The sequence below is a fragment of the Streptomyces sp. CB02400 genome, assembly GCF_001905725.1.
Classification (GTDB): domain Bacteria; phylum Actinomycetota; class Actinomycetes; order Streptomycetales; family Streptomycetaceae; genus Streptomyces; species Streptomyces atrovirens.
In genome coordinates this window covers 57,672-114,698 of record NZ_LIWB01000014.1, presented here as the reverse complement: position 1 = coordinate 114,698, position 57,027 = coordinate 57,672, and the positions used below count along the sequence as shown (strand labels likewise).

Below are 57,027 nucleotides of genomic sequence, written 5' to 3'. Positions count from 1 at the left end.
GCCTATCTGGACGCCCTGGACCGGCAGGCGACCGCCGTACGGGAGGCGCTGGGGGAGCGCGCACCCGTGCGGTTCGCCACGGCCGCCTTCGGCGGCGGCACCCCCACCTTCCTCACCGCCGCCGAACTCCAGCGGCTGTGCGACATCGCGGAACACCGCATGGGCGCCGACCTGCGCGCGGTCCCGCTGTCCGTGGAGGCCTCGCCCGCCACGGCCACCGCCGACCGCCTCGACGTGCTGGCCACGCGCGGCACCACCCGCCTCAGCCTGGGCGTGCAGAGCTTCGACGACACCGAGGCCCGCGCCGCCGTACGCCCGCAGCGCCGCGCCGACGTCGAGGCGGCCCTCGGCCGTATCCGCGACGCCCGCATCCCCGTCCTCAACATCGACCTGATCTACGGCATCGACGGCCAGACGGAACACACCTGGCTGCGCTCCCTGGACGCGGCCCTCGCCTGGCGCCCCGAGGAGCTCTACCTCTACCCCCTCTACATACGCCCCCTGACCGGCCTCGGCCGCCGCGCCGGCGAGGCGGACCCGGCCTGGGACGGACAACGGCTGCGTCTGTACCGCCTGGGCCGCGACCACCTCCTCGCCCACGGCTACACGCAGCAGTCCATGCGCATGTTCCGCCGCGCGGACGCCCCGCCGCAGGGCGCGGACGACTACGCCTGCCAGACCGACGGCATGATCGGCCTCGGCTGCGGCGCCCGCTCGTACACAGCCGGCCTGCACTACTCCTTCGACTACGCCGTCGGCATGCACGAGATCCGCGGCATCGTCGACGACTACGTCTCCCGCCCGGCCACCGACTTCGCCCACGCCGAGTACGGCCGCCGCATCGACACCGACGAGGCCCGCCGCCGGCACCTGCTGCAGTCCCTGCTCCAGGCGGAAGGCCTCGACCCCGCCGACTACCGCGCCCGGTTCGACGGCCGCACCCCGGCGGACGACTTCCCGGCCGAGCTGTCCCGCTTCGCCGACCGCGACTGGCTGGTGGAGGACACCGGTCCCGGCGCCACGCGCCTGCGCCTGACCCCCGAGGGCCTGGCCCACTCCGACGCCATCGGCCCGGAGCTGTTCTCCCCGGCCGTGCGGGCCGCCATGGCCGCCTACGAGCGGAAGTGAGACCGCAGCCGATGGACCTGACCCTCCTCTACCGGGGCCCGCTGGCCTCCTGCGACTACGACTGCCCGTACTGCCCCTTCGCCAAGCGCCGCGACAGCCGCGAGCAACTGCGCGCGGACCGTGCCCGCCTGGAGAGGTTCGCCGACTGGGCCGACGCGCAGACCACCGACCGGCTCTCCCTGCTCTTCACCCCCTGGGGCGAGGGCCTGGTCCGCTCCTGGTACCGCAGCACCCTGACCCGACTGTCCCACCGGCCGCACATCCGCCGCGTCGCCATCCAGACCAACCTGAGCTGCCGCACCGACTGGCTGGCCGGCGCCGACCTGGACACCCTCGCCCTGTGGTGCACGTACCACCCGGGCCAGACCCCCTACGACCGCTTCCTGGCCAAATGCCGCGAACTGGACCGCCTCGGCGTCCGGTTCAGCGTCGGCGTCGTCGGACTGCCCGAGCACCTCGACGCGGCCCGGCGGCTGCGCGCCGACCTGCCCGAGAAGGTGTACCTGTGGGTCAACGCAGCCGAGGGCCACACCTACGACGACACCGAGGCCGGCGTGTGGACCGCGCTGGACCCGCTCTTCCCCTACAGCCGCCGTCCCCACGCCAGCGCGGGCCTGCCCTGCCGCACGGGGGAGTCCGTGATCTCCGTCGACGGCGAGGGCACGGTCCGCCGCTGCCACTTCGTCCGCGCCGAACTCGGCAACCTCTACGACGGCAGCTACCGGCAGGCGCTGCGCCCCCGCCCCTGCCCCCTCACCACCTGTGACTGCCACATCGGCTACGTCCACCTCGAAACGCTGCCGCTGTACGACGTGTTCGCGGGCGGTGTGCTGGAACGGATACCGGCCCCGGCCGGGTAACCGCCCGCGCCACGTGACGTGTTTGCCGCGGAAGCCAGCGGCAAGTCGGTGTCCATGAGTGAACAGAACAAGAACGCGCATCAGAAGACCACGTCCGCCCGGTCCGCCGCGACCAAGGCCCGGGAGACCGCGGACAAGGCGACCGCCCCCGCCGCCGGCAAGGCCGGTGACGCGGCGTCGACGGCCGCGTCGGGCGCCGAGCGCGCGGCCCGGGCGGCGAGCGGCGCCGCGCAGACCGCGGCCAAGGGGGTCGAGGCGGGCCGCCGCGCGGTCGTCGCCACCTCGGGCCAGGTCGCCGCCGGCGCCAAGACCGCCTGGACGGTGGTAGCCAACCGCAGGCTCGTCGCCGCCGGTGCCGCGGCCGGCCTGACCGCGCTGACCGCCGCCTCCTACGCGGTGGGCCGGCGCGCCGAACGCCACACCCACGGCCCTCTCACCCGGATGACCGGCGGCCGGATCTGACACCGGGGCGGCGGGGCGGGACGGCGCGGAGCCGGGCCCCACTCGCGCGGTGCGGCCCCGAAGAGGAAAGATGTCTCCGCAAGCGAAGAATCAACCCCTGCGGAGGAGTGGGCACATGCAGCACGAGCGAGCGGGCGGCCCGGCCGGCCCCGAGGATCTCGTCGACGTCGCTCGGCTGGTCACGGCGTACTACGCACTGCACCCCGACCCCGAGGACCCCGGGCAGCGCGTCGCCTTCGGGACGTCGGGACACCGCGGCTCGTCCCTGACGGCCGCGTTCAACGAGGACCACATCGCCGCGACCAGCCAGGCCATCTGCGAGTACCGCGCCGGCCAGGGCACCGACGGGCCGCTCTTCCTCGGCGCCGACACCCACGCGCTGTCCGAGCCCGCGCGGGTCACCGCCCTGGAGGTGTTCGCGGCCAACGGGGTCACGGTGCTCATCGACGGCGCCGACGGCTACACCCCGACCCCGGCGGTCTCGCACGCGATCCTCACCCACAACCGGGGCCGCGCCACGGGCCTCGCGGACGGCGTCGTCGTCACCCCGTCCCACAACCCGCCCGCCGACGGCGGGTTCAAGTACAACCCGCCCAGCGGCGGCCCCGCGGGTTCGGACGCCACCGGCTGGATCCAGGACCGGGCCAACGACATCATCCGCGGCGGCCTCGAGGACGTCCGCCGCATCCCGTACGCCCGCGCCCTCGCCGCACCCGGAACCGGCCGCTACGACTTCCTCGGCACCTATGTCGCGGACCTGCCGAACGTGCTGGACCTGGACGCGATCCGCGCGGCCGGCGTACGGATCGGCGCCGACCCGCTGGGCGGGGCGTCCGTCGCGTACTGGGGCCGGATCGCCGAACAGCACCGGCTCGACCTCACCGTGGTCAACCCGCTCACCGACCCGACCTGGCGGTTCATGACGCTGGACTGGGACGGGAAGATCCGGATGGACTGCTCCTCGCCGCACGCGATGGCGTCCCTCATCCGGCAGCGCGACCGCTTCGACATCGCCACCGGCAACGACGCGGACGCCGACCGGCACGGCATCGTCACCCCGGACGCCGGGCTGATGAACCCCAACCACTACCTCGCCACGGCGATCGGCTACCTCTACGCGCACCGCGAGCAGTGGCCGTCCGCGGCCGGCGTCGGCAAGACCCTGGTGTCCTCCGCGATGATCGACCGGGTCGCCGCCGACCTGAAGCGCGAACTCGTGGAGGTGCCCGTCGGTTTCAAGTGGTTCGTGGACGGACTGGCCGGCGGCACCCTCGGCTTCGGCGGTGAGGAGTCGGCCGGGGCCTCCTTCCTGCGCCGGGACGGCTCGGTGTGGACCACCGACAAGGACGGCATCATTTTGGCGCTGCTCGCCTCCGAGATCACGGCCGTCACCGGGAAGACGCCCTCCGCGCACTACGCCGCCCTCACCTCCCGCTTCGGCGAGCCCGCCTACGAGCGGATCGACGCCCCGGCGACCCGCGAGGAGAAGGCCCGCCTGGCGAAGCTGTCTCCCGCCCAGGTCACCGCGGACACCCTGGCCGGGGAGGCGGTCACCGCGGTGCTCACCGAGGCGCCGGGCAACGGCGCGTCCATCGGGGGCATCAAGGTGGCCACGGACAGCGCCTGGTTCGCCGCCCGCCCCTCCGGCACCGAGGACGTGTACAAGATCTACGCCGAGTCGTTCCAGGGTCCCGAGCACCTCCGCCGGGTGCAGGAGGAGGCCAAGGCCGTGGTCCTCGCGGCACTGAGCGACTGAGCCGCACCCCGCACGGGCACGCCCCGGTCACCCGCCACGGTGGCCGGGGTGCGTCAGCCGGTCCGGACGCCGGGGGCGGACGGGGCCGGGGAGGTGAGTTCCGGCGACAGGGACGTCGCCGTGGGCAGCTCCGCCGGCATCTCCTCCGACTGCTGCAGAACGGTGTCGCCGGGCGCCTCGGCCGGTGTGCCCGCACCGGTGGACAGCTGCGACCACGCGCCCAGCGCCAGGGCGATCGCGGCGGCCGTGCCCACCACGCGGCCGATACGGCGCAGCCTGGCGCGCCCGTCCATCTCCCGCCAGGACGGGCCCTCCCACGGATCGTTCGGCTGCCACAGATCACCGACCGCCTCGACGCCGGCGTCCCCCCGCGCCGCACCGCCGTCGGCGTGCGGCCGCGTCCGCTGCAGCGCGGAGGGCTCCCTGGGGGCGGTGGCCCGGATGGCGTGCTCGTTGTCGGTGAGGAACCGCTGCCAGACCTCCTCGGGAAGCGACGGCGTACCGTCCCGCTCCTCCGGCGTTCCGCCGTCGTCCGGCCTCTGCGCGGTCACGTCCGTTCATTCCTTTCGAGGATCCCGCCAGGATCATTGCACAGCGCAAAAACGAATGAACAGCGGCCCGCGGAACCGAACATACGGCTGAGACGGTGCGGCCCGGGTGCGGACTCGATCGGATAAAGGTCCGCCCGGGGGAGCACGGAGCGGCCGACCCTTGCATAGGCTAAAGGTGGGGGAGGGGCGTCTGCGGAGGAATCGGGCGGCTCTCGAGTGCCCTCGACACCGCTGGAGCAGGACATGACCGACGAGAAACCGCCATCGAGCCGGCGGGCGCTGTCCGCGCTGTCCTGGATGCCGTTCGTGGTGATGGCGGTGATCGCGGTCGTCGACGTCGTGGCCGGTCCGGGAGTCGGGCTGCTCCCCCTGGTGTCGCTGGGGCCGGCCTTCGCGGGCCTGGTCGGCGGCTGGCGCCGCACGGCGGTGATCGGCGTACTGGCGCTGCTGCTCTGCATCGGGCTGGGCCTGTACAACGAGCTGTTCCCGGCGCGCCGCGGCTACACCGCCATGGCGTCGGTCGCCGGAGTCACCGGCGTCGGTATCGCCGCCGCGGTGATGCGCTCGCGCCGGGAGGCGGAACTGGCCAGCGTGCGGTCGATCGCCGAGGTCGCCCAGCGGGTGCTGCTGCGGCCGGTGCCGCTGACCGCGGGGCCCGTGCAGGTGGCCGTCTCCTACACGTCCGCCGTCGCCGAGGCGCGGATCGGCGGTGACCTCTACGAGGTGGTGGCCTCGCCGCACGGCGTCCGGGTCATCCTCGGCGACGTGCAGGGCAAGGGCCTGGCCGCCGTGGAGACGGCCGCCGTGGTCCTCGGCGCCTTCCGGGAGGCCGCCTACGACGAGCCGGACCTCGTCAAGCTGGGCGAGCGGGTGGAGCGCAGCGTGGCCCGGGAGCTGGAGGGCGAGCGGTTCGTCACCGCGATCCTCGCGGAGATCGGCGCAGGACAGGAGGTCGTCCTCCTCAACTACGGCCATCCGGCCCCGATGCTGCTGCGCCGCGACGGCGGCACCGACTTCCCGGAGCCGCCGTCGTTCGCGCTGCCGCTGGGCCTGTCCGCGCACGGCGCCGAGGGACCGGAGCCCTACCGGGTGGCGTTCGCCCCGGGCGAGCAACTGCTGCTCTATACCGACGGCGTCACCGAGGCCCGCGACCGGGACGGGCGCTTCTACCCGCTGGGCGAGCGCACGCACCTGCTGAAGGAACCCGACGCGCACCACGCCCTGGAGGCCCTGCGCGAGGACCTGGTCCAGCACACGGGAGGACCGCCCGGCGACGACGCCGCGATGCTCCTCCTGCGCTACCACCGCCACCAGGACGTGGAGTCCGCGCCCACCGGGTGAACGGTCGGCGATCACCGCGAGGTACAAAGGACACATGCATCGGGAGGAGCCCCCCGGCGGGGCCAGGGACGACGTCGAGGCGGTCACCCGTGCGGTGCTGACCGCCTCACGGCTGCTGGTGGCGGTGTCCGCGCGCTCCCTCGCCGCGGTCGAGGACCGGGTGACGCTGCCGCAGTTCCGGATGCTGATGGTGCTCTCCACCCGCGGCGCCACCAAGCTGGTCACGCTCGCCGACCTGCTCCACGTCGCCCCGTCCACCGCGATGCGCATGGTCGACCGGCTGATCGCGGCCGGCCTCGCCGACCGGCAGACCAACCCCGCCAACCGCCGGGAGACCCTGCTGCGGCTCACCGACGAGGGCCGGCACACGGTCGAGGACGTCACCGCGAGGCGCCGCGCCGAGATCGCCGCGATCGTCGAGCGGCTGGCCCCACGACAGCGGGCGGCACTGGTCGGCGCCCTCACCGCGTTCAACGAGGCCGGCGGCGAGCCCCCCGCCACCGAACCGCAGCCGTACCCGCTCGGGTGGGCGGTGGACGACGGACCGTGACCGGCACCGCCCAAATCTGCATGCTAGGTTCGCATTTGAAAGGCGGCCGCGGACGGCCGCCGCGTCCACGCACCCGGGACGGTGACACCCCATGACCTCAGAAAGCAGCGACGATTCCGGCGAGGACATTCCGCTCCCGCGGGTCCTGTGCGACACGGCCGCCCTCGACGGCGCGGCCGCCGGCGCCCTGTGGCGGCTCGCCGAGCCGGGCCGCCAACTCGACGCCAACGTCGTACGCATCCCGCCCGGACAGGGGGTCGGCACCCACCGCGAGCCCGACCTCGACGTCCTCCTGCTGGTCCTCGCCGGCCACGGCACCCTCACCGCCCCCGACGGCCCCCGCCCCCTCCCCGCGGGCACCCTGACCTGGCTCCCGCACGGCTCCACCCGGAGCCTCACCGCCGGTCCCGAGGGCCTGACGTACCTGACCGTCCACCGCCGCCGCCCCGGCATGCGGATCCAGCGCCGGGACCCGGCACTTCAACAACCGTGATCACCGCGGCCACAAACTGATAACAGCGGACAACTCCTGAACGACTTATGCGGTCTAGGCCGCTATGAAGATCTCTTTTCTGATCCACAACGCCTATGGGATCGGAGGCACGATCACCACCACGTTCAACCTGGCGGCCGCGCTGGCCGAACGGCACGAGGTGGAGATCGTCTCGGTGTTGAGGCACCGGGAACACCCCAATCTCACTCCGCACCCCGGAGTACGGCTGCGGGCGCTGGTGGATCTGCGGAGGGAGAAGGACCACCCGCTGCACGGCAGACCCGCCAAGGTGTTCCCCACCGCCGAGTACCGCCACCACCAGTACAGCGAACTGACGGACCAGCGGATCGCCGAGTGCCTGGCGGACATCGACGCCGACGTCGTCATCGGCACCCGGCCGGGACTCAACGTGCACCTCGCCCTCCAGGCCCCGGAGCACGTCGTACGCGTCGGCCAGGAGCACCTCACCCTCGACAACCATCCGCCCGCGCTGCGCGCCGCGCTGCGCCGCGCCTACCGCCGGCTCGACGTGCTCACCACCGTCACGGAGGCCGACGCCGGCTCCTACCGGCGCAAGATGCGGCTGCCCGGCGTGCGGGTGGAGGCCCTCCCCAACAGCGTCCCCGACCCCACGCTCCCCACCGCCGACGGCACCGCCAAGGTCGTGGTGGCGGCCGGCCGGCTGGTCCCCGTCAAGCGGTTCGACCTGATCATCGAGGCGTTCGCCCGGGTGGCCGCCGAACACCCCGACTGGCAGCTGCGCATCTACGGCAAGGGCGAGGAACAGGACCGGCTGCGCGCCCTGATCGAGAGCCTCGGCCTGTGGAACAACGTCTTTCTCATGGGCGCGGCGATCCCCATGGAGGCCGAGTGGGTCAAGGGCTCGATCGGCGTGGCCGCGTCGAACTTCGAGCCGTTCGGCATGACCCTCGTCGAGGCGATGCGCTGCGGCCTGCCCTTCGTCAGCACCGACTGCCCCTACGGACCCGGCGAGATCATCAAGGACGGCGAGGACGGCCGGCTGGTGCCGGTCGGGGACAGCGCGGCCTTCGCCACGGCCCTCCTGGACCTGGTACGCGACGACGAGCGCCGCCGCCGCATGGGCGAGGCGGCCGTGGCCAACGCGCACCGGTTCGCCCCCGGCCCGGTCGTCGCCCACGCCGAGCGCCTCTTCCAGGACGCGATCGAGGCCCGGAGCGGCGGACGGCACGGCACCCCGGAGCACGGCGGAATCCAGCACACCCTCGTCAGCCGGGGCCACGCCGCCCGCGACCTCGCCCGCGCCGCCGCGTCGAACGCGCTGCGCACCGTACGGAAGGGACGCCGATGAACACGGCCCCGCGCACCCACTGTTCCGTCGACGCCGACGGCCGGATCACCTTCCGTCTGCGGCCACCGACCGCCACACACCCCCGGCTGCTGCTGGTGCTGCGCCCCAAGAAGGGCCGGCCCGAGGAGACGACCCGCACCCTCGACCTCGAACCCCACGGCGACGAAGGAGAGTTCCGCGCCGTGCTGGAGGCGCTGCCCCGGCTCGCGGAGGGCCGCTGGGACACGTATCTGCTGCCCGGTCCGGACGCCGGACGGGAGCGGCTGCGCCCCGGCCCGCGGGACCTGCGGGCGCTCGTCGACGGCGGCTCGCGCGAGTGGCCGTCACCGGTGGCCGTCCGGGTGCCGTACACCACCAAGGACGGCTTCCTCGCGATACGGACCTGGCTGCGCACCGCCCACACGGAGGCGGGCCCCGTGGAGATCGCCGACGGGACGATGACGGTCCGCGCCCGGCTGCACGGAGCCGAACTCTCCGAAGGGGCTCAGGCGGTGCTGCGGTTGCGGGGCACCAAGGACACCCTGCACGGCGTCCCGGTACGGCCGGCAGGGGACGGCGGCTTCGCCTTCACCGTCGCCTGCGAGGACCTCGTGGCCTCCGACAGCCGGATCTGGGACGTCTTCCTCCGCCCCGCCGCCGACGCGCCGCTCACCAGGGTCGGCCGCCTCCTCGACGACGTGGCGGACCGCAAGGCGGTGTTCGTGTACCCGCGGGTCACCGCGGGCGGGTCCGCGGTGCGCCCCTACTACACCGTCGACAACGACCTCGCCGTCGAGGTGACCGCCCTCGGCTGAACGGTCGTACTCCCTCACCGTCCAGCCGCTCCCCGCCCCGGACGCGACGGTCGGCGTCCCCGCGGGGAAGGCGGGAGAATCCGGTGGCCGGCCGGGTCGCTCGACCACCGGCCAGCCCGGGGCCGGACATCCGGCGGGCCGCTGTCGCCATGCCGGGGCGGCAGCCGTGACGCTCCGGGCAGGGGGACGGCCCGCGCACGGAGCGCGAGCACCGGATCACCGGCCGCGCGGCCCGGGACTCCGCCGCCGGCTCCGTCCGACCGGGTCCCGCGACCCCGACCGATCGTTATGATGCCCGTATCGTTCAAACGAACATCCTGATGCGGGGAGGGGCCTCATGCGGGAGCCGGTCGAGCTCAGGAGACAGCGGATCCTGGCCGCCGTCGAGTCCCGGGGTTCGGCGCGGGTGAGCGACCTCGCCGCCGAACTCCAGGTGTCGGTGGTGACGGTGCGGCGGGACGTGGAGGAGCTGGCCCAGGAGGGCCGGCTGCGGCGCGGTCACGGCGTCGTGCGCTCCGCCCTCGCCGCCCAGGACCTGCCGGCGGCACCGGCGCCGGACGGTGACGCGGTGGCCGTCGTCGTCCCGGAGCGCCACACCTACCTGTACGAGTCCCTGCACGGCGCCCGCTCGGTGCTGGAGGCGGCCGGCAAGCGGATCGCGCTGCACATCGCGCCGCAGGTGGCCGGCGCCGAACGGCCGCTGGTGGAGCGGGCCCTCGCGGACGGCGCCACGGGCCTGCTGCTCGCCCCGCGCTGGCGCACCCGGGCCGACGAGGAGGGCGACTACGGCTGGCTCGCCGCGCTGGACGTGCCCGCGGTGCTGATGGAGCGGCGCCCCCGGCCGGGCAGCGCGCTGCACGCGATGGACTCGGTCTGCTCCGACCACGCCTACGGCGTCCACCTCGCCGTGCAGCACCTGGTCGGGCTCGGCCACCGGCGGATCGTGTTCGCCACCCGCGACGACAGCCCCACCGCGCGCACCCTGCGGTCCGCGTGCGCCCGGATCGCCGACGCGCATCCGCTGGTGGAGGAGTGGGCGTGGACGCTGTGCGCCCCGGAGGCCGGCCAGGACGGGCCGTACACGGCACAGGAGACGGCGGACCTGTCCGCGCTGCTGCGCAAGGTGGGGGCCACGGCGGCGGTGCTGCACGGGGACGTGGACGCGCTGATGCTCGTACAGCAGCTCGCGGACAACGGCGTACGGGTGCCGGGGGACTGCTCGGTCGTGGCGTACGACGACGTGGTGGCCGGGCTCGGGACCACGCCGCTGACGGCCGTCGCCCCGCCCAAGGCCGAGGTCGGACGGGCCGCGGCCGAGCTGCTGCTCCGGCGGCTCGACACCCCGCGCGGCGGCGGGGGACCGGTGCGACGGACGGAACTGCTGCCGACGCTGAGCGTGCGCGGATCCACCCGGGCGCGGGCCGGCGTCACCGAATGAACGCGATGACCGAGATGAACGCGATGAGCGTTTGAACGTTTCATTTTCTTCTGATCGATCTATTGACCGTTTGCCGGTCGAGCGTTGAGGATTCCCGTGTCCCGAACAGGCGTGTCCCCCGACACGCAGGAGCCGCGGGAGGCGCCATGCCCGGACGACCCAGCCGTCGGTCCGTGCTCGCCGCGATGGCCGCCGTACCCCTGACAGGAGCCGTGAGCGCCTGCAGCGGGGGGAACGGTGCCTCGTCGGCGCGCACGGGCTCCACCACGCGCATCACCTTCTGGTCCGCCCTGCGCGGCAGCCAGGAAGTGGTCGACGCGTTCAACCGCACCCACCGGACCGTCCAGGTGGAGTTCCAACAGATCCCCTCCGGCGGGCAGGGCGGCTACGCCAAACTCAGCAACGCCGCCCGGGCCGGCAACGCGCCCGACGTCGCCACCATCGAGTATCCGCAGGTCCCCGGGTACGCCATCGACGGCGTCGCCCGCGACATCACCGACCTGGTGAGTGACGGCCTGCGCCGCAAGCTGCTGCCGCAGGCGCTCGGGCTGACCACCTTCGAGGGCCGGGTGTTCAGCGTGCCGCTGGACGTCGAGCCGATGGTGATGCACTACCGCGCCGACCTGTTCGACCGCTACGGGCTACGCGTCGCGCGCACCTGGGACGAGTTCGCCGAACAGGCCGCGACCGTGCGCCGCGAAGCACCCGACCGGCGGCTGGTGCTGTTCCCCACCGACGGCATGACCCAGTTCGCCGCGTACGCCTGGCAGGCCGGCGCCCACTGGTTCGACACCTCGCGCGGCGCCTGGAACGTCTCCCTCGCCGACGCGCCCTCCCGGAAGGTCGCCGACTACTGGCAGCGGCTCATCGACCGCGACGACGTCTTCGTGAACGCCGTCGAGAGCCGGCAGTCCGACGCCCAGATCGGAGGCGGCCTGGTCCTCACCCGGCTCAGCGGAGCCTGGGACGCCGGCGCGCAGATGAACGCGCGGCCCGGACAGAAGGGCCGGTGGCGGATCGCGCCGCTGCCGCAGTGGGACACCGGCAGCCCCTCCGTCGGCACGCACGGCGGCTCGACGTTCGCGGTCACCAAGGACAGCCGGTACCCCGAGGCCGCCATGGAGTTCATCGAGTGGCAGGTCTCCCACCCCGACGCCCTGCGCGCCCGCCTCTCCAGCGGCAGCAGCAGCCAGTACCCGGCCGCCCCCGGCCTCGTCCCCGTGGGCCGGGACGCCTTCGACCGGTCGTACTACGGCGGGCAGGACGTCTACACCCTGTTCGAGCAGGAGGCCGAGAAGATCGGCGGGAACTGGCTCTGGGGACCGCGGATGAGCGCGACCCAGAAGGTCATGCAGGACTCCTTCGCCCGCGTCGGAGGCGGCCAGGGCACCCTCGTCGAGTCCCTGCGCACCGCCCAGGAGGGCACCATGCCCGACCTCAAGGCCCTGGGCCTGTCCACCACCCAGCACAGCACCTGAGCCGACGAAAGGCAGGTGACACCCCATGACCACGACCACCCGGCACCGGGTGCCGGCCGGCACACCCGGCGCCACCGCACCGGCGCCCTCCGCCTCCGGCCCGCGCGCCCGCAGGGCGGCGAAACGACGTCAACTGACCGCCTGCGGCGTCCTCATGACGCCGTTCTTCGCCCTGCTGGTCACCGTCTTCCTGATCCCCGTCGGCACCGCCGTCCACCTCAGCTTCTACAGCGACGACCAGCCCGGCCTCGGCTTCGGCCCCGAGCGCACCGTCTTCGTCGGCCTGCGCTCCTACGCCGCCGTCCTGACCGACCCCACCTTCCTGAGCGGGCTCGGCACCGTCGCCCTGTACTGCCTGATCTACATCCCGCTCATGGTCGTCGGCGCGCTCGCGCTCGCCCTGCTGCTGGACTCCGGCGTGGTCCGGCTGCGGGCCTTCGCCCAGCTCGGCCTGTTCCTGCCGCACGCGGTGCCCGGCATCATCGCGGCCCTGATCTGGCTGTACCTCTACACGCCCGGCATCAGCCCGGTGATCGAACTGTTCGCCGAGGCGGACATCACCATCGACTTCCTCGGCATCCACACGGTGATCCCGTCCATCGTGAACATCGCCCTGTGGAGCAACCTCGGCTACAACATGGTGGTCTTCTACGCGGCCCTGCAGGCCGTGCCCCGCGAGGTGATCGAGGCCTCCGTGGTGGACGGCGCGGGACCGGTGCGCACGGCGCTCCAGGTCAAGACGCCCCTGGTGCGCGCCTCCGTCGTGATGGTCGCGATCTTCACCCTGATCTGGGCGCTCCAGCTCTTCACCGAGCCCATGCTGCTCAGCCAGTCCTCCCCGATGATCAGCGCCCGGTTCTCGCCGAGCATGTACATCTACGACGCGGCCTTCACCCGCAACAACTACAGCCTCGCGGCGGCCGCCTCGGTCGTCCTGCTCGTCTGCACCATCGCCCTGTCCTACGGCGTCACCCGCTTCACCAGCCGCGCCGACGTCTCTCAGGAGGCCCGATGAGCGCCATCGACAGCTCCCTGCTCCGCCCGAGGCTGCTGGGCCGCGCCACCGTCAACGCGGTCGTCGCGATCTCCGTCCTCTACACGCTGCTGCCGGTGCTGTGGCTGGTACTGGCCGCCTCGAAGAACCGCGACGCGCTGTTCGGCAGCGACCTGCTGTCCCTGAGCGACTTCTCCTTCCTGCGGAACCTGGAGGACCTGTTCGCCATGGACGGCGGGCTGTACGGCCGCTGGTACGCCAACAGCCTGCTGTACGCGGTCCTCGGCGCCGCCCTCGGCGCGCTGGTGAGCGTCGCCTGCGGCTACGCCTTCGACAAGTACCGCTTCCGGCACAAGGAGAAGCTGTTCGGCCTGGTCCTCGCGGCGGTCATGGTGCCGCAGACGGTGCTCGCGCTGCCGCTGTACCTGATGGCGTCCGAGACCGGCCTGGTCAACACCTTCTGGGCGGTGTTCATCCCGGTGCTGTTCAACCCCTTCGGCGTGTATCTCGGCCGTGTCTTCAGCCGGGGCTACGTGCCCGACGAGGTGCTGGAGGCGGCGCGGGTGGACGGCGCCGGCGAGCTGACCACCTACGTCCGGGTGGCGCTCAGAATGCTCGGCCCCGGCCTGGTCACCGTCTTCCTCTTCCAGCTCACCGCGATCTGGAACAACTTCTTCCTGCCCATGGTGATGCTGTCCGACCAGGACCTGTACCCCGTCAGCCTCGGCCTGTACCAGTGGAACAGCTCCGCGTCGGTCTCGCCCGAGTACTACCCCGTCGTCATCATGGGGTCACTGCTCGCCGTGCTGCCGCTCATCCTCGCCTTCACCCTGCTCCAGCGCTTCTGGCGCAGCGGTCTGACCGCCGGCGCCGTGAAGTGACCCCGCCCGCACAAGGAGTTGCCCCGCCACCATGACCGAGTCCACGCCCGGCCCCCGCCCCCGCGCCGCACTGGCCATGTCCCCGGACGTCGCCTCGGCGGTCCTCGACACCGAGTCGCTCACGGCCCTCGCCGCGCTGTGCGACCTCGCACCGCTCCCGGTCCTGGACGACCTGACCACGCCCCGCGCCCGCACCGTGCTCGCCGACGTCGAGCTGCTGGTCACCGGCTGGGGCTGCCCGCCCCTGGACGCGGACGTGCTGCGGGCGGCGCCCCGGCTGCGGGCCGTCGTGCACACCGCGGGCAGCGTACGCGGCCATGTCACCGACGCCTGCTGGGAACGCGGCATCGAGGTGTCCTCCGCCGCCGCGGCCAACGCCGTCCCGGTCGCCGAGTACACCCTCGCCATGATCCTGCTCACCGGCAAACAGGTCCTGGAGAGCGCGCGCGACTACCGCGCCTCGCGCACCCGGCCGGACTGGCTGCGCACCTCCCGCTCGGTCGGCAACCACCGCCGTACCGTGGGCATCCTGTCCGCCTCCCTCATCGGCCGCCGGGTCATCGACCTGCTGCGCCCGCACGACGTCGACGTGCTGCTGTACGACCCGTTCGTCGACGAGGCCGGGGCGAGGGAACTCGGCGTCGAACGCGTCGACCTGGCGGAGCTGTTCCGGCGCGGCGACACCGTGAGCGTGCACACCCCGCTGCTGCCCGAGACCCGCCGACTGGTCGGCCGGGAACTGATCGACTCCATGCGCCCCGGCGCCGTACTGATCAACACCGCGCGCGGCGCGGTCGTCGACCAGGACGCGCTCGCCGACGCCGCGCTGGCCGGCCGTGTCCGCGCCGTGCTCGACGTGACCGACCCCGAAGTCCTGCCGCCCGAGCACCCGTTGTGGGAGTGCGACAACGTTCTCCTCACCCCCCACCTCGCCGGCTCCCAGGGCAACGAGTGGCGCCGGCTGGCCGATCTCGCCCTCTCCGAGATCGCGCGCTGGGCCTCCGGAGAGGGCTTCCTCCATCCCGTACGACGCGAAAGGCTGGCCTTCCTGGCATGAGCATCCCCTTCGAACTGCCCGCCGACGACCACGATGTCAGCCCCCGCACCGGATACACCCGCGCCCACTGGGAGGCCGTGGCCGACGGACTCCTCGCGGCGGCCTGGCGCTGGAGCACCCCCGGCTGCGCGCTGCTCGACCTGCCGGGGCGTCCCTCCCGCTCGGGAGTGCGCTCCGACGGACTCGAAGGCTACGCCAGGACGTTCCTCGCCGCCGCCTTCCGCGTCGCGGGCTCCGGCGGGGACGACCCGCACGGACTGCTGGAGCGGTACGCGAACGGACTCGCCGCCGGCACCCGCACCCCCGGCCGCGACGACACCGAGTCCTGGCCGCTGATCCTCGACCACGACGTACAGGGCCAGCCCATGGTCGAGTCGGCGTCCGTCGCGCTCGGCCTGCGGCTCACCGCGCCCTGGCTGTGGAAGCACCTCGACCCCGGTGTGCAGGAGCGCGCGGAGGAGTGGCTGCGGGGCTCGCTGCGGCACACCCCGGCACCCAACAACTGGTACCTCTTCCCGTACACGGTCGCCGGGTTCCTGGAGTCCGTCGGACGCGGCGACGCCGAGACGGCTGCCGCGCGGCAGCGGGCGCTGGAACTGCTGGAGAGCTGGTACCGGGGCGACGGCTGGTACGCCGACGGGGACGGACGCGCCTTCGACCACTACAACGGCTGGGCCCTGCACCTCTATCCGGTCCTCGACGCCCATCTCGCGGGCGACGGTGAGGCGTCGGCCCGCCACGGCGAACGGCTGCGCGCCCATCTGGAGGGCTACGCCCTGATGTTCGGCGCGGACGGGGCGCCGCTGCACTTCGGGCGGTCACTGACGTACCGCTTCGCCGCCTCGGCGGCCGTCGCGCTGGGCGCCGTCACCGGGCACACCCCGCTGACGCCGGGCGCCTCCCGCCGCATCGCGAGCGGCAGCCTGCGCCACTTCCTGGACCGGGGCGCGCTGACCGCCGACGGCCTGCTCGGCAGCGGCTGGTACGGCCCGCACGAGGCCAGTCTGCAGAGCTACTCCGGCCCGGCGTCACCGTACTGGGCGTCGAAGGCCTTCGTCGCCCTGCTCGCCCCCGCCGACCACGCGTTCTGGACGGCCCGCGAGGAGCCGGCACCGGTGGAGGAGTCCGACCGCGTGCTGGCGCTGCCGGCGCCGGGACTGCTCGTCCAGGCGACCCGCGCCGACGGGATCGTACGGCTGCACAACCACGGCAGCGACCATGTGCGCCCGCACGAGGGCGAGACGGCGGCCGAGGACGACCCGCACTACGGGCGCCAGGCCTACTCCACCCGCACCGGTCCCACCGCACCCGGGAACGTCGCCGACAACCACCTGTCGGTGGAGACCGGCGGCCGGTCCGGTGTGCGCCGCCGCATCCACCCCCTGGGCGCGGGACACGGCGACGGCTGGGGCTGGGCGGCATCGTGGCACCGGCCCGTGTTCGCCGGCGGTCCGCCGATGGTCCCGGGCCTGCGGGTGGAGAGCGTGACGGTGGCACACGGCCGTCACGAGCTGCGCGTGCACCGCGTCGTGGGGGCGCCGGAGGGAGCCCGCCTCACCCACACCGGCTGGGCCACCGGCCCCGAGGAGCCGCTGACCTCCGCCCTGTACGGCCTGCACGGCTGGGACGACCCGTCCCCCGGCCTGGTCCGCGCGCCCCAGGGCACGGCCTGGACCCGCTGGGCCCGCGTCCCGCGCCTCACCGGCAGGTGTGCGGGCACCTCCGTGCACGTCAGTCTGGCCTCCCTCACGGCGGACGCGGACGCCGCGCCCCTGTCGGAGGCCGTCGAGGAGGTCCGGGTGGACGACGGGACGGTCGAGGTCGTCTGGGCCGACGGCACGGCCCGTACCCGGATCACCTTCGAGCCGGTGGAGGTGCGTCACACGGAGCGGTGAGCGGCCGGGACGACGTCAGGACCGTGCGTCGTCGTCGGCCTTCGGGGCCTGTTCGGTGTTGTCGGGCGTGGTGTAGAAGACCGACGAACCCTGCTTGGTGCGCTGGGCCTGGTTGCGGGCGACCAGGCCCTCCAGGGTGCTGCGCACGACCGTGGTCTTGACGGCGCGCTCGGGGTGGGCCTGCTCGAGCGCGCCGGCGATCTCCGCCGCCGAGCGGGGCTCGCTCTGCTCGCCCAGGTGCCGGCGGACGAGCTCGACCAGCTTGGGCCCGTCCGCCTTCGCGGCGGGCGGCTTGCGCGTGGACTTCCCCGACGCGGCGGACTTCCCGGACGCGGTGCGCGTGGCGGCCGCCTTCCTCGTCCGCTTCGGCTTCTCCGCGCCCGACTTGGCGCCCGGCTCGGCCTCCGACTCGGTACCCGACTTGGCGCCACCCCTCCTGCGCGGCGCCGGCACGGTCGCACCGTCCGGCACCGTGTCGGCCTCCGGTGCGCCCCCGGCCTCCGGCGCGCCCGCCGGCTGCGACGTGCCCACGGCCTCCGGCGTGCCCACGGGCTCGGCGGGTGACCGGACGAGGCCCAGTGCCTGCTGCATGTTCACCAGAATGGTGTGGTCGTGCTGGAGCACGGTCAACTGCTCCTGCAGCGCGGCGATCTCCGCGGCGACCCGCTCCTGCTCCTTGACGTTGCGCTCCAGATCACCCGCGACCTGAGCGGAGTACTGCGACGTGAGGTCGGTGGCCGCGGTCGAGTTCTCGGACATGGCGGTGCCCCTTTCTGCCCGTTGGTTCCCTCGGTGGCCAGCCATGGTACGGCCGAGCGCGGTTGACCGTTTCTTCTGTGCGGTCATCGGTTGACGTTCTCACACGGCACGGGGGACGGCACGGGCCCAAGGAACGTTGTGTGCATGCCATTGACAAGAGGGGCGCGAGCCGGAAACTTCAATCCAGAAGCCGCAAGAAATCAACTACCCAACGCAAAAGCTGTACTTGATCGTGGCAATCCATGGCAGGAGCACCGACTGTCTGGTTGGCCACCCGTCCCAGCACCCGCCGTGGAACGAGGACTTCATGAGACGGAAGCGTTTCGGCCTACGGACGATCACCGGCCTGCTCCTGGCCGGCCTGGTCGCCGTCGGCCTCCAACCCGGTACGGCCACCGCCGCGTCGAAAGCGGTCCGCGGCCCCAACATGGCGCTCGGCAAGAGCGTCACGGCCGGCGGCTCCCACGCCGGCTACCCCGCCGCCAACGTCACCGACGGCAGCCAGTTGAGCTACTGGGAGGGCCCGGCAGGGGCCTTCCCGCAGTGGATCCGCGTCGACCTGGGCGGCACCGTCGAGGCCGAGCAGGTCGTCCTCAAGCTGCCCACCGGCTGGGAGGCCCGTACCCAGACCCTCTCCGTCGAGGGCAGCACCGACGGCTCCTCCTTCACCGCGCTGTCCGGTTCCGCCGCCCACCGCTTCGACCCCGACGGCGGCAACACGGTCACCGTGGACTTCCCCGCCCGCGACGTGCGCCACATCCGCGTCCGGGTGAGCGCCAACACCGGCTGGAACGCCGCCCAGTTGTCGGAGATCGAGGTCTACGGCGGCGACGACGGCGGCGATCCGGAGGAACCACCGGTCGACGGCACCAACCTGTCGCTCGGCAAGCCGATCGAAGCCTCCTCCACAATTCACTCGTTCGTGGCGACCAACGCCAACGACGGGCAGGTGGGAACCTACTGGGAGTCCAGCGGCCACCCCGCCACCCTCACGGTCGAACTGGGCGCCGACGCGGACCTCAGCGGTGTCGTCGTCAGGCTCAACCCCGACGCCGCCTGGGCGAAGCGGACCCAGAGCATCGAAGTCCTGGGCAGGGAACAGGCGTCGGACGGCTTCACCTCGCTGAAGGCCCGCACCGACTACACCTTCGCTCCCGGTGCGGGTGACAACACCGTCACCATCCCGGTCACCGGCCGCTACGCCGACGTGCGACTGAGGTTCACGCACAACTCCAGCGGATACGGCGCCCAGGTGGCCGAGTTGCAGGTCATGGGCGCCGCCGCCCCCAACCCCGACCTGGTCGTCTCCGACCTCACCTGGACGCCCGCGTCCCCGACCGAGACGGACGCCGTCACCGTCCGCGCGACCGTGCGCAACGCCGGGACGGCCGCGTCCGCCGCCGCCACGGTCGCTGTCAGCCTGGAGGGCGCCGTCGCGGGCAGCGCCCCCGTCGGAGCGCTCGCCGCGGGCGCCTCGACGACCGTCTCCGTGGACGTGGGCAAGCGCGCCCGGGGCAGTTACACCGTGTCCGCCGTGGTCGACCCCACGGACACCGTCCCCGAGCAGGACGACACCAACAACAGCCGCACCGCGACCGACAAGCTGACCGTCGCGCAGAGCCCGGGCCCCGATCTGGAGGTCCGGAGCATCAAGACCGACCCGGCGAGCCCCGCCACGGGCGCGTCGGTGTCCTTCACCGTCTCCGTGCACAACCGGGGCACCTCACCGGCCGCCGCCGGCTCCGTGACCCGTCTCGCCGTCGGTGACAGAACCCTCGACGGAGCCACCGGGACCATCGCCGCGGGCGCCACCGCCGAGGTCGACATCAGCGGCACCTGGACCGCCACCGGCGGCGCCAGTGTCCTCACCGCCACCGCGGACGCCACGGACACCGTCGACGAGACCGACGAGAACAACAACATCCTCACCCGGTCCATCGTCGTCGGCCGTGGCGCCGCCGTGCCGTACACCGAGTACGAGGCGGAGGACGGCACCTACCAGGGCACGCTCCTCACCGCCGACGCCAAGCGGACCTTCGGCCACACCAACTTCGCCACCGAGTCCTCCGGACGCGAGTCGGTCCGCCTCGACTCCACCGGCCAGTACGTGCAGTTCACCTCCGGCAACCCGACCAACTCGATCGTCGTACGCAACTCGATCCCGGACGCGCCGGGCGGGGGCGGCACCGAGGCCACCCTCAGCCTCTACGCCGACGGCGAGTTCGTGCAGAAGCTCGGCCTCAGCTCCAAGCACAGCTGGCTGTACGGCAACACCGACGCCCCCGAGGGACTCACCAACACCCCGGGGGGCGACGCCCGCCGCCTGTTCGACGAGTCCCACGCGCTGCTCGGTGCGACCTACCCGGCGGGCACCGTCTTCCGGCTCCAGCGCGACGCCGACGACACCGCCGCCTTCTACATCGTCGACCTGGTCGACCTGGAACAGGTGGCGCCGCCCGCCGCCAAGCCGGCCGGATGCGTCTCCATCACCGAGTACGGGGCCGTCCCCAACGACGGCATCGACGACACCGACGCCCTCCAGCGCGCCGTGACCGCCGACCAGGACGGGCGGATCGACTGCGTGTGGATCCCGCCGGGCCAGTGGCGCCAGGAGCAGAAGATCCTCACCGACGACCCGCTGAACCGCGGCCAGTACAACCAGGTCGGCATCCGCGACGTCACCATCCGCGGCGCCGGCATGTGGCACTCCCAGTTCTACACGCTGACGCCACCGCACCAGGCGGGCGGCATCAACCACCCCCACGAGGGCAACTTCGGCTTCGACGTCGACGACAACACCAAGATCTCGGACATCGCCATCTTCGGCTCGGGCACCATCCGCGGCGGCGACGGCGGAGCCGAGGGCGGGGTCGGCCTCAACGGCCGGTTCGGCAAGGACACGAAGATCAGTAACGTGTGGATCGAGCACGCCAACGTCGGTGTCTGGGTGGGCCGCGACTACAGCAACATCCCCGAGCTGTGGGGTCCGGCCGACGGACTGCGATTCAGCGGCATGCGGATCCGCAACACCTACGCGGACGGCATCAACTTCGCCAATGGAACACGTAATTCCGAGGTGGAGAACTCGTCATTCCGCAACACCGGCGACGACGCGCTCGCGGTGTGGGCCAGCAAGTACGTCAAGGACCCGTCGGTCGACATCGGCCATGACAACCACTTCCGCAACAACACCATCCAACTGCCCTGGCGCGCCAACGGCATCGCCGTCTACGGCGGCTACGGCAACACCATCGAGAACAACCTCATCCACGACACGATGAACTACCCCGGCATCATGCTGGCGACCGACCACGACCCGCTGCCCTTCTCCGGGCAGACCCTCATCGCCGACAACGGCCTGTACCGCACCGGCGGCGCCTTCTGGAACGAGGACCAGGAGTTCGGGGCGATCACCCTGTTCGCCCAGGGGCTGGACATCCCGGGTGTGGTCATCCGTGACACCGACATCCACGATTCCACCTACGACGGCATCCAGTTCAAGTCGGGCGGGGGAGCGGTGCCGGACGCCCGGATCACGGGCGTCACCATCGACAGGTCCAACAACGGGTCCGGCATCCTCGCCATGGGCGGCGCCCGCGGCAGCGCCACGCTCACGGACGTCACCATCACCGGTTCGGCCGAAGGGGACGTGCTGATCGAACCCGGCTCGCAGTTCGTGATCAACCGGTAGCGCCACCCCCGCGCGCTACTCCGTCCGGCGGGCCCGTACTCCACTCGGAGTGCGGGCCCGTCACCCGGACGGCCCCCCTCCCGCGCTCCTCCCGGGCAGCGCAGATGGGGGACTTCGGCGGACTCGCGCGGGGAGCTGACGCGATTCCGGGAAGTCGAAGTCAGGCTGAGGACATGGCTTCATCGATCGACTGCCCGCCCCGTCCGCGTCACCGTGCTCCGTACCGTGCCCTTGTCCGTGTGCGTGGCCGGGCGGTGCCGGCGGCCGTCGCCCTCGCCGTGCTGACGGCCCTGAGCGGATGCGGGGCGGACACCGGGACCACGGCGCGGGGCACCCCGGCGGCCACCGCACCGGCGGGCGGCGCACCGGGCACGGCCCACACCGCGTCCGGCGCCGCCGACGCCACGCCGGGTCCCGCCGACACCGCACAGGGCCGGCCCGGCGCCGCAGCGCGGACACGACCACCCGCCCGGATCCCCGGTCTCGGCCCCCGGACCCGGGCGTGGATCCCCGCGACCGCCCGCCAGGTGGTCGTCGTCACCGGCCGCGGCAAGGACGCCAACCGCTCGGAGGTCGTGCTGTACCAGCACACCGGCTCCGGGTGGGAGGGCGGCCCCGCATGGCCCGCGCACAACGCCCTCAAGGGCTGGACCGACGACCACTGGGCGGGCGACCTCCGCTCACCCATCGGCGTGTTCACCCTCACCGACGCCGGGGGGCTGCTGCCCGATCCCGGCACCGAGCTGCCGTACGACCGGTCGGAGGGGTTCGCGGTCGGCGGCACCGGCTTCGAGGGCGAGCCGCTGGAAGGCTCCTTCGACTACGTCATCGCCATCGACTACAACCGCGAGCCGGGCACGTCCCCGCTGGACCCGACCCGTCCGCTCGGTGCCGACCGGGGCGGCGGCATCTGGCTGCACGTCGACCACCAGGGGCCCACCCAGGGCTGCGTCAGCCTCTCGGAGCGCCACATGGAGGAACTCCTGCGCACCCTCGACCCGGACCGGCACCCGGTGATCGTCATGGGCGACGCCGACTCGCTGAGTCAGTGAGCGGCCCGCCGGGCCGCGCGGGTCAGGGCGCGATGCCGACCCCTTCGACACGGCTCCACGCCTTCTCCCGCGCGGCCGTCATGGCCGGCCACGCCGTACCGCCCGGGCGCGGTTCGACACGCGAGGCGTACGACGACGGCCGGTACTCCGGCTCGTAGAAGCACCCGGTGCCATACGTACGGTCGAACGCGGCACAGGACGCGGCGACCGACCGCGGTGTCGGCCGGTCACCGGTGCGCACCCAACGGTCCAGGGCCGCGATGGAGTTGGCGTACTCGGACGTGCTCAGCGCGCTGTGCTCGTGCTCGCCGGTGAACGTCTGCACCAGGTACCGGTCCCGGTGGGCGCCGGCGAGCGTGTCGCGGTAGGCCGCCTCGTGCTCGACGAACGCGGTGGGGTCGTCGACGGCGTGCAGCGTGAGCACCGGGATCTTCACCTTGCCGGTGAGGTCGCTGTCGTAGGACAGGTCGCGCTCGGCCGTCGGATCGGCGGTGAACCGTTCCACGCCCGCGTTGAGCGCCTCGTCGTCGTGCGAACCGGAGTACCGTACCCCCTCGTTGGTGAACGGGTTGCGGTCACCCAGCCGCTTGTGCACGATGTCCCGGAACGTGAAGACCGAGAAGCGCAGATGCGACTCCAGTGTGCGCTCGGGGATCTTCGTGACGGCGAGGATGTCGTCCAGGTTGCGCTGCTGGAGCGCGGTGCGCTCCCCGGGCGGGGACGCGTATCCGGTGCACTCCTGCAGCCGGGCGCGCATCCCGGCCGTCGTCAGCGTCGACGTGGGGCGCAGGCCCTGCCACAGCGGGTACTGCGGCTCGCTGGGACGCGGCAGGTTCTGGCAGTAGTACTGGTAGACGACGCGCAGGTCGACCCGGTAGTCGTAGCCGCGCGAGCCGCCGCCGAGGACGCCGTTGGTGAGCAGCGCGCCGTCGTAGGGGCCGCTCGCGCCGCCGTACATCTCGACGGTCCTGGCGGCCACGTTGCCGCCCCAGGACTGGCCGTGGAGGTACGTCCGCCGCGGCCGGCCGAACTCCTCGGTGAACAGGCGGCGGAGGTTCTCGGTGTCGGTCGCGGCCATCCGCGTGCCGTAGCCGCCCCGGCGGTACGACGAACCGGCCCAGGCGTAGCCCTGGTCCACCATGACCCGCCAGCGCTCCAGGTCCTCGACGCCGCGCTCGGGGTCGGACCCGTCACCCAGGTCGGGGCCGCCGTGGGCGTGGACGACGAGTTTCTTGTTCCAGTGCTCGGGGATCGCGATCGCGTAGTACGCGCCGTTCGTGTCCTGGCCGGTGTAGCAGGTGGCCTTCTCCGCCAGGCCGGTGGGGCAGGTGACGGGGGCCGGGCCGGGGCTTTCGGCCTGGGCGGCCGGTGCCTGGGTGAGGGCGCCGATGGCGGCAGCGGCGAGGACCGGGCCCACCGCCCGCCGGAGGCCTCGGCGGGAACGGGGCGGTCGGGGAACGCGGGTGACATGACGTGATCTGTTGCGCATGGGCCAGGATGCTAGGAACCCCGGTCCGGGAGGACCATGGAGTCGGTGTTTACGTTCATAGTGTTCGCCCCCGCCGCTCCTTCCCGTTCCCGTCCCCCGGGGGCTGCGCCCCCAGACCTCCCTTCGGCCCTGGACGGGCCTCGTCCTCGGACGCCGGACGGGCTGGTTCAAGCCCCTCCGGCGTCCGAGGAGCGGGGTCCGGGGGCAGCGCCCCCGGAGGACGGGTAGGGGCGGCGGGGGCGAGGAAAGGTCAGTCCGTGTCCCGCGGCCGGCCGTCCTCGTCCCGCTGGGGCCGGGCCGACACCTCCCCCGCGGTCAGATGCTCCAGCACCTCGACCAACTCCTGACAGGCCCGCTCCACGGAGCGCCGCGTATTGCGCTGCTCGGCGATCACCGCCGACAGCAACAGCGCGGTCAGCGCCAACGCCCCGTTGAACGCGTGCAGGTTGACCAGAACCTCCACCTCGGTCAGCTGTTTGAACGGCCCGACGCGATCGGTCGCCGCGATGGTGGCCATGACGGACGCGGACAGGGCGCACACCATGCTGCCTCCGAGCTGGAACCGCAGGGCCGCCCAGATCAGCAGCGGGTAGATGGCGAACAGCAGACTGGCCGGGCTGCGCGTCGCCAGCGGCACGAGGACACCCGTGATCACCGCCAGCCCCACCGCCTCCTTCCACCTCGACCAGCGCACCGGCGCGCGCACGCGGTACAGCACGCGGTACAGCGTGAGCAGCACCGGGGCGACGAGCAGTACGCCCATCGCGTCACCCACCCACCACGCCAGCCACACCACCCAGAGGTTCCGCACCGGGAGATCGCCCGTGGCCACGAGAAGGGCGGCGCCGGTGCTCGCGCTGATCAGCATCGCCGAGAAGGCGCCGAGGAACACCAGATGAAGACAGTCCCGTAATCGGGTGAGATCGCTGCGGAAGCCCACCCTGCGGAGCAGGAGGTACCCGCACACCGGCGCGGCGGTGCTGCCGGCGAGGATGCCCAGCGAGGACAGCCGCAGCGAGGTGAGGTGCATGAGGATCAGCAGGGCGCCGAGTGCGATGCCCACCCAGCAGCGCAGCCCGAAGACCAGCAGACAGGCGACGGCCACTCCCGTCGGCGACCAGATGGGTGAGACCACCGCACCGCCGATGTGGAGCTCGCGCAGCAGCCCCAGCCGTCCCCCCGCGTAGTAGCAGGCGGCGACGGCCAGCGTCTCGAGCACGAAGACAGCCGGTGTACGAAGGTCCTGGCGAGCCACCACACAAGCCATCAGACACCGAGGCCGCCGCGTCGGCGAGGTGAGACGCGCGGGCCTGCGGCCCTATGGCCGAGTGGCCGGTCCCTCGTGCCCGAGCACCATGACGGCCGCGTCGTCGTCGTGCCCCACCCGCTCCGCCTGCTTGATCACGGCGGCGGCGAGCGCGTCCGTGTCCATGCGCGCGACCGCGGCGATGCCCGCCAGTCGCACCACCTGGTCCAGCCCTTCGTCGAGCCGCATGGACGGTCCCTCCACCACCCCGTCGGTGAGCATCACGAACACCCCGCCCGTGTCCAGTCGGTAGCGGGTGACGGGATAGACCGCCCCGGACAGGATCCCCAGGGGAGGGCCTCCCTCGTCCTCGGTCACCCCGGACCGGCCGTCCGCGGTGGCCCACACGCACGGCAGATGCCCGGCCCGCGCGCTCTCCAGCAGCCGGGTGGCCGGATCGAGCCGCATGAAGGTGCAGGTGGCGAAGAGATCCGAGCTGAGGGACAGCAGCAGTTCATTGGTCCGGGCGAGGAGCTCGCCCGGTTCGCTGTCGACGGAGGCGAGCGCCCGGAGCCCGACCCGGACCTGCCCCATGAAGGCGGCCGCCTCGATGTTGTGCCCCTGGACGTCGCCGATCGACAGACCGATCCGGCCGTCGGGCATGGTGAAGGCGTCGTACCAGTCACCGCCGACATTGAGACCCTGGTACGCGGGCGAGTACCGCACGGCCAGCCGCACACCGTCGGCGACGGGCAGCCCCCTCGGCAGCATGCCGCGCTGCAGGGCGATGGCCAGCTCGACCCGGGAGCGCTGCACCTCCGCCTGCGCACGCGCCTGTGCCGTCAGCGTCCCGAGCCTGACCAGAAGCTCGTCGCCGTCGTCCGTGGAGCCGGTGCGGGACATGGATCACTCACTCGGACGAGGGCACCCGCACGCGCGGCAGCCACCCTCGGTGGACAAAGCTCTCATTCATATATGTAAAGGATGATAGTCAGAAGCGGTTCGGCCGGGCCAGTCCATGTCCGGAGGGGCCGTCACGTCCGCGGTGAACGTGGCGGCTCCTCCGCGCTCGTCACACCCCGTCACCCGTGCGGCCGGGTGCCGGACGGCCTGTGGGCGCAGTGCGGGATCAGCCCAGGGGCAGGGGAGCAGGACCCGCCGGGTCGGCCCCCACGACGCCGAAGTTGTCGGCGTGCTCCAGCGTGAAGCGCTCCCAGCCGCCGGCGACGTTGTCCGAGCGGGCGCGCAGCAGGCCCGCGTCGTCCCCGGTGTAGTTGGCCTCGGCGACGATGTACTTGTTGTTCGCCCTCGACTGCAGTGCGTACTTCTGGCCGCCCTGGGGCACCAGCGTGAACAGCTCCCAGCCGCCGGTGACCGACTCGGAGCGGGCGCGCAGCATCCCCTGGTGGTCGCCGGTCTGGTTGATCTCGGTGCTGACGAAGAGGCCGTTGGCCGCGGACCGGAGCGCCACCGTCTTTCCGCCGTCACGGGTGTGGAGCGTGAACTGTTCCCATCCGCCCACCTCGTCACCGCGCGCCCGCAGCTTCCCCTGCTGCGCGCCGGCGGCGTCCACCACGGTGGTCACGTACTTGTCGTTCGCCTGGGCCTTGAGGGACCAGCGGGCGACCTGGGCGCCGATCCAGTCCGTGATGTCGTCCACGCGGGTCTCGACGGCGTCACGGCGGGTCTCCTCGGAACCGAAACACCCGCCCTGCCAGGAACGGCCGGCGACGGCGACGAGCGCGTCGCCGTCGGCGCCCGTGCGGACCGCCGGGCCGCCCGCGTCGCCCTTGCAGATCGCGGCGCCGTCCAGGCCGACGACGTCCAGCTCCGCTCCGCGGGTGCCGGTGACGGCGAACGTGCCGACATGCAGCTTGCCGGGCACCCACTCGTCGTCGGTACGGCCGTAGCCGGCGACGGACAGCTCCTCGCCGTCGGCGGGGGCCGTGGCGCCGAGGGCCACGGGAGTGATGCCGTACGCCGGCGAGGACAGCCTCGCCAGCACCAGGTCACGATCGGCCCGGGGCACCAGTTCCACGACGTCCCGCACCACGCCGGACGTCGTGCTCAGATCGGTGCGCCCCACGGTCACTCTGGCGGGCCGGGAGGGCGCGCCCGCGGCGACCGACGTGGGCTGCGCGGGATCGTCGGCGAAGCAGCTCGCCGCCGTGACGACCCACCGCGCCTCGACGAGCGCGCCGGAGCAGGCACGCTCCGTGTCACCTATCTCGATCTTCGCGACGTAGGGCTTCTCCCCGGTGCCGGCGGGGGTACCGACCGTCGCCTGCGCCGGACCGGAGACGAGCGTCGCCGCCGCGGCCAGCACACCGGCGAACAACGCGCTGTGTCTCGCCGGCCGCCTCACCTCTCGCCGTTCATCGACGCCTGCCGGCCGCTCGCGCGTGCGACGGCCGGATTCGTTCACTGCCTGCTCTTCGCGGCGACGTGGGTGGGACACGGCGGTTCCTGTTCTGTCGGAGGGGGAGGAGTGAGCGAGTACGGTGGGACGCGCGGTGGTCCGGCCGGGGTGCCAGGTGTCCGGGGAGTGCCGGTCAGCCGGTGACACGGATCTCGACGAGCACGGAGCGGGCGCCGCCGACGGTGCCCTCGCCCACGGGCTCGAAGCCGTCCTTGGCGACGTCGACGGTGGTGGTGGCGCCGTTCGCGGTCAGGTCGGCGCTGATCGGGTGGTCGGCTGTCTCCAGGGCGAAGACGCGCGGGAGTTCCAGCGTGAGCCGGCCGGTCCTGGCGGTGGCGCGGAAGCAGTAGGTGGACTTGCGGCCGACCGCGTCGTCCTTGACGGTGTGCACCTTGATCAGGCCGGAGGCGGAGTCGCACTCCGTGAGCACGATGTGCCCGTCGCCCCTCTTCAGTTCGATGCCCTCCGTCGCCAGGATGCTCTCGGCGCCGGGGTAGGCGAAGTCCTCCACCACGAGGGGCGGGAGAGCGCCGTCCTCGGCCGCCCGTACCCCGGCCGGCGCGGCCGGGTCGGGCGCGGCGTTGGCGACGGCGAGCGTCGAGGCCCCCAGAACGACGGCGGTGATCCCGGAGAACAGCCACTTGCGGGCACGTATTACCACTGGCGCCTTTTCCTTTCACGGGACGAGGCGAAGCCCGGGAAACGGGCCTCGCCTCAGATGTCGAAAGCGCTTCTTCCGGCGGAAAGCTATCGCATGACTCCTGGAATTTCCTGTGAAGAGCGTCACGTGACTGTCGGTCACCTGAATATGTGCGCGATTGCATTGCCTCTCCGCCCATGGACCAGGTCTCCTCCGTGTGCCGCGCCGACCGCACGCCGATTGTCGGGTGCAAATCCCCTTGACCGTGAGTGAGATTCCGCGGCGATGCCGCGCATACAGGGCAGGGCGAACCGGGCGAAAACCCATAACATCGTCAAGATCGTAAGTCGGTTTACTGGCTCGTTCTGCCTATATTCCGGATCTGCGACAAGAAATGAACAGTCACGGAATGACGGGTTAACAGTATTCGTTGCGGTGACGTATTCGGCCGTGCAGGGGCAGGGTGAGGAAAAGGGCAAAATCCAAGGCCGAAACCGTGCGGCCGAAAACGAGGGCTGCGCGAGAAAAGAGACCTGCTTTGAGACGGCGACGAATATCCCGGTCGCAACCCCCGTCGAGGAGAGCGCCGCACGGCATGCGCGCGCTGTTACTCACCTTGCTGTCCACGGCGCTCGCCATGAGCCTGCTCGCACCCGCCTCCGCCACGACCGCCTCCGCCACGACCGCTTCCGCCACGGACGCCGGACGGGTCACCGCCGCCGCCGAGGCGCCCCCCACCGACCGCGGGCGGGTGGTCGACCACTGGAAGAAGGGCGGTCCGGGCGTCAAGGCCGCCGCCGAGGTGGCCCTCACCGGCACCGACGCCGATGTCCAGGCCTTCCTCGAGGCCGTGGAGGAGCTGTCGGCCCAGGACGACCGGGTGACAGCGGCGCAGATGGCGTCCGTGGGCGGCCGTGAGGTGCAGGAAGCCGCACGGGCCGCTCTGTCCGGCACCCCGGAGCAACTGCACGCGTTCATCACGGACGGCTGGCGGACCCCGCTGGAGCAGGACCAACGGGTGCAGGCCGCCCAGGTGATCGACGCGGGCGGACCCGGTGTCCGGGAGGCCGGCCGAGCCGCGCTGAACGGCACGGCCGAGGACGTGCGGACGTTCCTCACCGAGGGACAGTACACGGCCAGGGAACAGGACGAACGCGTCCAGCTGGTGCAGCTGCTGAGCGTCGGAGGGCCCAACGTCGTCGCCGCGGGCCGGCTCGCCCTCGACGGCTCACCCGAGGACATCCGCGAGTTCCTGCGGGTCGGCCAGTACGTGGCACGCTCGCGCGACCAGGAGCACGCCACCATCGCCCAGCTGGCCGAACAGGCCACCGAAGCCGGCCGTCAGGCGGCCGCCGAAACGGTGGCCGCGGGCGAGGCCTCGAAGCGCGCCATCGCCGCGGCGGAGCTCGCCAAGGAAGCCGCGCAGAAGGCGGCGGCCGAGACCAAGGCCGCCAAGGAGGACGCGCAGAAGGCCGCCGGCGCGGCCGGCCGGGCGGCCGCGGCCGCCAAGCAGGCGGCGAGCGCCGCCCAGCAGGCGATCACCGCCGCGCGCGCCGCCAACAACTCCGCCCGCATCGCGGCCAATGCCGCGGCACAGGCGGCATCCGCCGCCTCGGGAGCCGCCCAGGCCGCGTCCCGTGCCCGCAGCGCCGCCGCGGCGGCGGCCACCGACGCGGGGAACGCGTCCGCCGCCCGCAAGGCCGCGACCGACGCTCGTGGCGCCGCCGCCGGTGCCAGGCGGGCCGCCGACGCCGCCGACCAGGCCGGCATCGCCGCGAACCGCGCCGGTGACGCGGCGAGAGCCGCAGCCGGGGCGGGCGCACACGCCATCCTGGCGGCGGACGCCGCCGCCGAGGCGGGCGGGTACGCCGACCAGGCCGGCGTCAGTTCCGCCGAGGCGAGGGCCGCCGCCGCGGCCGCCCGCCGCCAGGCCGCCGAGGCCGGCCGCGCCGCGAACGCCGCCGAGGCACTTGCCCGCAAAGCGGCCACGGCCGCGCACCAGGCCCGCGACTACGCCGACTCCGCGGCCACGCACGCCGAGAACGCCGCCGCGGCGGCCGATGAAGCGGCGGAGCACGCGGGGGACGCGGCCAACGCGGCAGCCCGCTCCACCGCGCACGCCGCCGCCGCGAAGACGGCCGCCGACCAGGCGGTGACCGCGGCCGGTCAGGCGAAGACCACACACGACCTCGCACGCCAGGTGGAGGCCGAGGAACTGGCCGCGCGCACCACGGCCGCGCTGGAGGAGGCCAAGGAACGCAAGACACAGGACGACACCCGCCGGTCACAGGTCACCGACACGGCCGAACGGTCCAGGAGCCTCGACGCGGAGGCGGAGAAACTGGCGGCCGAGGCGGCCGAACCCGACGCGGACCCGCGGCGACTCGCCGCCGCGGGCCGCAAGCTCGCGGTCGCCGCCATGACCCACCGCGGTCCCTGGGGCCGTACCGCCGCCGAGGTGGCGCTCGCCGGTTCGGACGCCGAGGTCGTCGACTACATCCGCACCGGCTGGCAGGAAGCGGTCCAGCAGGACGCCCGGGTGCGTGTCGAACGCCTGGCCGAGCAGTCGGAGTTCACCGCGGTGCGCGCCGGGGCGGTGACCGCGCTCGAGGGGTCGGCCGAGACGGTCACCCGGTACCTGACCACCGGGCAGCACGAGGCCGCGGCCGAGGACTACCGGGTACGGATCGCGCAGGCCGTCTCCGTCGGCGGTCCGGTCGTCGAGGAGAGGGCCCGCGCGGCTCTCGCCTCCGGTTCCGTCGACGCCTACCGCGACTTCCTCACCACGGGGCAGAACGCGGCACAGACCGAGGACGAGCGGGTCGAGGCGGCTCAGCTGATCTCGAGCGGGGGCCCCGAGACGAAGGCGGCGGCACGGATCGCCCTGGCGGGACCGCCGCAGATGCTGCACACCTTCATCGAGTACGGCCAGTACCAGGCGGCCCGTAAGGACCAGCTGGCGGCCACCCATGTCGCCTCCGTACAGCAGCTGATCGCCGAGGCGGCGAAGGTCGCGGCGACCGCGCAGCAGAACGCCGCCGAGGCGGCCCGTGTCGCCGCGCTCGCCCGCGACGCGGCGGCCGAGGCCGACCAGCACGCCAAGCAGGCACAGGCGTCGGCCGCCGAGGCCGAGGGCTACGCCGACCAGGCGGCCGAGTCCGCCACGCGGGCCGAGGCGTCGGCGGCGCAGGCCGCCGAGTCGGCCCGGACGGCCCGGACGGCCGAGCGCAGCGCCCACAGCGCCTCCGCGCGAGCGCAGGCATCGGCGGTCATGGCCGAGGCATCGGCGGCAGCGGCCCGCGCCTCCGCCACCGAGGCGTCGGACGCGGCCGAGTCCGCGCGCCGGTCCGCACTGGCGGCGGGCAAGGACGCGGTGGAGGCGGAACAGGCCGCGATCGAGGCCTACATGATCTCCGTCGCCAAGGCGGTCGCCGAGGCGGAACAGCGCCGGACCGCGGAGGGCCAGCAGGCGCGGGCGGAGGCCGAGGCCGAGGCGTTCCTCAATGCCGAGGAGGACTTCGACTGGGGCCAGTTGCTCAGCGACGGAGGCCACCTCACCCTTGACGTCCTCGGCATCGTCCCGGGCTTCGGCGAGATCGCCGACGGCATCAACTGCGGATGGTACTCACTGGAACGGGAGTGGGTCGACGCCGGACTCTCCTGCGCGTCCGCCATTCCCTTCCTCGGCTACGCCGCCACCGGAACGAAGTTCGGCAAGTGGGGCGACAAGGCGAAGGGCTACTTCGACCAGCTCTTCAAGCGGGGCAAGAAGAACGACGGCCCTCCGTGCAACAGCTTCACCGCGGACACACCGGTGGTACTGGCCGACGGGGACACCCGGCCGATCGGCCGGATCACCGTGGGCCAGCGGGTGTCGGCCACCGACCCGAGGACGGGCCGCACCGAGTCCCGGCCGGTCGAGCGGGTCATCGCGGGCAGCGGCCTGAAGGACCTGGTCGTGCTGGTGATCGACACCGACGGCGCGGCGGGTGACGCCACCGCCACGATCACCGCCACCGCGGGGCACCCCGTCTGGGTGCAGTCCGAGCACGCGTTCGTCGACGCCGCGGAGATCACCCCCGGCGACCTCCTGCGCGGCACGACCGGCACCACCAGCGAGGTCGTCGCCGTCCGCCACCGGACCGAGCGGACGCAGGTCTACAACCTCACCGTCGACGGCATCCCGACCTACTATGTCAGGGCGGGATCGGCGTCGGTGCTGGTCCACAACACCGCCTGCTCCATCTCGACGAGGCAGTGGAACCACGCCTGGGAGCAGCACCGGCACGGCGGCCACTACCACCAGCAGGGCGACATGGGGAACGTCCTCGACGCGAGGGTCAGTGAGGCGCTGCTCAGGCAGATGGTGGAGAAAACAGTGCAGAACGGCAGGAAGATCGAACGGCACAGGAACGACGAGCGTGACGGCTGGTACTACGACTACGACTTCGCGGACGAGCTCGAAGCGCTCGGGCTGGACAAGGTCGGCGACTCGTATGCGCAGACCTCCCTGCGTGTCGTGGTGGGCAAGGACAACAACTTCATCACGGTGATGCCGAGGTAGGCGGGACACCCATGCTGACAGTGGAGTTGGCCGAGGACCTCAGTGACCCGTCCTGGAAGCCGGAGTGGCGGCCGGACTATCTGCCGGTCCAGCCACGCGGCGGTTTCGCGGAGATGACGAGCGACGACTTCACCTTCCTCTGCTTCAAAGTGCGCCTCTTCCTGCGCACGGAGAGGGAACGGGTGAGGCTGCGGGTCGTCGAGCTCCCGGCCGTCGATTTCGCGCTGATGCTCAGATTCCTGCAGCGCCAGGTCGCGGAGGAGGGCTCGGGCACGGCGGAGGCGTCCCTGAACGACTTCGCCGTGCACGCCCGGGAAACCGGCGACGGCATCGTCACCCTGAGCTTCGCCCGCCATGAAGGCGAGTACGAGATGACCAGGGACGAACTGTCGGAACTGGTACGGGGCGTCGGCCGGGCCGCCCTCGGCCTCATGTGCGAGGCGCATCCCGAACTGCGGGCGAATCCCTACCTCCGGTCGCTCGGCCTCTGAGCGCCGGGGCGCCGCGGTCCCGCGAGCACACCCGCTCGCGGGACCGCGGCATACCGGGAGCCGTGACCGGCGGTGGCTACCAGGGGGGTGTGGCCGCCACCCGGCCTCCCCAGGATTCCCTGCGGTTGCCTTCCGTCCTCTCCCACCACCAGTGCTCGAGCGTTCCGTCGGCCGCCGCCCCGTACACATGCTGTACGTCGCCGACCACGTGTGCCACCGGGTCGGAGCGCACCGTCCCGGGCAGCACCGCGTACCGCACGCTGTAGGACGGGTCCCACCACCAGTGGGCGAGGGTGTCGTTCGCGGTCCGCGCGAAGACATGCCGCTGGGAGCCGTGGACGAAGGCGACCGGACGGCCGCCCAGGGGCTCCGGCGTGGACCACGTCTCCCGCTCGACGACCTGCGCGGCGGCCTCCCGTGACCAGTGCGCGAGCCTGCCGTCGGCGTCACCGGCGAACACGTGCTGCTGCCCCTCGTGGACGAACGCCGTCGGTGTGCCCCGTACGGTGCCTCCCCAGGACTCGTGCCGCACCCCGGGACCCTTCGTCCACCACCAGTGGTGGAGCGCGCCGTCGGTACCGGCCGCCCACACGTGCTGCTGGGTGCCGTACACCACGGCGACCGGGTCACCGGCCAGGGAGCCGGGGGCCGCCCAGGTCTGCCGGCGCAGTTCGCCGCTGCCCTCGTCCCAGAAGCTGTGCAGCAGTCTGCCGTCGACCGCCCGTACGAACGCGTGCTGCTGACCGGGGGTCACCAGGGCCGTGGGTGCCCCGGCCACCGTGCCGGCCGGCAGCCAGGTCTCCTGGACCACCGCTTTGGCGGCCGTGTCCCAGAAGCGGTGCTGCAGGCTGCCGTCGGTGCCCCGCACCAGCGCGTGCTGCTGGGTGCCGTACGGGAACGCCACCGCCTCACCGGCGACGCCGGTGCCCCAGGTGCCGCGCTTGACCGTGCCGTCGGCCTCCTCGAACCAGTGGCCGAGACCGCCGGTCGGGGTGGGGGCGAACAGGTGGAGCTGGTCGGGCGAGCCGGTGGGGAGCGCCCCGGTGTACTGGCCGGCGGTCAGGGTGCCGGCGTCGTCCGGCCGGTCGAGGTCCGCCTCGGTGAAACCCGCCCACCTGATGAACTGGTGCTGGGCGGTGGTTCCCCCTTCGTACAGGATGCCGTACCGCCCGCCGGTCAGATCGACCATGTCGGAGTAGGCGGAGATGCCGTCCGTCACCAGCGCGCCCTGTGCGGGGGTCTGCCAGGTGAGGCCGCCGTCGAAGGAGGAGCGGATGGTCAGGCCCCTGCGTTCGTCGGTGTCGGCGGGCGCGGCCAGCAGCACCCGGTCGTAACCGTCCCGGTCCTCGGCGCGTACGGCCAGTGTGGAGGCCTGCACACCCATGCGGGGCAGTTGCAGGGGGTCCAGCGGCGCGAAGTCCGCCTCGAAGGTCAGCCCCTGGTCGCGGGAGACCGCGTACGCGGCCCGCACGGTGTCGGTGCCCTCCTCGTTGCGGGCCACCGCCACCAGGCTTCCGTCCGCACGCTCGAAGACGCTCAGCTCCTGGACGCCGAGCTCGGGTTCGGCGCCGTGGGAGGAGGCGCCGGACTGCCAGGTGCGGCCCCCGTCGTCGCTGTGGATCAGGGCGCCGCCCTTCGGGTCCTGCAGGTGCCGGCCCGGCGCGATCCGGTAGCCCATGCCGGCCACCAGGCGTCCGGCATGCGCGCCCCGCGTCAGCATGATGCCGTGCGAGGGACCGACGCCGAGTTGCCCCTCGCCGAGCGCCCCCCACTCCGGCTTCCACACGGCGGACGTGATGTCCCTCGCCGCTCCCCAGCTCAGGCCGTCGTCCGTGCTCGTCCGTACGTGGACGCGCCGGTAGCTCTCGGTGTACAGCAGGACGACGTCGCCGTTCCCGGTGTTCACGATCGGGGTCGCGTTGTGCGGGAAGGCCAGGCCGCTCGCGTCCTGTCTGCTCGCGGTCACCACGGTCAGCGGACTCCAGGTCGCGCCGCCGTCGGTGGAATGCTTCAGGACGAGGTCGATGCGGCCGCTGTCGCCGCAGTCGTCGTTGCGCGCCTCGGCGAAGGCCAGGAGCTTTCCGCTGCCGGCGCGGACCACGGCGGGGGCGCGGAAGCAGGAGTAACCCGACTCGCCCGACGCGAAGACCGTTCCGTGCCCGCCCGGCACGGCGCCGACCGGCACCGTTTCGAGGGGCGTCGCGCGCGAGTCCGTGCCCAGGGCGGCTCCTCCCCAGAGCACCGCCAGAACCGCCAGTACAGCCGTCAGAAGTGTGCCCACTTCGGCCGGGCGTCTTTTCTCGTTGGCCAGGCGTCTTTTCTCGCCGTCCCCGGCCGCTGTGTCGTCGGACATCCCATGCCTTCCGTGTGATCGACAACGGCCGTCAGTCTGTCGATCCGCCGCCCGGTTGTCAGCCGGGTCGGGGAATCGGAACCGGTTCCGGGCGACTCCGCCACCGTCACGGTGAACGCACCCTTGCGAACGCGAAACCGCTGGTTGAACGGTGGTTCGCCCGGTGCCCGGGAAGAGGGCGCGGCGACGCGCCGGTGGCGCCGGACGAGGACCGGGGCGGCCGCGAGAGGGCCCTTGAAGTCGTGACGGCGGCGCGTCCCGGCCGGCGGTCGGGAGGGGCATGGACCTGGTCCTCGGCCTGTGCGGCCGGGACCGGACGACGAAGGAAACCCCGGCCCGGAGCGAGGCGGCGGCGTCGGCGCAGGAGACCGGACCGGAGCCGGCAGCCGGCCGGAAGTCCTGCCGCCCGGCGGGTCCTTCGTCGCGCCGAAGACCTTCGCACGCGCCGGGACGCCGCCGTCCGCCGGCGCCGCGAGCCCGGCCCGGACCTGGTTCAGGCCCGTCCGACGGCCCCCGGGGCACCCGGAGCCGACCGGCGGGAAGCCCGCGTCCCGGCCCACGGCCGGATGGGCGCCGGACGTGTCCGCGATCGCGTCCGCCGCCCGGCAGCGGGCCTGGTCCTCCACCCGCACCGGCGGCGCGGGCGAGGCCGGCGCCACACCCCCCAGGCCAGTCGCACCGTACGGAAAACGACCCGCGAAGTACGGGTCTAGGCTGTGCCCATGGAGCAGCGGGAGATCATGCAGCGGGGTGTGGGGATCCTGACCGAGGCCCTCGAGATGCGGCGGCGGCTCCGCGCGGACCCGGACGCCGATGTGGCGGGGAGCGGAGCCGTCGCCCAGCTCCTGGAGGAGATGCTGCCGCGGATCCAGCTCCCGGCCGACGCGAGCGCGCGCGAGGTGGCGGAGATCGTCACCGAGAAGCTGGGCCCCGCCATCGTGCAGATCACCTCCGCGCTCACCTTCGCCTTCGTCCAGCTCGCCGAGATCCACGACGAGGGCCGCACCGACGTCTCCTCCGCCGACGTCCTGCGCTCCATCTCCCTGCACTACGAGACGGGCGGCAAGGGGTAGTTCCGGGGCGAAGGGGCCGGGAGCCATGGGGTGATGCCGCGGTCCGCGGCTTCTTGTGCGAGGTCCGAAGCGGACGGGTGACGCGCGCGTACTTGACGTCGTACGCGCCAGTAGCGACCCTCACCCCATATCTTTGCGCCGGGCATGACAACTCCACGACGGAGGGACGTGCGTAATGACCACGTACCGCACCCGACGACACCTCGGGGTCGTATCGCTGCTCCTCCTCGTGCTGGCCGCGGCCCTCGTGCCCACGCCCAGTTCCGCCGCCGGCGGCGACTGGTGGGATCCGGTCGCCCGGCCCGCGCCCGACTCCGGGGTCGATGTCACCGGGGAGCCGTTCAAGGGAACGAACGCCGCCGGTGAGGTACGCGGGTTCGTCGACGCGCACAACCACATCATGGCCAACGAGGCGTTCGGCGGCCGGCTCATCTGCGGCAAGGCCTTCTCCGAGAAGGGGATCGCCGACGCGCTCAAGGACTGTCCCGAGCACTACCCCGACGGCTCGCTCGCCGTCTTCGACTTCATCACCAACGGCGGTGACGGCAGGCACGATCCGGTCGGCTGGCCCACGTTCAAGGACTGGCCCGCGCACGACTCCCTGACCCACCAGCAGAACTACTACGCCTGGATCGAACGCGCCTGGCGCGGCGGACAGCGCGTCATGGTCAACGACCTCGTCACCAACGGCGTGATCTGCTCCGTGTACTTCTTCAAGGACCGCAGTTGCGACGAGATGACCTCCATCCGGCTGCAGGCGAAGCTGACGTACGACATGCAGGCCTACGTCGACGGGATGTACGGCGGGCCGGGCAAGGGCTGGTTCCGGATCGTCACCGACAGCGCGCAGGCCCGTGACGTCATCGCGCAGGGCAAGCTCGCGGTCGTCCTCGGCGTCGAGACCTCGGAACCGTTCGGCTGCAAGCAGGTCCTGGACATCGCGCAGTGCGACAGGGCCGACATCGACGCCGGACTGGACGAGCTGTACGCACTCGGCGTGCGCAGCATGTTCCTGTGCCACAAGTTCGACAACGCGCTGTGCGGCGTGCGCTTCGACGAGGGCGCGCTCGGCACGGCGATCAACGTCGGGCAGTTCCTGTCCACCGGCACCTTCTGGCAGACCGGGACGTGCGCCGGCCCCCAGCACGACAACCCCATCGGTCTGGCGTCCGCGCCCCAGGCCGAGCAGAAGCTCCCCGCCGGCGTCGAGGTCCCGTCGTACGACGAGGACGCCCGGTGCAACGTCCGCGGGCTCACCGAACTCGGCGAGTACGCCGTGCGCGGCATGATGGAACGCAACATGATGCTCGAGATCGACCACATGAGCGTCAAGGCGACCGGGCGGGTGCTCGACATCTTCGAGGCCGCGTCCTACCCCGGCGTGATCTCGTCGCACAGCTGGATGGACCTGAACTGGACCGAGCGGGTCTACGGCCTCGGCGGGTTCGTCGCCCAGTACATGCACGGCTCGGAGGGCTTCATCGCCGAGGCGGACCGCACCGAGGCGCTGCGCGACGAGTACGGCGTCGGCTACGGCTACGGCACGGACATGAACGGCGTCGGCGGCTGGCCGGCCCCGCGCGGCGCGGACGCGCCCGACGCCGTCACCTACCCCTTCCGCAGTGTCGACGGCGGCTCCGTGCTCGACCGGCAGACCACCGGCGAACGCACCTGGGACCTGAACACCGACGGAGCCGCGCACTACGGCCTGGTCCCCGACTGGATCGAGGACATCCGGCGCGTCGGCGGGCAGCACGTGGTGGACGACCTCTTCAAGGGCGCCGAGTCCTACCTCGACACCTGGGGCGCCTCCGAACAGCACCGGGCCGGGGTGAACCTCGCCGACGGCGTCCCGGCCACGGCCAGTTCGGCGGAGTGGAACCCGTTCACCAGCTATGCGCCCGGGCGGGCCGTGGACGGCGACCGGGGCACCCGCTGGGCCAGTGACTGGAGTGACGACCAGTGGCTCCGTGTCGACCTCGGCGCCACCCACCAGGTCGGGCGCGTCACCCTGGACTGGGAGCGCGCGTACGGCACGTCGTACCGCGTCGACCTCTCCACCGACGGCACGAACTGGCGCACCGCCTGGTCCACCGCCTCCGGCGACGGCGGGCTGGAAACGGCCGTGTTCACCCCCGCACCGGCCCGCTATCTGCGCGTGCAGTTCCTGGACCGGGGGACCGAGTGGGGGTACTCGATCCGCGAGGTCGGCGTCCACGGCCGCTGACGCGAAGCTCAACCGCCCTGTGACAACGCCCCGTCGACGAGCTCGCGCACCGTGTCGAGCGCCGTGGCCCGGTCGGCGGGGACGAGTCCGATGCGGGTGCGGCGGTCGAGCAGGTCCTCCTCGTCGAGCGCCCCCTCGTGGCGCAGGGACCAGAGCAGCTCGGCGCCGGTGACCGGATACCCGGGCAGCACCGGCTCGCCCAGCCGGGCATCCCGCGCGCCGAGCGCGTGCACGGCCGGTGCCTCGGTGCCGTACCGCCGGACGAGACGGCGGGGCGCGGGCAGTTCGGCGAGGACGTGCGGCGGCGCGGCGCCCACCAGGGGCAGGGACGCGGTGGGGGACGGGCCGGCCGGCAGCCCCCGGGCGCGGACGGCGGTGTCGACGGCGTCCTCGGCCATCCGCCGGTACGTGGTGAGCTTGCCGCCGACGACGGTGACGACGCCCTCGGAGGAGGTGAGCACCGCGTGGCGCCGTGAGATGTCGGCGGTCCTCGGTGCCGTGCCGGAGTGTGCCGCCGTCGTGTCCAGCAGGGGGCGCAGTCCGGCGAAGGCGCCGACCACGTCGGCACGGCGGACCGGCGCGTGCAGGACGGAGCACAGGACGTCGAGGAGGAAGCCGATGTCCGTCTCGGGTGCCCGGGGGACGTCGGGGATGTCGCCGTCCACGGGTTCGTCGGTGAGGCCGACGTAGACCCGGCCGTCGTCCTGGGGCAGGACGAGGACGAAGCGGTTGCTCTCCCCGGGGATCGGGATGTGCAGCCCCGCGGTCAGGGGGCCGAGGCTCTCGGGGCGCAGGACGAGGTGGGTGCCCCGGGAGGGCCGGATCCGGACGCCGTCGACGAGGCCGCCCGCCCAGACACCGGACGCGTTGATCACCGCGCGGGCGCGGATCCCGCCCTCCTCGCCGGTGAGTTCGTCACGGACGCGGGCGCCCGTCGAGGTCAGCTCCAGGGCCCGGACCCGGGTCAGGATCCGCGCCCCGCGCCCCGCGGCCGTACGGGCGAGGGCGGTCACCAGACGGGCGTCGTCGGTGAGCCGGCCGTCCCAGGACAGCAGGCCGCCGCGCAGACCGTCGCGCCGCAGCGCGGGCGCGAGATGACGGGTCTCCACCGCGGAGAGCCGGCGCGGCGGGGGCAGGGTGGCCCGCGCCGTGCGGGCGGCCAGGCGCAGCGTGTCCCCGGCCCGGAACCCGGCCCGCGCCAGGGCGGCCTGACCGCGCGAGACCAGCGGGGTGAGGGGCAGCACGAACGGCTGGGCCCCTACGAGGTGGGGCGCGGTGCGCTCCATCAGCACCCCGCGTTCGACCGCGCTCTCGTGGGCGACGTCGAGCCGTCCGGAGGCGAGGTAGCGCAGCCCTCCGTGGATGAGCTTGCTGCTGAAGCGGGAGGTGCCGAAGGCCAGGTCGTGGGCGTCGACGGCGACCACGCTCAGACCGCGGGCCGCGGCGTCCAGGGCGGCCCCCGCGCCCGTGGCGCCGAGACCGACGACCAGCACGTCGACGACGGGTCCGCCGATGGAGTCGGCCAGTTCACGCGCGCGCCGGCCGGCGGACAGGGAGAAGGCGGAGGCGGGGCCACCGGGGGAGTTCATGGTGTGAGGGTCCTCTCCAGGATGTCGCGCAGCTCGCCGAGGAAGGCCTCGGAGGCGAGTTCGGGGTCGTCCTCGTCGGTCATGGTCCGCAGGGACAGGGTGAAGGACTGCACGATCAGCAGCACCGACCGCGCCTGCCGTTCGGGATGGACGGCGCGCACCGAGCCGTCGGCGTGTCCCTCGCGCAGGGAGCCGGCCAGCAGTTCCAGCAGGGCCTCCTGGCTCGCCCCGCGACGGTCCAGCACATAGGGCAGGAGCAGTTCGGGGTCCACGTCGAGGATCTTCCGGAAGAGCGGATGGGCGCCGAAGGCGCGGACCGCCGCCACCAGCCCCTCGGTGATCAGGTCGCGGGTGGGCACTCCCGGCTCGCGCTCGGGGATCGCCCCGGTGGCCACCGCGATCCACTCCCGGGTCATCAGGTCGCCGACCAGCGACCGCACATCGGGCCACCGCCGGTACAGCGTCATCCGGGAGACCCCGGCGCGGCGGGCCACGTCGGTGAGCGTGGTGCGGCGGACCCCGACGGCCAGGACGCAGTCCCGCACCGCGTCGAGCACCGCGTCGTTGTCCGAACCGCCGGAACCGTTGTGACGAATAGGCGTCATGTGTCACAGTGTAACGCCACGGCGGCCGTCGGGCGACCTCGACGGCCGCGCTCATTCCGACCGACCGGTGAGGACGACAGTCATGGACATGCTGTGGAGCGGCTGGGGAGACCCGGCCGAGGCGACGCCGCTGCCCGACACGGTGATCGGGCTGCTGCGCGATCTGCTCGGCGTGAAGCCGCGCGAGGCCGGACCCGTCGCCCTCGAGGACCTGACCGTCCCGGAGAGCCCGCTGGCGCCCGCCGCACGCCGCGCCCTGATCGCGGCCCTGGGCGGCGAGGCCCATGTGCGCACCGACGCCGAGACGCGCATCCGGCACACCCGCGGCAAGTCCACCCCCGACCTGCTGCGCATCCGTGAGGGTGACCTCGCCGCCGTCCCGGCCGCCGTCCTCCTGCCCGGCGGTCACGACGAGGTGCTCGCCGTCCTGCGGGTGTGCGCCGAGCACGGCCTGCCGCTGGTGCCGTTCGGCGGCGGCACCTCCGTCGTCGGCGGCCTCGCCCCCGAACCGCGCGGCACCTTCGTCGCCCTGGACCTGCGGCGCATGGACGGCCTGCTCGCCCTCGACCCGGTCTCCCGCACCGCCACCCTGGGGCCCGGCCTCCGTGCCCCGCGGGCCGAGGCGCTGCTCGCCGAACACGGCTTCACCCTCGGCCACTTCCCCCAGTCCTACGAGTGGGCCACCATCGGCGGCTTCGCCGCCACCCGCTCCAGCGGCCAGGCATCCGCCGGCTACGGCCGCTTCGACGAGATGGTGCTCTCCCTCACCCTCGCCACCCCCGAGGGCACCCTCGACACCGGCCGCGCCCCGCGCTCGGCCGCCGGACCCGACCTGCGCCAGCTCGTCCTCGGCTCGGAGGGCGCGTTCGGCGTCATCACCTCCGTGACCGTACGCGTCCGGCCCGTCCCGCAGGCCCGCGTCCACGAGGGCTGGCACTTCCCCACGTTCGAGGAGGGGGCCACCGCCCTGCGCCGGCTCGCCCAGGACGGACCGCGGCCCACCGTGCTGCGCCTGTCCGACGAGACCGAGACGCTGATCGGCCTGGCGAACCCGGACGCGATCGGCTCCGGGGCGCAACAGGCCGCCGGCTGCACGGCGATCGCGGGGTACGAAGGCACGGAGGAGGACACGGAGTACCGCAGGGAGCGCGCGGCGGCCGTCCTGCGCGCGTGCGGCGGCACCCCCCTGGGCGAGGAGCCGGGCCGGCGCTGGGCACACGGCCGCTACTCGGCCCCGTACCTGCGCGACGCGCTCCTGGACGCCGGGGCCTTCGCGGAGACGCTGGAGACGGCGGCCTTCTGGTCCCGCGCCCCCGGGCTGTACGCCTCCGTCCGCGACGCGCTCACCGCCACCCTCACCGAGGCCGGCACCCCGCCGCTGGTCATGTGCCACATCTCGCACGTCTACGAGAACGGCGCCTCGCTCTACTTCACCGTGGTCTCCGCCCAGGGCGAGGACCCCGTGGCGCACTGGACCCGCGCCAAGCACGCCGCCAACGAGGCGATCCTCGCCGCCGGCGGCACGATCAGCCACCACCACGGGGTGGGCACCGACCACCGGGACTGGTACGTCCGCGAGGCGGGCCCCCTCGGCATCGACGCCCTGCGCGCCGTGAAGCGGCGGCTGGACCCGGCGGGGCTGCTCAACCCCGGCGTCCTGCTGCCCGCCGACTGACCCGGAACCCCTGACCGCCCCGTCCCCATCCCGTCGGCCCGCCCGGAGGCACCCCGATGCGCCAGTTCACCGCCGTCGTCAACCCCACCGCGGGCGCGGCCACCGGAGCGGCGGCCCTGCTCGCCCTGGCCAGGCACCTCCGCGAGGAGGGAGCCGACCTGCGGACCGAGTACAGCCGCAGCCTGGCCCACGCGCGGGAACTGGCCCGCGAGGCCGGACGGCAGGGGCGGGTCGTGCTCGCCGTCGGCGGGGACGGCATCGCGGGAGGTGTCGGCGGCGCCCTCAGCGGAACGGGCGCGACGCTCGGCCTCGTCCCGGCCGGCCGGGGCAACGACTTCGCCCGCGCGCTGGGGCTGCCCCGGGACCCGGCGGACCTGGCCCGCGTCCTGCTCCACGCCGAGCCACGGAAGGTCGACACGATCGAGGTCACCTCGGCCGTCCACGACCGCACCGTCGTCCTCGGCAGCGTGTACGCCGGTGTGGACGCGCTCGCCAACCGCCACGCCAACCGGTCCAGGCTGCTGCGGGGCTCCGCGTCCTACTACGCGGGCGGCCTGCGGGCCGTCACCACCTGGCGGCCCGCCCGCTACCGGGTCACCGTCGACGGCGAGGAGCACCCGCACACCGGGTACACGGTGGTGGCCGCCAACTCCGGCTACTACGGTTCCGGCCGCGTCATCGCCCCCGACGCCCGCGTGGACGACGGACTGCTGGACGTCGTCATGATCCGTCAGGCGCCCCGGCGGCTGTTCTTCGCCCTGATGAACGAGCTCAGGACCGGCGCACACGTCCGTCGGCCCCAGGTGCGGATCCTGCGGGGTGAGGAGGTCCGCATCGAGGCCGACCGGGAGATCCCCTACGGCACCGACGGGGAGGTCGACGCCGTCCTCCCCGTCACGGCCAGGGTCCTGCCCGGAGCCCTGCGCGTCCTGTACTGACCGCCGGTCAGGACTCGGTGCCGTGGTAGCGCTGGGCCAGCCGGGCGAGCGCCACGGCGCCGAGCAGCAGTCCGAAGTCGCGCAGCGCGACGTCGTAGTAGCCGGACAGTGTGAGCAGGTTGACGATGATGCCCGCGAGCCAGCCGGCGACCAGCCAGCCCCCGAAGCGCGGCGCGATGCCCACGACGACACCGGCCACGATCTCGATCACCCCCACCGCGTACATCGCCGACTGCGCGCTGCCCGGGACGATGTCGTTGATCCACGGCGCGAGGTAGGCGGGCCAGTCGACGAGGAGATTCGCGAACTTGTCCAGTCCGAACAGGACCGGCGCCACGGTGAAGCCGGTGCGGAGGACGACGTACGCCTGGTAGCCGGGGTCGCTGAGCGCGGCCCGCCGGGACGTGACCGACGTGCCGCTCGTGGTTGTGGAGGCCATGGCCTGCACCCTTCTTCTATCGGCAACTCTCATTAACGATAGAAGCGCGGATCCGCTCTTTAGTCAATGGCTGTTGCTTTTACACTGGTGTTCGTGGATGACACGGAAGAAGTACGCGACAAGGACATCGCGGCGATCTCGGCCATTGCCGCTCTCGACGAGCCCACCCGCCGGCGGCTCTACGACTACGTGGTGGGCCGGCGCCACCCGGTCGGCCGGGACGAGGCGGCCGAGGCGCTCGGACTGGCCCGGCAGACCGCGGCCTTCCACCTGGACCGGCTGGCCGCGGAGCACCTGCTCGACGTGCTCCGCGTCCGGCGCAGCGGACGCACCGGACCGGGCGCGGGCCGCCCGGCCAAGCTCTACCGCCGCTCGGCCGCGCAGATCGCCGTCAGCCTCCCGGACCGGCGCTACGAACTCGCCGGCCGGCTGCTGGCCCAGGCCGTGGAGGAATCCGCCGCCGGCGGGGAACCCGTGCGCGACGTACTGCACCGCAGGGCGCGGGAACTGGGCGTACGACTGGGGACGGACGGCGACGGGAGGGAGGTCTTCCGCGTGCTGGAACGGTACGGCTTCGAGCCGCGCCACGACGGCGGGTCCGTCGTCCTGGGCAACTGCCCCTTCCACGCACTGGCCCGCGCGCACACGCAGACGGTGTGCGGCATGAACCTGCACCTGACGCGCGGAGTCCTCGAAGGACTCGGCGAAACGGGGTTCGAGGCCTGTCTGGCGCCGGAACCGGGCCGGTGCTGCGTCCGCCTGGAGCCCGCCGCCTGAACCCGCCGCGAGGAGGCGCGCCATGACCCCGCGTGAGCTGTCGACCTTCGGCCACGGCACCGCCGGCCGGGACGCTCTGGTCCGGCTGCTGAACGACGCGGGGATCGCCGCCGTCGTGGACGTCCGGATCGGCCCCGGCAGCCGCCGCGATCCCGACCTGGCGCGAGCACGGCTGGCCGTATGGCTGCCCGAGGCGGGCATCGCCTACCGCTGGGAACGGGACCTGGGCGGCTTCCGCAAACCGCCGCCCGACTCGCCCGACACCGTCTGGCGCAACGACTCCTTCCGCGGCTACGCCGCCCACACCCGCACCCCCGGGTTCGTCACCGCGATGGACACCCTGCTGGAACAGGCCGCCCGCGAGCCGACCGCGGTGATGTGCGGCGAATCCGTGTGGTGGCGGTGCCACCGGCGGCTCATCGCCGACTTCGCCGTCCTGGCCCGCGACGTCCCCGTACGTCACCTGATGCACGACGGACGCCACACCCGGCACAGCCCCACACCGGGCGCACGCCTGCGCGACGACGGACTGCTGGTCTACGACGACACCGAAGCCGCGACACGTCGGACGGCGGCGGGACGCAACTCGGGAGCCACCCGCCGTTACCGGACGTGACCCAAGACTGGACCCGTTCGTTCTCTGGAGTTATTCGCGTCTCGGGCTATAGGTTCGGCGCATGACCGCATCCCGGCCGCCGACCACCGCCGAGGAGCTCCGCGGAGCGGGCCTGCGCGCGACGGCCGCCCGCGTCGCCCTCCTCGACACCGTCCGCGAGGGCGGCCACCTCGGAGTCGAGGCGCTCGCCTCCGAAGTGCGCCGGCGCATAGGGCAGGTCTCCCTGCAGGCGGTGTACGAGGCGCTGAACGCGCTCACCGGGGCGGGGCTGGTACGCCGTATCGAGCCGGCCGGCAGCCCCGCCCGCTACGAGGGCCGGGTCGGGGACAACCACCACCACGCGGTGTGCCGTTCCTGCGGCGTCGTCGCCGACGTCGACTGCGCGGCCGGTGACGCGCCCTGTCTGACCCCGCCCGACGGTCACGGTTTCGCGATCGACGAGGTCGAGGTCGTCTTCTGGGGCCTGTGCCCCGACTGTTCCACCTCCCGCAGTAGCTGAACTGCGCGAACGTTTCCGCCCGGAAGGACTCCCATGACCGAGAACCATGACGCGATCGTCACCGAACCCAAGACGGAGGAAGCGGGGGGCTGCCCGGTCGCGCACGGGCGCGCCCCGCACCCCACCCAGGGCGGCGGAAACCGCCAGTGGTGGCCCGAGCGCCTCAACCTGAAGATCCTCGCCAAGAACCCGGCCGTGGCGAACCCGCTCGGCGAGGACTTCGACTACGCCGAGGCGTTCTCGGCCCTCGACCTTCCGGCGGTGAAGCGGGACATCGCCGAGGTACTGACCACCTCGCAGGACTGGTGGCCGGCCGACTTCGGCCACTACGGCCCCCTCATCGTCCGCATGGCCTGGCACAGCGCGGGCACCTACCGCATCAGCGACGGCCGCGGCGGCGCCGGGGCCGGCCAGCAGCGCTTCGCCCCGCTCAACAGCTGGCCCGACAACGCCAACCTCGACAAGGCCCGGCGCCTGCTGTGGCCGGTCAAGAAGAAATACGGCAAGAGCCTGTCCTGGGCCGACCTGCTGATCCTCTCCGGCAACGTCGCCCTGGAGTCGATGGGCTTCACGACCTTCGGCTTCGCCGGCGGCCGCGCCGACGTCTGGGAGCCGGAGGAGGACGTCTACTGGGGCCCCGAGTCCACCTGGCTCGGCGACGAGCGCTACACCGGCGACCGTGAGCTGGAGAGCCCGCTCGGCGCCGTCCAGATGGGCCTCATCTACGTCAATCCCGAGGGCCCCAACGGCAACCCGGACCCGATCGCCTCGGCCCGCGACATACGCGAGACGTTCCGCCGCATGGCGATGAACGACGAGGAGACCGTCGCCCTGATCGCGGGCGGCCACACCTTCGGCAAGACCCACGGCGCCGGCCCGGCCGAGCACGTCGGCGACGACCCCGAGGCCGCCGGCTTCGAGGAGCAGGGCCTGGGCTGGAAGAGCACCTTCGGCACCGGCAAGGGCGGTGACACGATCACCAGCGGTCTCGAGGTGACGTGGACCAACACGCCGACGACCTGGGACAACAGCTTCTTCGAGATCCTCTTCGGCTACGAGTGGGAGCTGTTCAAGAGCCCCGCCGGCGCCCACCAGTGGCGGCCGAAGGACGGCGCGGGGGCCGGCACCGTGCCCGACGCCCACGACCCGTCGAAGAGCCACCAGCCGACGATGCTGACGACGGACCTCGCGCTCCGCCTCGACCCGGTCTACGGCCCGATCTCGCGGCGCTTCCTGGAGAACCCGGACGAGTTCGCGGACGCCTTCGCCCGCGCCTGGTTCAAGCTCACCCACCGCGACATGGGCCCCAAGTCGCTGTACCTCGGCCCGGAGGTGCCCTCCGAGACCCTGGTGTGGCAGGACCCGCTGCCGGAGCGCACGTACGACCTGATCGACGCCGCGGACATCGCCGCCCTCAAGGAGCGGATCCTCGCCTCGGGCCTGTCGGTGTCCGATCTGGTGTCGACGGCGTGGGCGTCGGCCTCGTCCTTCCGCGGCAGCGACAAGCGCGGTGGCGCCGACGGCGCGCGCGTCCGTCTGGAGCCGCAGCGCGGCTGGGAGGCCAACGACCCCGACCGGCTGGCGGCGGTGCTGCGCACCCTGGAGGGCGTCCAGGAGTCCTTCAACTCCGCGCAGAGCGGCGGCAAGGGGGTCTCGCTCGCCGACCTGATCGTGCTGGCCGGTGCCGCGGGCGTCGAGAAGGCCGCCAAGGACGGCGGCTTCGACATCGAGGTGCCGTTCACGCCGGGCCGCGTGGACGCCGCGCAGGAGCAGACGGACACGGAGTCGTTCTCCGCGCTCGAGCCGACCGCCGACGGCTTCCGCAACTACCAGGGCAAGGGCAACCGCCTGCCGGCCGAGTTCCTGCTGCTGGACAAGGCCAACCTGCTGACGCTGAGCGCCCCCGAGATGACCGTCCTCGTCGGCGGTCTGCGGGTGCTGGGCGCGACCCACCAGCAGTCCTCGCTCGGCGTGCTCACCACGGCCCCCGGCACCCTGACCAACGACTTCTTCGTCAACCTGCTCGACCTGGGCACGACGTGGAAGTCGACGTCCGAGGACCAGACCACGTTCGAGGGCCTCGACGCGGCCACCGGCGAGGTCAAGTGGACCGGCACCCGTGCCGACCTGGTGTTCGGATCGAACTCCGAGCTGCGTGCGCTCGCGGAGGTCTACGCGAGCGACGACGCCAAGGAGAAGTTCGTGAAGGACTTCGTCAAGGCGTGGGACAAGGTCATGAACCTCGACCGGTTCGACCTCGTCTGATCCCCGGCCCCGCTGATCCGGGCCGGCCCTCCGGGGGCCGGCCCGGACGTGCGTCGGCCCCGGGATGCGGGCGGGCCGCCCTGCCACCAGGCTGGAACCGAACCGACCGCCACCTGAAGGAGGCGCCTGGGATGGGCAAGGGCAGCGACCGCGGGAAGAACCTCCACCAGGGCGAAGAGGTCGCCTGGAGCAGCCACGGCAGCGAGACGACGGGCAAGGTCGAGAAGAAGATCACCGAGCGCACCGAGGCGGCCGGGCGCACGGTCGCCGCCTCCGAGGAGGAACCGCAGTACGAGGTGCGCAGCGACAAGTCGGGCAAGCCGGCGGTCCACAAGCCCTCCGCGCTCAGGAAGAAGAAGTGAGCGCGATGGAGGCGGACCGCGAGGACGAGACCTGGGACGAGTTCCGCGAGCTGGTCAACATGAAGCCGGCCGACCTCGAACGGTGGCTCGAGTCGGAGGAGTCCCGCAGCGCGGGTCAACACGCGGACGGCGGCGAGTCGACCGGTCACGCGTCCGGCCGCCGTATCGTCGGCATCCTCCGCTCCGGGAGGAAGGACCTCTCCGACGACGACTACGCGCACATGCGCAAGGTGGTCGGCTACATCCGCCGCCATCTCGCCCAGCGCCCGTCCGGCGACGTACGCGACACGCGCTGGCGCCACTCGCTGATGAACTGGGGCCACGACCCGCTCGACGACGCGTCCTGACACCACCGCCCACGGACCTCCGAGGGGCGCAAACCCGCGCGGGATCCGTCCCGGTGGGGCCGGCCGGTGAACACGACCACCGTGCACCGTCGCAGTGTTGTCCTCACCGCACCCGCCACGGCGACCACTGCCGCGTGCGAGGGACAGCGGCGCGACGCACCGGCACGGCACGCGTCATCGGGGAGACCGGGAGTGGACTCACGGGAGGACGTCGCGCATGTCGGCTCGTGGGACGGGCGCGACATCACGGAGGCGGTCCACCCGACCCTCGCCCACTACCTTCACCACATCGCCGACCGCATGTGAGCCCCGCAGGTGTGACACCGGGGAAACGGGCCATCCATGAGGGGAGCAGAACCACTCGACGCGAGGAGTGTCCGCGTATGGGAACCGTCGTCCACGTCCCGCAGACCCGGGACATGATCGGAGAGGAACTCTCCGGAGACGAGGCGTTCGCCGCGCTGCGGCACTACGGGGGCCTGCGGCTGCTGACCGACTCCTTCGCCCGCTTCCGCTACGCGGACGGCTTCTCCAACGCGCGGGCGCTCGCCTTCCAGGTCGTCCTCGGCCTGGTGCCGTTCACCGTGGCGCTGGTCGGCCTGGCGACCTCCGTGCACACCGAGAGCGTGGGACGGGTCATCGAACTCGCCCTCGGCCGGATCGTGCCCGGCGCCAGCGCCGACATCGTCGAGGACGCCTTCGAGGGGACCCGGCGCAGCGCCCACGACGACTTCGGGAGCACGCTGGCGCTCTGGCTCGGCCTGAGCTTCGCCCTGCTGAACCTCGCCTCCGCCATGGGCCAGATCGAGCGGGGCGCCAACCGCATCTACGGGATCGAACGCGACCGCCCCTTCCCCCGCAAGTACGGCAGGGCCGTCCTCCTCGCGCTCACCGCGGGCCTGCCGCTGGTCCTCGGGTTCGTCGTGCTCGTCGCCGGTGACGCGGTGAGCGACGCGGTGGTCCGGGTGGCCGGGGGATCCGGCGGCGGCACGGGGTGGTGGACCGCGCTGGAGCTGCCGGTGGGGCTGGCGCTGGCGTGGGTCGCCTCGGCGGTGATCTTCCGCTGGTCACCCCGGCGGGCCCAGCCCGGCTACACCTGGCTGGCCTTCGGCTCGGCCGTGCATCTGCTGCTGTGGGTCGCGGCGACATGGCTGCTCGCGCTGTACGTCGAGGGCAGCGGGGCGTTCGGCGCCCTGTACGGGCCGCTCACCGCGTTCATCGCGCTGCTGCTGTGGGCGTACCTCACCGCCGTCGCCCTCCTCCTCGGCATCGCGTTCGCGGCCCAGCTCGAAGCGGCGCGCGCCGGTGTCGACGCGGCGGTCCGCCCGGACCCGGGACCGGGCGCCTGACCGGCCAGGGCGAACACATCGGTGGGGAACTTGGGCGTGGCGCCCGCGCGTTGTCGGTGTGAGGTTGCACAATGATCGGAAAAGGAGATCAACTCCGGCGCCGCGCTGGGTAGACGGTCTCGTATCCCGGCTCCGGAAAGGTCCTGCTGATGCTCGCCACCGTCGACCGCCCCCACACCCTCATCGCCCTGCCGACCGCGCGCCGCCGACCGGATCACCGTCGCGGCGGACCGATAACGACCGAGTTCCCGGCCGTCCCTTCCCGCCCGCGCCCCCCGGCGGGCACCACCCGCACCGACGTGCTGCGCATCATCTCCGACCCCCGCACTCCCACGTACGTCACCGAGTACGCCAACGGCCGCCGCAGGTACAGCTACTGGCGCCCGCTCGACTCGGCCACCGGCACCGGGGGCTGCTACGCCGCCCTGCCCACCGCCGAATGCGACGCGCTGCACGCGGCCGGGCGGATCACCCTCGGCGAGCCAGTCGTGGACCCCAACCGCACGACGTACCGCGTCCGCACCGCCACCCGCGCCCAGTCGGCCACCCGCGCCCAGTCGGCCACGCGTGCCGAGCCGGCCCCCCGCGTCCGGCCCGAGCCGACACGTCCGGTACGGGAGCGCGCCCGCGTGGCCTGACCGGGGCACGGGACGGCTGCACCCTGGTTCGGCTGTGCCGTGGGCGTGCGCCCGTGGCCGAATTCATGTCCTGCTGCCGATCGGGACGGCAGCACGGTCGCAAGTCGCCCGAAACTTTCGCTCGCGGCGCCCTGTGCCGACGTGGTGTTTTGAGGTGAGGTCTTCGGCATCGGAGCAGATCGCGCGGCTTCCGGCTTTCGACAGGGGTTCGAAAGAGTCAATCTGAAACGAGCCTGTCGGTGTCGTTGTCATACCCCTGAAGACGTTTCTAGCCTGGGAGCGCTCCCACCCCTCTGGAGGTACCGATGCGCTTCCCCCGACACCGGGCCTGGGCCTGGGCCGCCGCGGTCTTCGCGGTAGCCGTGAGCCTGGCCGTCGCCGCTCTCTTCCCACGGCCGGGCGCCGCCGACACCCTCGTTCCCGTCGCGGCGGAACCCGGCGTCGAGGACGACGGCGCCGACTGCGCCGTCGCCGACACCGGACCCCTCACCTCCAACTCCAGGCTCCCCGACCCCTTCCGGAAACTGGACGGCACACGCATCTCCACCAGGTCCGACTGGCGCTGCCGGCGCGCGGAGATCCGGGAGCTGGCGGAGAGGCACGTCTACGGGCAGAAGCCCGCCAGGCCCGAGAGCGTCACGGGCACGGTGTCGCGCACCGGCATCACGGTGCGGGTGACGCACCAGGGCAGGAGCGCGAGCTTCTCCGCGAGCGTCGACCTGCCGAGCGGTACCGGCCCGTTCCCCGCCGTCGTGGTGCTCGGAGGGCTGGGCGCGGACACCGCCACCATCAAGGGCGCGGGCGCGGCCGTCATCTCCCTCGACCCGTACGCGCTCGGCAAGGAAGGCACATCCCGCAGCAACAAACAGGGCGCGTTCTACGGCCTCTACGGCTCCTCCAGCAGCACCGGCCTGCTCATGGCCTGGTCATGGGGGGTGAGCCGGGTCATCGACGTCATCGAGCAGTCCGACGGCAGCGTGCTCCGCGCGGACGCCACCGGCGTCACCGGTTGCTCACGGTTCGGCAAGGGCGCCTTCGTGGCCGGCGCCTTCGACCAGCGGATCGCGCTCACCATGCCGATCGAGTCGGGCAGCGCCGGCACCGGCATCTTCCGCGGCATCCCCGGTGAGAGCGGCGCACAGCCGCTGAGCAGCGCCTACTCCGAACAGCCCTGGCTGGGCGATGCCTTCGGCTCCTTCACCGGCAGCCCCGACACCCTCCCGGTGGACACCCACGAGATCGTCGGCCTGGTCGCACCGCGCGGACTCCTCGTCATGGAGAACCCGCACGTCGACTGGCTGGGCGCCCGGTCGGGCAGCGTGGCGGCGCTGGGCGGCGCGGAGGTCTACAAGGCGCTGGGCGCGGGCGGCAACATCAGCTACTGGTCCGACGTACAGGACGGCACCCACTGCGCGGCCCGGTCGGAATGGCGCACGCCGCTGCAGCAGAACATCCAGAAGTTCCTGCTGAAGTCCGGCAGCTCCTCGGGGGTGTTCAGGATCTCCCCGGCCAAGTCCGGTGACCTCTCCGCCTGGCGGGACTGGCAGACCCCGAGCCTCGCCGACGGCGGCACGAGCGGAGGCGGCACCGGCGGCGACACGGGAGGCGACACAGGGGGAGACGACGGCGGCAACGGCGGTGACACGGGCGGCGGTCCCGGCACGCCGGGCGACTACTGCACCGCCACCCACCGTACGGTCAACAGCTGGTCCGGCGGCTTCCAGGGCGAGGTGACCGTACGCAACGACGGCAGCGGCGCCCTCGACGGCTGGTCCGTCGGCATGACGCTCGCGTCCGGCCAGTCCATCAGCAGCCTCTGGAACGGCCGGAACACCGGGACCGGCGGGGCGGTCACGGTGCGCAACACCGACTGGAACGGCTCCGTCGCGCCGGGCTCCACGACCACCTTCGGCTTCACGGCCACCGGCAGCTCCTCGACGGCGCCGACCACGCTCACCTGCGACCGTCCATGAAACGTCACCGCCCGGCTTCCGCGTCCCGGGACGCGGAAGCCGGGCGGTACGGAGGCGCCCGTGTCAGGCGATGGACGCCGAAATGACGGCGGACACCGCGAGGTTGCAGGAGGCCGTCACCCAGACCGCCGGGTGGGGTTCGGGCTCGACCAGCGTGGCACCCAGCCGCCCCGGCGTGATGAGATCCACCACCAGGAACGCCACGGCCATCATCACCAGCCCCAGCACGCCGAACGCGGCGGTCGACACCAGCCCCTTGCCGAAGTCCTCGTACGTGGTCCAGATCGACGTGAACACGATGCCGCCGATGCCGAGCAGCGAGGAACTCAGCACCACCGAGGCGTTGCGGTTGCGTTCCTGCCAGATCTGCCGGCCGAGCTTTCCGGGCGTCAGCACGTCGACCAGGACGATGCCGAGGACCAGCAGGACCAGGCCGAGTGCGCCGTAGGCGGTGGCCCGGCCGAGTCCGTTGACGATGTCGCTCATGGGGTTGCCGGCTCCGTAGCGTGAGAGATCGTGAGTGATCGCGGTCAAGGGCGAGCAAAATGTAGCGCACCCGTTCGACACCCTGGCCCGGCGCCCCGTCATGCCCTCCGGCCGATGCCGTCCGCGCGGGCGACGAAGCGGGGGGCGCCGCTGATCCGGTAGAGGAAGGCGTCGTCGCCGACGGCGGTCAGACCGTGGACGGCGAACCGGACGGGCCGGGACCCGGTTCACCGGCGGAGCTCTTCTCTCCCCCGACGGCTTCGGGGCACCGGCCCCCTCGTCCGCCCCGCCGGTGCACCCCACCAGCAGTGTCACCACCCCCGCTCCCCAACGGCCGGTTTTCCCGTAGGCAGTGTGGCGCACGGTGGCGCGGTCGGGCAGCAACTCGACTGCGTACAAAGGTACCTGCTCGGTTCGTCGCCAAGGAGTCATGCCCGCGCACATCCGGGGCATCAGAAGTCCATCGGACGGACCGAGAAGGAGAACCAGTCATGAGCAGGGGCAGTCGCACCCTCACCGCCATGTACATCGCCGTCGCCCTCTGGCTCTCCTTCTGCACCGTACGCACCTGGGGCACCGTCCCCCTCTGGACCACCCTCGCGATGGCGGTCGCCTCGCTCGCTCCCGTGATCGGTGTCGTACGGGAGACCGTCATCGCCGACGAACGGCGCGCCGTCGCCGTCCTGCGGGAACGGGAGGGGCGCCGGGCGGCGTGGCGCGACGCGGCGGCAGCCGTGCTCGCCCAGGCCGAGGTGGAGGTCGCGTGCTGCGAACGCTGGTGGACGTCGTGCGCGACCGAGCACGACCCCGGCTGCGCACACCGGACCTCGTGGGGCACGACGGCGTGAACGGGGACCCGGGGCACGGCCCGGATGTCGCAACCGCCGAATTCTGGTCCGTACCAGGGGCTTGACGCCCTCTTATCTCACTTCTTAAATCAAGTGGTTGCACGTTCACCCCCACAACCTCGGTCGGCGCACCCGTACATCCGGGTCGCCGTACGGAAAGGGAGAGCCATGTCCTCTCCGCGCAGACTCCGCAGATGGCTGATCGCCGCCGTGTCCGCCGCGCTGGTCGCGTCCGGTGCGGCAGGGACCGCGAAGGCGGAACCGGCCGGTGTCACCGCCGCGGCGGCCGTGACGTTCTCGGACACCTTCGACGGGCCCGCCGGCGCGGCGGTCGACTCATCGAAGTGGCAGATCGAGACCGGCGACAACGTCAACAACCACGAACGGCAGTACTACACGTCCGGCAACAAGAACGCCGCCCTGGACGGCCAGGGCCATCTGGTGATCACGGCCCGCAAGGAGAACCCGGCCAACTACCAGTGCTGGTACGGCACCTGCCAGTACACCTCGGCCCGGCTCAACACCTCCGGCAAGTTCACCGCGCAGTACGGGCACGTCGAGGCGCGGATGAAGGTCCCGCGCGGACAGGGCATGTGGCCCGCGTTCTGGATGCTGGGCACACCGGTCAACTGGCCGGACTCGGGCGAGATCGACATCATGGAGAACGTCGGCTTCGAACCCTCCACGGTGCACGGCACGATCCACGGCCCCGGCTACTCCGGATCCGGCGGCATCGGCGCCGGCTACACCCTGCCGGGTGGCCAGGCCTTCGCGGACGCCTTCCACACCTTCGCCGTCGACTGGGCACCGGACTCGATCACCTGGTCCGTGGACGGCAACGTCTACCAGCGGCGCACCCCCGCCGACCTCGGCGGGAAGCAGTGGGTGTTCAACAAGCCGTACTTCCTGATCCTCAACCTGGCGGTCGGCGGCTACTGGCCCGGCGACCCGGACGGCTCCACCGTCTTCCCGCAGCAACTCGTCGTGGACCACGTGTCGGTGACGACCGGTGACTCCCCGGCCGGCGGCGCGATCCGCGGCCTGGCCGGCAAGTGCGTCGACGTCGCCGGGGCCAACACCGCCAACGGCACCCCCGTACAGCTCTACGACTGCAACGGAACCTCCGCCCAGAACTGGACCGTGGGCTCCGACGGCACCATCCGCGCCCTCGGCAAGTGCCTGGACGTCGCCTCGGGCGGCACCGCCGACGGTACGCCGGTCCAGCTGTGGGACTGCAACGGCACCGCCGCCCAGAAATGGGTCGTCACCGCCGCCCGCGACATCGTCAACCCGCAGGCCGACAAGTGCCTGGACGTGACCGGCAACAACTCCGCCAACGCCACCCGCCTGCAGATCTGGACCTGCACGGGCGCGGCCAACCAGAAGTGGACGGTCGGCTGAACCCTCGCCGAGGGCCGAACACACCGCCGCCACGGACCGACCGGTCCGGGGCGGCAGGTGCGTTTCAGCCGTTCACCGTCGGGCTTCGGTGGACGTGAACCACGGGTAGACGGGTACGCCGGGACCCCAGGCGCCGGGGCGACCGCCCGCGTCCTTCGTCACGAAGACGCTCGGCTCGGACGCGGTCACGCCGCCGCCCGCCGAACGTGCCGTGACGAACCACGCGTGGGCCGTGCCCGGCTTGAGGTTCCTCCAGGTCACCGAGGCGACCTCACCGGAGTCGACCCTGTCCCTGCCGATGACGCGCACCGGGTCGTACAGCGCCAGCGAGTCCGTCTTGAACGACGTGGTACGGGTGCTGAGGTCCACCGGCAGCACCATGTTGTCCTCGGTGCCGTCGTAGCGGTGGTCCGCGTCGTACTCGGTGGCGCCGAACTCGTCGAGCAGCGGCGAGTAGGTGTCCACGGTCAACTCGGCCCGGTCGACGTCGAACTGGAGCATCCGGAAGAAGCTCGAGCCGAACCGGAGTTGGTCATCGGGCCGGTAACCGCCCACTTCGGTGAGTCCGAGCCGGTCGGCGGACACGGTGTAGAACTGGTAGTCCGCGAGCAGTTCCACCACACCGTGGGAGACCTCGCCCACCTCGGGCTTCACATTGGTGCCCACACCGTGCTCGTGACCGGCGAGGATCAGGAACACGTTCGGGTTGTCCTGCACCACCGTCTTGTACAGCATCGACCCGTCGGGCGCGGAGAACGGGGCGCCGCGTCCGTCGGGGCTGCTGCTCGGCGCCAGGTAGTCGTGCGAGAGCAGGATGCCGTTGCGGTCGGAGTAGCGGGCGAAGACGGAGGCGGCCCATGCGGCCTCCTCCTTCGTCACCCCGTACGACAGACCCACCACGACGAAGTCGACACCACCGGCGGAGAACAGGTCGTAGTGGTTCTGGTTGTCACCCGGCCGCCAGGGACCGCCGTACTCGGCGTGCCGCCAGCCCTCGGACAGCGCCTGGTAGCGGTCCGGCCCGTAGTACTGGTTGTAGAGGGCGTCCGGTCCGTTCTCGGTGCCCGACTGGTTGTCGTGGTTGCCCGCGATCACACCGTTGGGGACCCCGGCGTCGTCGAGGATCCGCTGCTGCTCCGAGGACACCTCCATCTCGCCCACGACCTGCCGTCGGGTGGCCTCGTCGGCGGGCTTGCGGATGTTGTTCT

The 57,027-nt window shown here is 72.6% G+C and carries 47 protein-coding genes (2 of these 47 running past the window's edge); 34 read left to right on the top strand and 13 right to left on the bottom strand.

Annotated features, from left to right (window positions below):
- From AMK33_RS28685 to pgm, 4 genes are all read left to right on the top strand, one after another.
- On the top strand, window positions 1–1,128 hold the 3' portion of the coding sequence (locus tag AMK33_RS28685; protein ID WP_073935879.1) for an STM4012 family radical SAM protein. It extends 252 nt beyond the left edge of the window; 1,128 of the gene's 1,380 nt are visible here — the last part of the coding sequence; its start codon lies beyond the left edge, outside the window; its stop codon occupies window positions 1,126–1,128.
- An 11-nt stretch (window positions 1,129–1,139) separates the two neighbouring features.
- Window positions 1,140–1,988, top strand: coding sequence for an STM4011 family radical SAM protein (locus tag AMK33_RS28680; RefSeq protein ID WP_073935878.1), 849 nt, complete (start codon window positions 1,140–1,142; stop codon window positions 1,986–1,988).
- A 54-nt stretch (window positions 1,989–2,042) separates the two neighbouring features.
- Window positions 2,043–2,450, top strand: a complete 408-nt coding sequence (locus tag AMK33_RS28675; RefSeq protein ID WP_107425232.1) for a hypothetical protein — start codon at window positions 2,043–2,045, stop codon at window positions 2,448–2,450.
- Window positions 2,451–2,565: 115 nt separating this feature from the next.
- Window positions 2,566–4,206, top strand: a complete 1,641-nt coding sequence (gene pgm / locus AMK33_RS28670; RefSeq protein WP_073935876.1) for a phosphoglucomutase (alpha-D-glucose-1,6-bisphosphate-dependent) — start codon at window positions 2,566–2,568, stop codon at window positions 4,204–4,206.
- 53 nt (window positions 4,207–4,259) lie between these two features.
- On the opposite strand, the gene AMK33_RS28665 is transcribed toward pgm, so the two are convergent.
- Entirely contained in the window at window positions 4,260–4,757 is a 498-nt protein-coding gene (locus AMK33_RS28665; RefSeq protein WP_073935875.1) for a hypothetical protein, read from the bottom strand.
- A 243-nt stretch (window positions 4,758–5,000) separates the two neighbouring features.
- Between AMK33_RS28665 and AMK33_RS28660 the strand changes: the two genes are divergently transcribed.
- The 11 genes from AMK33_RS28660 to AMK33_RS28610 all read left to right on the top strand — a co-directional run bounded on the left by AMK33_RS28660 (window position 5,001) and on the right by AMK33_RS28610 (window position 17,008).
- A complete protein-coding gene (locus tag AMK33_RS28660; RefSeq protein WP_073935983.1) occupies window positions 5,001–6,098 on the top strand; it encodes a PP2C family protein-serine/threonine phosphatase in 1,098 nt (365 codons plus the stop codon).
- Between the two features lie 34 nt (window positions 6,099–6,132).
- Window positions 6,133–6,648, top strand: a complete 516-nt coding sequence (locus AMK33_RS28655; protein ID WP_073935874.1) for a MarR family winged helix-turn-helix transcriptional regulator — start codon at window positions 6,133–6,135, stop codon at window positions 6,646–6,648.
- 91 nt (window positions 6,649–6,739) lie between these two features.
- Window positions 6,740–7,141: a hypothetical protein gene (locus tag AMK33_RS28650; protein WP_073935873.1), complete on the top strand. Its 402-nt coding sequence runs from the start codon at window positions 6,740–6,742 to the stop codon at window positions 7,139–7,141.
- 64 nt (window positions 7,142–7,205) lie between these two features.
- Window positions 7,206–8,471, top strand: coding sequence for a glycosyltransferase family 4 protein (locus tag AMK33_RS28645; RefSeq protein WP_073935872.1), 1,266 nt, complete (start codon window positions 7,206–7,208; stop codon window positions 8,469–8,471).
- Window positions 8,468–9,265: a transferase gene (locus tag AMK33_RS28640; protein WP_073935871.1), complete on the top strand. Its 798-nt coding sequence runs from the start codon at window positions 8,468–8,470 to the stop codon at window positions 9,263–9,265. The genes AMK33_RS28645 and AMK33_RS28640 overlap by 4 nt, the downstream gene beginning before the upstream one ends.
- Before the next feature lie 337 nt (window positions 9,266–9,602).
- On the top strand, window positions 9,603–10,703 hold the full coding sequence (locus AMK33_RS28635; protein ID WP_073935870.1) for a substrate-binding domain-containing protein: 1,101 nt from the start codon (window positions 9,603–9,605) through the stop codon (window positions 10,701–10,703).
- A 146-nt stretch (window positions 10,704–10,849) separates the two neighbouring features.
- Window positions 10,850–12,181 (top strand): ABC transporter substrate-binding protein, encoded by a 1,332-nt coding sequence (locus AMK33_RS28630; RefSeq protein ID WP_073935869.1) that lies wholly within the window; start codon window positions 10,850–10,852, stop codon window positions 12,179–12,181.
- Window positions 12,182–12,206: 25 nt separating this feature from the next.
- Window positions 12,207–13,196: a carbohydrate ABC transporter permease gene (locus AMK33_RS28625; RefSeq protein WP_073935868.1), complete on the top strand. Its 990-nt coding sequence runs from the start codon at window positions 12,207–12,209 to the stop codon at window positions 13,194–13,196.
- Entirely contained in the window at window positions 13,193–14,056 is an 864-nt protein-coding gene (locus AMK33_RS28620; protein ID WP_073935867.1) for a carbohydrate ABC transporter permease, read from the top strand. Before AMK33_RS28625 ends, AMK33_RS28620 begins: the two co-directional genes overlap by 4 nt.
- 31 nt (window positions 14,057–14,087) lie before the next feature.
- On the top strand, window positions 14,088–15,113 hold the full coding sequence (locus tag AMK33_RS28615) for a hydroxyacid dehydrogenase (protein WP_073935866.1): 1,026 nt from the start codon (window positions 14,088–14,090) through the stop codon (window positions 15,111–15,113).
- Window positions 15,110–17,008, top strand: coding sequence for a DUF2264 domain-containing protein (locus tag AMK33_RS28610; RefSeq protein WP_073935865.1), 1,899 nt, complete (start codon window positions 15,110–15,112; stop codon window positions 17,006–17,008). Before AMK33_RS28615 ends, AMK33_RS28610 begins: the two co-directional genes overlap by 4 nt.
- A 15-nt stretch (window positions 17,009–17,023) precedes the next feature.
- Here the strand turns inward: AMK33_RS28610 and AMK33_RS28605 are convergent, their stop codons facing one another.
- On the bottom strand, window positions 17,024–17,767 hold the full coding sequence (locus tag AMK33_RS28605; RefSeq protein WP_073935864.1) for a hypothetical protein: 744 nt from the start codon (window positions 17,765–17,767) through the stop codon (window positions 17,024–17,026).
- Between the two features lie 307 nt (window positions 17,768–18,074).
- Here AMK33_RS28605 and AMK33_RS28600 point away from each other — a divergent pair, with 307 nt between their 5' ends.
- Window positions 18,075–21,458 (top strand): CARDB domain-containing protein, encoded by a 3,384-nt coding sequence (locus tag AMK33_RS28600; RefSeq protein ID WP_073935863.1) that lies wholly within the window; start codon window positions 18,075–18,077, stop codon window positions 21,456–21,458.
- Window positions 21,459–21,631: 173 nt separating this feature from the next.
- On the top strand, window positions 21,632–22,510 hold the full coding sequence (locus tag AMK33_RS28595; RefSeq protein ID WP_073935862.1) for a L,D-transpeptidase family protein: 879 nt from the start codon (window positions 21,632–21,634) through the stop codon (window positions 22,508–22,510).
- Between the two features lie 22 nt (window positions 22,511–22,532).
- On the opposite strand, the gene AMK33_RS28590 is transcribed toward AMK33_RS28595, so the two are convergent.
- The 5 genes from AMK33_RS28590 to AMK33_RS44145 all read right to left on the bottom strand — a co-directional run bounded on the left by AMK33_RS28590 (window position 22,533) and on the right by AMK33_RS44145 (window position 28,325).
- The gene (locus AMK33_RS28590) at window positions 22,533–23,999 is read right to left on the bottom strand and encodes a hypothetical protein (RefSeq protein WP_073935861.1); all 1,467 of its coding nucleotides are present in this window, start codon (window positions 23,997–23,999) and stop codon (window positions 22,533–22,535) included.
- A gap of 250 nt (window positions 24,000–24,249) precedes the next feature.
- Entirely contained in the window at window positions 24,250–25,266 is a 1,017-nt protein-coding gene (locus AMK33_RS28585) for an MASE1 domain-containing protein (protein WP_073935860.1), read from the bottom strand.
- Between the two features lie 51 nt (window positions 25,267–25,317).
- On the bottom strand, window positions 25,318–26,148 hold the full coding sequence (locus AMK33_RS28580; RefSeq protein ID WP_073935859.1) for a PP2C family protein-serine/threonine phosphatase: 831 nt from the start codon (window positions 26,146–26,148) through the stop codon (window positions 25,318–25,320).
- 226 nt (window positions 26,149–26,374) lie between these two features.
- On the bottom strand, window positions 26,375–27,583 hold the full coding sequence (locus AMK33_RS28575) for a trypsin-like serine protease (RefSeq protein WP_073935858.1): 1,209 nt from the start codon (window positions 27,581–27,583) through the stop codon (window positions 26,375–26,377).
- Window positions 27,584–27,797: 214 nt separating this feature from the next.
- A complete protein-coding gene (locus tag AMK33_RS44145) occupies window positions 27,798–28,325 on the bottom strand; it encodes a hypothetical protein (RefSeq protein ID WP_073935857.1) in 528 nt (175 codons plus the stop codon).
- A 574-nt stretch (window positions 28,326–28,899) separates the two neighbouring features.
- Between AMK33_RS44145 and AMK33_RS44775 the strand changes: the two genes are divergently transcribed.
- Together AMK33_RS44775 and AMK33_RS28515 are read left to right on the top strand one after the other, a co-directional pair.
- Window positions 28,900–32,868: a polymorphic toxin-type HINT domain-containing protein gene (locus tag AMK33_RS44775; RefSeq protein WP_079195002.1), complete on the top strand. Its 3,969-nt coding sequence runs from the start codon at window positions 28,900–28,902 to the stop codon at window positions 32,866–32,868.
- A gap of 11 nt (window positions 32,869–32,879) precedes the next feature.
- Window positions 32,880–33,359 carry a hypothetical protein gene (locus AMK33_RS28515; protein WP_073935856.1) on the top strand — a complete coding sequence of 160 codons (480 nt, stop codon included), beginning with the start codon at window positions 32,880–32,882 and terminating at the stop codon, window positions 33,357–33,359.
- A 76-nt stretch (window positions 33,360–33,435) separates the two neighbouring features.
- Here AMK33_RS28515 and AMK33_RS28510 read toward each other — a convergent pair whose 3' ends face one another.
- Window positions 33,436–35,712, bottom strand: a complete 2,277-nt coding sequence (locus tag AMK33_RS28510; RefSeq protein ID WP_073935855.1) for an exo-alpha-sialidase — start codon at window positions 35,710–35,712, stop codon at window positions 33,436–33,438.
- A gap of 722 nt (window positions 35,713–36,434) precedes the next feature.
- On the opposite strand from AMK33_RS28510, the gene AMK33_RS28505 reads away from it, so the two are divergent.
- Window positions 36,435–36,785, top strand: coding sequence for a hypothetical protein (locus AMK33_RS28505; RefSeq protein ID WP_073935854.1), 351 nt, complete (start codon window positions 36,435–36,437; stop codon window positions 36,783–36,785).
- A gap of 175 nt (window positions 36,786–36,960) precedes the next feature.
- On the top strand, window positions 36,961–39,012 hold the full coding sequence (locus AMK33_RS28500; RefSeq protein WP_073935853.1) for a discoidin domain-containing protein: 2,052 nt from the start codon (window positions 36,961–36,963) through the stop codon (window positions 39,010–39,012).
- 8 nt (window positions 39,013–39,020) lie between these two features.
- On the opposite strand, the gene AMK33_RS28495 is transcribed toward AMK33_RS28500, so the two are convergent.
- Together AMK33_RS28495 and AMK33_RS28490 are read right to left on the bottom strand one after the other, a co-directional pair.
- Window positions 39,021–40,601, bottom strand: a complete 1,581-nt coding sequence (locus AMK33_RS28495; RefSeq protein ID WP_073935852.1) for a glycerol-3-phosphate dehydrogenase/oxidase — start codon at window positions 40,599–40,601, stop codon at window positions 39,021–39,023.
- Window positions 40,598–41,206, bottom strand: coding sequence for a TetR/AcrR family transcriptional regulator (locus AMK33_RS28490; RefSeq protein ID WP_073935851.1), 609 nt, complete (start codon window positions 41,204–41,206; stop codon window positions 40,598–40,600). Before AMK33_RS28490 ends, AMK33_RS28495 begins: the two co-directional genes overlap by 4 nt.
- 82 nt (window positions 41,207–41,288) lie before the next feature.
- On the opposite strand from AMK33_RS28490, the gene AMK33_RS28485 reads away from it, so the two are divergent.
- Entirely contained in the window at window positions 41,289–42,881 is a 1,593-nt protein-coding gene (locus AMK33_RS28485; protein WP_073935850.1) for an FAD-binding oxidoreductase, read from the top strand.
- Between the two features lie 56 nt (window positions 42,882–42,937).
- Window positions 42,938–43,819: a YegS/Rv2252/BmrU family lipid kinase gene (locus AMK33_RS28480; protein ID WP_073935849.1), complete on the top strand. Its 882-nt coding sequence runs from the start codon at window positions 42,938–42,940 to the stop codon at window positions 43,817–43,819.
- A gap of 7 nt (window positions 43,820–43,826) precedes the next feature.
- On the opposite strand, the gene AMK33_RS28475 is transcribed toward AMK33_RS28480, so the two are convergent.
- Window positions 43,827–44,258 carry a hypothetical protein gene (locus AMK33_RS28475; protein WP_073935848.1) on the bottom strand — a complete coding sequence of 144 codons (432 nt, stop codon included), beginning with the start codon at window positions 44,256–44,258 and terminating at the stop codon, window positions 43,827–43,829.
- Window positions 44,259–44,345: 87 nt separating this feature from the next.
- Between AMK33_RS28475 and AMK33_RS28470 the strand changes: the two genes are divergently transcribed.
- From AMK33_RS28470 to AMK33_RS28430, 9 genes are all read left to right on the top strand, one after another.
- Window positions 44,346–45,035 carry a helix-turn-helix transcriptional regulator gene (locus AMK33_RS28470; protein ID WP_073935847.1) on the top strand — a complete coding sequence of 230 codons (690 nt, stop codon included), beginning with the start codon at window positions 44,346–44,348 and terminating at the stop codon, window positions 45,033–45,035.
- A gap of 22 nt (window positions 45,036–45,057) precedes the next feature.
- Window positions 45,058–45,651 (top strand): DUF488 domain-containing protein, encoded by a 594-nt coding sequence (locus tag AMK33_RS28465; protein ID WP_073935846.1) that lies wholly within the window; start codon window positions 45,058–45,060, stop codon window positions 45,649–45,651.
- 61 nt (window positions 45,652–45,712) lie between these two features.
- Window positions 45,713–46,150 (top strand): Fur family transcriptional regulator, encoded by a 438-nt coding sequence (locus AMK33_RS28460; protein ID WP_073935845.1) that lies wholly within the window; start codon window positions 45,713–45,715, stop codon window positions 46,148–46,150.
- Window positions 46,151–46,183: 33 nt separating this feature from the next.
- Complete coding sequence (gene katG / locus AMK33_RS28455; RefSeq protein WP_073935844.1) at window positions 46,184–48,415, top strand: catalase/peroxidase HPI; 2,232 nt, start codon at window positions 46,184–46,186, stop codon at window positions 48,413–48,415.
- Between the two features lie 131 nt (window positions 48,416–48,546).
- Window positions 48,547–48,777 (top strand): DUF2945 domain-containing protein, encoded by a 231-nt coding sequence (locus AMK33_RS28450; RefSeq protein ID WP_073935843.1) that lies wholly within the window; start codon window positions 48,547–48,549, stop codon window positions 48,775–48,777.
- 5 nt (window positions 48,778–48,782) lie between these two features.
- Complete coding sequence (locus tag AMK33_RS28445) at window positions 48,783–49,124, top strand: DUF3140 domain-containing protein (RefSeq protein ID WP_073935981.1); 342 nt, start codon at window positions 48,783–48,785, stop codon at window positions 49,122–49,124.
- Between the two features lie 383 nt (window positions 49,125–49,507).
- Complete coding sequence (locus tag AMK33_RS28440; protein ID WP_073935842.1) at window positions 49,508–50,473, top strand: YihY/virulence factor BrkB family protein; 966 nt, start codon at window positions 49,508–49,510, stop codon at window positions 50,471–50,473.
- A gap of 149 nt (window positions 50,474–50,622) precedes the next feature.
- Window positions 50,623–51,111, top strand: a complete 489-nt coding sequence (locus AMK33_RS28435; protein ID WP_073935841.1) for a hypothetical protein — start codon at window positions 50,623–50,625, stop codon at window positions 51,109–51,111.
- A gap of 305 nt (window positions 51,112–51,416) precedes the next feature.
- On the top strand, window positions 51,417–53,084 hold the full coding sequence (locus tag AMK33_RS28430) for a glucuronyl esterase domain-containing protein (protein WP_073935840.1): 1,668 nt from the start codon (window positions 51,417–51,419) through the stop codon (window positions 53,082–53,084).
- A 63-nt stretch (window positions 53,085–53,147) separates the two neighbouring features.
- Here AMK33_RS28430 and AMK33_RS28425 read toward each other — a convergent pair whose 3' ends face one another.
- The gene (locus tag AMK33_RS28425) at window positions 53,148–53,570 is read right to left on the bottom strand and encodes a DUF350 domain-containing protein (protein ID WP_073935839.1); all 423 of its coding nucleotides are present in this window, start codon (window positions 53,568–53,570) and stop codon (window positions 53,148–53,150) included.
- 491 nt (window positions 53,571–54,061) lie between these two features.
- On the opposite strand from AMK33_RS28425, the gene AMK33_RS28420 reads away from it, so the two are divergent.
- Entirely contained in the window at window positions 54,062–54,418 is a 357-nt protein-coding gene (locus AMK33_RS28420) for a hypothetical protein (protein WP_073935838.1), read from the top strand.
- Window positions 54,419–54,586: 168 nt separating this feature from the next.
- The gene (locus AMK33_RS28415) at window positions 54,587–55,819 is read left to right on the top strand and encodes a glycoside hydrolase family 16 protein (protein WP_073935837.1); all 1,233 of its coding nucleotides are present in this window, start codon (window positions 54,587–54,589) and stop codon (window positions 55,817–55,819) included.
- A gap of 72 nt (window positions 55,820–55,891) precedes the next feature.
- On the opposite strand, the gene AMK33_RS28410 is transcribed toward AMK33_RS28415, so the two are convergent.
- A protein-coding gene (locus AMK33_RS28410) for a metallophosphoesterase (protein ID WP_143203871.1) crosses the window boundary here: on the bottom strand, window positions 55,892–57,027 show its end. Its footprint extends 2,830 nt past the window's final position; 1,136 of the gene's 3,966 nt are visible here — the last part of the coding sequence; its start codon lies off the right edge, out of view; its stop codon occupies window positions 55,892–55,894.

What these genes read in the sequence shown, in the direction of transcription:
- AMK33_RS28460 (WP_073935845.1), top strand. Translation starts at nt 45,713, where the DNA reads ATGACCGCATCCCGGCCGCCGACCACCGCCGAGGAGCTCCGCGGAGCG.
- AMK33_RS28655 (WP_073935874.1), top strand. Translation starts at nt 6,133, where the DNA reads ATGCATCGGGAGGAGCCCCCCGGCGGGGCCAGGGACGACGTCGAGGCG.
- AMK33_RS28425 (WP_073935839.1), bottom strand. Translation starts at nt 53,570, where the DNA reads ATGAGCGACATCGTCAACGGACTCGGCCGGGCCACCGCCTACGGCGCA.
- AMK33_RS28415 (WP_073935837.1), top strand. Translation starts at nt 54,587, where the DNA reads ATGTCCTCTCCGCGCAGACTCCGCAGATGGCTGATCGCCGCCGTGTCC.
- katG (WP_073935844.1), top strand. Translation starts at nt 46,184, where the DNA reads ATGACCGAGAACCATGACGCGATCGTCACCGAACCCAAGACGGAGGAA.
- AMK33_RS28650 (WP_073935873.1), top strand. Translation starts at nt 6,740, where the DNA reads ATGACCTCAGAAAGCAGCGACGATTCCGGCGAGGACATTCCGCTCCCG.
- AMK33_RS28640 (WP_073935871.1), top strand. Translation starts at nt 8,468, where the DNA reads ATGAACACGGCCCCGCGCACCCACTGTTCCGTCGACGCCGACGGCCGG.
- AMK33_RS28445 (WP_073935981.1), top strand. Translation starts at nt 48,783, where the DNA reads ATGGAGGCGGACCGCGAGGACGAGACCTGGGACGAGTTCCGCGAGCTG.
- AMK33_RS28505 (WP_073935854.1), top strand. Translation starts at nt 36,435, where the DNA reads ATGGAGCAGCGGGAGATCATGCAGCGGGGTGTGGGGATCCTGACCGAG.
- AMK33_RS28485 (WP_073935850.1), top strand. Translation starts at nt 41,289, where the DNA reads ATGGACATGCTGTGGAGCGGCTGGGGAGACCCGGCCGAGGCGACGCCG.
- AMK33_RS28625 (WP_073935868.1), top strand. Translation starts at nt 12,207, where the DNA reads ATGACCACGACCACCCGGCACCGGGTGCCGGCCGGCACACCCGGCGCC.
- AMK33_RS28510 (WP_073935855.1), bottom strand. Translation starts at nt 35,712, where the DNA reads ATGTCCGACGACACAGCGGCCGGGGACGGCGAGAAAAGACGCCTGGCC.
- AMK33_RS28440 (WP_073935842.1), top strand. Translation starts at nt 49,508, where the DNA reads ATGGGAACCGTCGTCCACGTCCCGCAGACCCGGGACATGATCGGAGAG.
- AMK33_RS28600 (WP_073935863.1), top strand. Translation starts at nt 18,075, where the DNA reads ATGAGACGGAAGCGTTTCGGCCTACGGACGATCACCGGCCTGCTCCTG.
- AMK33_RS28480 (WP_073935849.1), top strand. Translation starts at nt 42,938, where the DNA reads ATGCGCCAGTTCACCGCCGTCGTCAACCCCACCGCGGGCGCGGCCACC.
- AMK33_RS28680 (WP_073935878.1), top strand. Translation starts at nt 1,140, where the DNA reads ATGGACCTGACCCTCCTCTACCGGGGCCCGCTGGCCTCCTGCGACTAC.
- AMK33_RS28475 (WP_073935848.1), bottom strand. Translation starts at nt 44,258, where the DNA reads ATGGCCTCCACAACCACGAGCGGCACGTCGGTCACGTCCCGGCGGGCC.
- AMK33_RS28675 (WP_107425232.1), top strand. Translation starts at nt 2,043, where the DNA reads ATGAGTGAACAGAACAAGAACGCGCATCAGAAGACCACGTCCGCCCGG.
- AMK33_RS28630 (WP_073935869.1), top strand. Translation starts at nt 10,850, where the DNA reads ATGCCCGGACGACCCAGCCGTCGGTCCGTGCTCGCCGCGATGGCCGCC.
- AMK33_RS28450 (WP_073935843.1), top strand. Translation starts at nt 48,547, where the DNA reads ATGGGCAAGGGCAGCGACCGCGGGAAGAACCTCCACCAGGGCGAAGAG.
- AMK33_RS28495 (WP_073935852.1), bottom strand. Translation starts at nt 40,601, where the DNA reads ATGAACTCCCCCGGTGGCCCCGCCTCCGCCTTCTCCCTGTCCGCCGGC.
- AMK33_RS28610 (WP_073935865.1), top strand. Translation starts at nt 15,110, where the DNA reads ATGAGCATCCCCTTCGAACTGCCCGCCGACGACCACGATGTCAGCCCC.
- AMK33_RS28620 (WP_073935867.1), top strand. Translation starts at nt 13,193, where the DNA reads ATGAGCGCCATCGACAGCTCCCTGCTCCGCCCGAGGCTGCTGGGCCGC.
- pgm (WP_073935876.1), top strand. Translation starts at nt 2,566, where the DNA reads ATGCAGCACGAGCGAGCGGGCGGCCCGGCCGGCCCCGAGGATCTCGTC.
- AMK33_RS44775 (WP_079195002.1), top strand. Translation starts at nt 28,900, where the DNA reads ATGCGCGCGCTGTTACTCACCTTGCTGTCCACGGCGCTCGCCATGAGC.
- AMK33_RS28615 (WP_073935866.1), top strand. Translation starts at nt 14,088, where the DNA reads ATGACCGAGTCCACGCCCGGCCCCCGCCCCCGCGCCGCACTGGCCATG.
- AMK33_RS28465 (WP_073935846.1), top strand. Translation starts at nt 45,058, where the DNA reads ATGACCCCGCGTGAGCTGTCGACCTTCGGCCACGGCACCGCCGGCCGG.
- AMK33_RS28430 (WP_073935840.1), top strand. Translation starts at nt 51,417, where the DNA reads ATGCGCTTCCCCCGACACCGGGCCTGGGCCTGGGCCGCCGCGGTCTTC.
- AMK33_RS28490 (WP_073935851.1), bottom strand. Translation starts at nt 41,206, where the DNA reads ATGACGCCTATTCGTCACAACGGTTCCGGCGGTTCGGACAACGACGCG.
- AMK33_RS28595 (WP_073935862.1), top strand. Translation starts at nt 21,632, where the DNA reads ATGGCTTCATCGATCGACTGCCCGCCCCGTCCGCGTCACCGTGCTCCG.
- AMK33_RS28515 (WP_073935856.1), top strand. Translation starts at nt 32,880, where the DNA reads ATGCTGACAGTGGAGTTGGCCGAGGACCTCAGTGACCCGTCCTGGAAG.
- AMK33_RS28585 (WP_073935860.1), bottom strand. Translation starts at nt 25,266, where the DNA reads ATGGCTTGTGTGGTGGCTCGCCAGGACCTTCGTACACCGGCTGTCTTC.
- AMK33_RS28645 (WP_073935872.1), top strand. Translation starts at nt 7,206, where the DNA reads ATGAAGATCTCTTTTCTGATCCACAACGCCTATGGGATCGGAGGCACG.
- AMK33_RS28590 (WP_073935861.1), bottom strand. Translation starts at nt 23,999, where the DNA reads ATGCGCAACAGATCACGTCATGTCACCCGCGTTCCCCGACCGCCCCGT.
- AMK33_RS28605 (WP_073935864.1), bottom strand. Translation starts at nt 17,767, where the DNA reads ATGTCCGAGAACTCGACCGCGGCCACCGACCTCACGTCGCAGTACTCC.
- AMK33_RS28500 (WP_073935853.1), top strand. Translation starts at nt 36,961, where the DNA reads ATGACCACGTACCGCACCCGACGACACCTCGGGGTCGTATCGCTGCTC.
- AMK33_RS28580 (WP_073935859.1), bottom strand. Translation starts at nt 26,148, where the DNA reads ATGTCCCGCACCGGCTCCACGGACGACGGCGACGAGCTTCTGGTCAGG.
- AMK33_RS28420 (WP_073935838.1), top strand. Translation starts at nt 54,062, where the DNA reads ATGAGCAGGGGCAGTCGCACCCTCACCGCCATGTACATCGCCGTCGCC.
- AMK33_RS28435 (WP_073935841.1), top strand. Translation starts at nt 50,623, where the DNA reads ATGCTCGCCACCGTCGACCGCCCCCACACCCTCATCGCCCTGCCGACC.
- AMK33_RS28660 (WP_073935983.1), top strand. Translation starts at nt 5,001, where the DNA reads ATGACCGACGAGAAACCGCCATCGAGCCGGCGGGCGCTGTCCGCGCTG.
- AMK33_RS28635 (WP_073935870.1), top strand. Translation starts at nt 9,603, where the DNA reads ATGCGGGAGCCGGTCGAGCTCAGGAGACAGCGGATCCTGGCCGCCGTC.